Genomic DNA, 44,671 nt, shown 5'->3' on the forward strand with positions numbered 1-44,671 from the left:
TGCCGCGCCCCCGCCAGGAACCGAAACGCCTCCGCCGCCCGCCGCACATCCCACGACCGCACCGGCAACGGCCGCAACACCCCCCGCCCGAACAGATCGAGCACCTCCGCCAACATGTCGCGCAGGCCGTCGAGCCCCGCCTCCATCAGCGAGTACGGGATGTAGTCGACTCCGGGACAGGCGGCGGCGACCTCCTCGGGGGCGCGCAGGTCGGTCTTGCCGATCTCCAGGAAGCGGCCGCCTCGGGGCAGCAGGCGCAAGGAGGCGTCCACGAACTCACGCGCCAGCGAGTTCAGCACCACATCCACCCCGCGACCCTGCGTCACCCCCAGGAAACGCTCCTCGAAGTCCAGATCCCGCGACGAGGAGATGTGCTCCTCATCCAGCCCCAACGACCGCAACACCCCCCACTTGGCAGGACTCGCCGTCGCGAACACCTCCGCCCCCAGATACCGCGCCAGCTGCACCGCCGCCATACCCACCCCACCGGCACCCGCGTGCACCAGCACCGACTCCCCCGAGGTCAGGCCGCCGAGCTGGACGAGCCCGTAGTAGGCGGTGAGGTAGACCACCGGGACGGACGCGGCCCGCTCGAAGGTCCAGCCCTCGGGAATCGGTGCGAGCAGCCGCCGGTCGGTCACCCCCACCGGGCCGAACGCGCCGTCCAGCAGACCGAAGACCCGGTCACCCGGCGCCAGGTCGTCCACCCCGGCACCGACCTCCAGCACCACGCCGGCGACCTCTCCGCCGATGGGCTCGTCGTTCTCGGGCACCATGCCCAGGGTGACGACCAGGTCCCGGAAGTTGAGCCCGGCCGCGCGGATGGAGACCCGCACCTCACCGGCCTCCAGTGCCCTCGCCGCCTCGGGTGCCGGGACCAGCGCCAGGTCCGACAGGCTCCCCTTGACCGGCGCGTCCAGCCGCCACTCGGCCACCCCCGCCGGCACCGCGAGCCCGTCCCCGCCCGCCGCCCGCGCCAGGCGGGGGACGAGCACCGTGCCGGACCGTACGGCCAGCTGCGGCTCGCCGGAGCCCGCGGCCGCGAGCAGGGCCGCGCCCGGCACGTCGTGCTCGTCGAGGTCCACCAGCACGATGCGATCCGGGTTCTCCGACTGCGCCGACCGCAGCAGGCCCCACACCGGCGCGTTCGCCAGGTCACGCACGTCCTCACCGGGCCCGGTCGCGACGGCGCCCATGGTCACCACCACCAGCCGCGCCGACCCGAACCGCTCCTCGGCGAGCCACTCCCGCACCAGCCCCAGCGCCCGGCGGGTGGCCTGTCGTGCCTCGCCCGCCACATCCGCGTCGGTCCCGGTTCCGGGGAAGGAGGTGAACACCAGGTCGGGAACCGCGTCCGTGCCCGCGAGCGAGGCCAGGTCGGCGAACTCCCCGCTCACCACGCCCGCCGTCCGCAGGCCGTGCGTGTCGGGGCCGAGCAGGGCGGCCCCGGTCGCCCCCGACGTCTCCACCACCGGCAGCACCGCCCAGTCGAGGCGGAACAGGGAGTCGTGGTGCGAGGCGGCGGCCGCGGAGAGCGACTCGGCGGAGACGGGGCGCGAGACCAGCGAGCGTACGGAGGCGACGGCGGCCCCCGAGGTGTCGGCCAGCCGCAGCGACACGGTGTCCGGGCCTTCCGACCACAGCCGCACCCGCACGGTGGAGGCGCCCGTGGCGTAGAGGGAGACCCCGCTCCAGGCGAACGGCAGGCTCACGCCACGCCCCGCGGTCTCCTGCTCGCCCTCCAGCAGCGACTCCGCGTGCAGGGCGGCGTCCAGCAGCGCCGGGTGCAGGCCGAACCTCCCGGCGTCGGCGGCCACCCCCTGGGGCAGGTCCACCTCCGCGAAGATCTCCTCACCGCGCCGCCAGGCCGCCCGAACCCCCTGGAACACCGGGCCGTACCCGTACCCCTGGCTCGCGAGCCGCTCGTACAGGCCGTCCACCTCCACCGGCGTCGCACCCGCCGGAGGCCACTCGATGAGATCGAACACCTCCGGAGATCCGGCCGGGATCACGAAACCGGTCGCGTGACGGGTCCACGGGGCGTCGACCGGGGCGCTCTCCGAGCGCGAGTGGACGGTGACCGGACGGCGGCCCGACCCGTCGGGCGCCCCCACCGACACCTGTACCTGCACGCCGTCGTCCCCCAGCGGCAGCGGCGCCTCCAGGGCCAGCTCGTCCACCGTCCCGCATCCCACCTGGTCACCGGCGCGCACCGCCAGCTCCACGAACGCCGTACCCGGCAGCAGCACGGTGCCTGAGGCGGCGTGGTCGGCGAGCCAGGGGTGGGTCTGCAGCGAGAGGCGGCCGGCGAACAGCACCCCGTCGGAGTCGGCGAGCATCACGGCCGCGCCCAGCAGCGGGTGCTCGGCGGCGACCAGCCCCGCCGAGGTGACGTCGCCTCCGGACACGCCGGAGTCCAGCCAGAAGCGTCGGTGCTGGAAGGCGTAGGTGGGCAGGTCGACCCGCCGCGGGCCGTACGGGGCGAACGCCTGCTCCCAGTCGACGCTCAGGCCGCGGACGTGGGCCTCGGCAGCCGAGGCGAGGAAACGGCGCGGGCCGCCCTCGTTTCGGCGTAGGGAACCGAAGGCGGAGGCGTCGACGCCGGCCTCGTCGATCGTGTCCTGGACGCTCATCACGAGCACCGGGTGCGGGCTCGACTCCAGGAACACGCGGTGTCCCTCGGCCAGCAGCGTACGGACCACCTGGTGGAACTCCACCGGGTAGCGGGCGTTGCCGAACCAGTATTCGGCGGTCAGCTCGGCGGTGTCGAGCAGGCCGCCGGTCACCGTCGAGTAGAACGGGGTGTGGCCGGTCCTCGGGGAGACCGGGGCGAGCAGTTCCAGCAGCCGCTCGCGCAGCGGATCGACCTGGGCACAGTGTGAGGCGACCGAGGAGGCAATCACGCGGGCACGCACGCCCTCGGCCTCGCACTCGGCGACCAGCTCGGTCAGGGAGCCGGCGTCGCCGACCACGGTCGAGGAGAAGGGGCCGTTCTTGCCGCCGACGGACAGCTTGCCGTGCCAGCGGGCGAGCCGCCGCTCGACCTCGTTGGCGGGCAGCGCGACCGCGGCGACTCCGCCCTTGCCCAGCAGGGTCTCGGTGAACAGCCGGCTGCGCAGCACGATCACGCGTACCGCGTCGGCCAGCGACAGTCCTCCGGCCACATACGCGGCGGCCACCTCGCCCTGCGAGTGGCCGACGACGGCGGCCGGCCTCACCCCGTAGGACTCCCAGAGCGCGGCGAGCGAGACCATCACCGCGAACAGCACCGGTTGGACCACGTCCAGCCGGTCCAGGGAGGGCGCGTCCGGTGCGCCGCGCAGCACGTCGAGCAGTCTCCAGTCCACGTGGGTCTCGATCTCCGCCGCGCATTCCGCCATGCTCCGCGCGAAGACGGGGAAGGAGTCGAGCAACTCGGCGGCCATTCCCGCCCACTGGGACCCCTGGCCGGGGAAGACGAAGATCGGGCCTTCCCCGGTGGAGGCGACGCCCTCGACCACGCCGGGAACCGACTCGCCCTCGGCGAGGGCGGCGAGGGCGGCGAGCAGTTCCTGCCTGTCCCCGGCGACGACCACGGCGCGGTGGTCCCACGCCGACCGCGTGGTCAGCAGGGAGTGTCCGAGGTCGACCAGTCCCAGGTCCTCGTGGGCCGCCACGTGGGCGGCGAGGCGCGCGGCCTGGTCGCGCAGCGCCTTTCCTCCCCTGGCCGACAGCGCCACCGGCACCGCGGCGGGCTCGGTCCGCTCCTGCGCGACGGCGGCCGGCGCTGTGTTCACGCCGTCCACGCCGTCCTTGCCGTCCTTGCCGTCTTCGCCGTCCACGCCGTCCGGGACGCGCTCGGCGGTCGGGGGCTCCTCCAGGATCACGTGCGCGTTGGTGCCGCTGACGCCGAAGGAGGACACCGCGGCCCGGCGCGGGGCGCCGGACTTGTCCCAGGGCAGGTCCTCGGTCAGCACTTCGACGGCGCCGACGGACCAGTTGACGTACGGGGAGGGCTCGTCGACGTGCAGGGTGCGGGGCAGCACGCGGTGCCGCATCGCCATCACCATCTTGATCACACCGGCCGAACCGGCGGCCGCCTGGGTGTGGCCGATGTTCGACTTGATCGAGCCCAGTTTGAGCGGCCGGGCGTCGCCGCGGTCGCGCCCGTACGTCGCCAGCAGGGCGTGCGCCTCGATCGGATCACCCAGCTTGGTGCCGGTGCCGTGCGCCTCGACCACGTCGACGTCCCCGCTGGACAGTCCGGCGTTCGCCATCGCCTGGCGGATGACCCGCTCCTGCGAGGGGCCGTTCGGCGCGGTCAGCCCGCTGCTGGCACCGTCCTGGTTGATCGCCGAGCCGCGGATGACCGCCAGCACCGGGTGCCCGGCGCGCACCGCGTCCGAGAGCCGCTCGACCACGATGACGCCGACGCCCTCGGAGAAGCCGGTGCCGTTGGCGGAGGAGGAGAACGCCTTGCAGCGACCGTCGGCGGCGATCACGCCCTGCCGGCTGAACGCGGTGTAGGTACCGGGGGTGGACATCACGGTCACGCCGCCGGCGAGGGCGAGCGAGGTCTCGCCCGTCCGCAGCGACTGGCAGGCGAGGTGGATCGCGACCAGGGAGGCGGAGCAGGCGGTGTCGACGGTGAGGGTCGGGCCTTCCAGGCCGAGGGCGTAGGCGATGCGGCCGGACACCACGCTGGTGGCGTTGCCGGTGACGAGATATCCCTCGACCTCCCTGGGCGCCTTGTCCAGCCGGGGACCGTAGTCCTGCGGCTCGGCACCGATGAACACGCCGGTCTGGCTGCCCTTCAGCGAACGCGGGTCGATACCGGCTCGTTCGAAGGCCTCCCAGGCGGTCTCCAGGACGAGGCGCTGCTGCGGGTCCATCGCCTCGGCCTCGCGCGGGTTGATCCCGAAGAAGTCGGGGTCGAACTCCGCGGCGTCGTGCAGGAAGTGCCCGACGCGCGCGTAGCTGGTGTTGGACTTCGCCGGGTCGTCGTCGAACAGCCGGCCCAGGTCCCACCCTCGGTCCGTGGGGAACCCGGTGACCGTCTCGCGCCCTTCGGCGACGAGCCGCCACAGCTCCTCGGGAGTGGCGACGCCGCCCGGGTAGCGGCAGCCGATGCCGACGATCGCGATCGGCTCGTCGGAGCCGGCGGCCGCGTGGACCTCGGAGATCCTCTCCCCTGCCAGGTCGAGGACCTCGGTGAACAGGTAGGCGGCGACGGCCGCCGGGGTGGGGTGGTCGAAGGCGATCGTCATCGGCAGCTCCCTGCCGATCCGCTCGGCCAGCCGGTCGTGCAGTTCGACGGCGGCGAGCGAGTCGAAGCCCATCTCCCTGAACGCCTGGTCGGGGTTCACCTCCTCGGGCGCGTACGGGAGCATGTTCCCCAGGATCTCGACGGTCAGGTCGTGCACGAGCCCGACCAGGAAGCCGAGCCGTCGCTCGACGGGCAGGTCCGCGAGGGATGTCGCGAACGCCGAAGGTTCTCCCCGCCTGCCGCCCGCCGCGTCGGAGGTGCTGGAAACGAACTGCTCGGACTCGCTCATCGGTCCACTCCACGTCGTGTGAAAAGCCGTATAGATCTTCGAAGTCGGCGGAGACCACCGCGGGTCCGCGCCGGACGGCCCCGCCGCTCCGCCCTGCCGGGGCTCGGGCCGCCGAGGTCAGGGCCCGGCGAGGGCTCAGCAGGGGCTCGGCCCACCGAGGTCGGGGCCGGTGGGATCTCAGTCGTATTTCCTGGTGAACTCGACGCGCGAGGCGGACACGACCTCGCCGCCGCGTACGACGACCTCGGTGGGCGCGGGGCGCCCGAGGAACATCAGCAGGCTCGCGGTCATCCCGTACGCGCCGGCGTTGGGGATGCTCACCACGTCGCCGACCTCGAGCACCGGTAGCGGCACGTTCTTGCCGAGCACGTCGCCCGGCGTGCACAGCGGCCCCGCCAGGGTCGCGACCTCCCGCTCGGCGGGGTCGGTCTCCTCCAGCCGCACCGACACCGGCAACAGCCGGCCCAGCCCGGACATGCCGCCGAGGGTGTTGATGCCCGCGTCGAGGATGACGAACTTGCGGCCCCGGCTCTCCTTGATGTTGACCACGGTGCACAGCAGCTCCCCGCAGTCGCCGACCAGGTGACGGCCGGACTCGCAGGCGATCCGGGGGACGCCGCGGCGCCAGTCGGGGAACTCCTCGTCGAGGACGTCCTCCAGTTCCGCGCGGAGGTTGGGGTAGGCGGGCCGCTCTCCCGGCGAGAGGTACGGGGCGGCGAATCCCCCGCCGATGTCCAGGAGGTGGACGGGCAGGCCCACCTCCCGCCGGAGTCGCGCGGCGACGGAGATGGTGTGGCGGAACTCGCCGACGAGGCTCTCCTCGTCCTTGGCGTTGCTCAGTGAGAACAGGTGGGCCCCGAACAGCCGGGTGCCGGGCACCGCGCGCAGCTCGGGCATCAGCTCCGGCAGCGTCTCGCTGTCGATGCCGAACTGCGACGGCGTGCCGGTCATCCTGATGCTGGTGGCGGCGCTGGAGGTGGCGCTGTTGACGCGCAGCAGGCAGTCGGCGACCACGCCGTGCCCGGTCGCGACCTCTCCGACGTGCCGCAGGTCGCTCGGCGACTCCACGGAGAACGAGGTGACCCCGGCGCCGATCGCGACCCGCAGCTCCTCGTGGGTCTTGCCCGGCCCGGTGTAGAGCATCTCGGAGCCGGTGAAACCGGCCTCCAGCGCGGCGGTCAGCTCGCCGGTCGAGCTGATCTCGGCCAGGCAGCCGCGCTCACCGGTCCCGCGCAGCGCCCGCGCGATCTGCGGGTGCGGGTTGGCCTTGAAGGAGAAGAAGAGTTCGAAGCCCTCGGGAAGCGAGGACAGCAGGGAGTCACGGGCGGCCGTGACACGGTCGAGGTCGTAGACGTACAGCGGGGAGCCGTACCTGGCGACGAGGTCCGCGTTCCGTGTCATCGCGCGCTCTCCTCCAGCAGCGACGCCAGCCGCTTGCGCTCGTTCTTGCCGTTGAGGGTGAGGGGGAACCTGTCGAGCACGTGGCAGGCGGCGGGCACCTTCGGCGGTTCCAGCCGTCTGGCCAGCTCGCGCAGCACCACGTGGGAGGGCAGGTCGCCCTCCACGAACACGACGAGGTCGCGGTGCTCGTCGGGGGGCAGTGCGACCGCCGCCGTGACGCCGGGGATGTCCATCGCGGCGGCCTCGATCTCCACCGTGCTCATCCGGGTGCCCTTGCGTTTGAACATGTCGTCACGCCGCCCCTGGAAGTAGAGGTAGCCGTCCTCGTCGAGCCGTCCGTAGTCGCCGGTGTGCAGGCGCACCTCGCCGGTGTCGGGGTCGGGGCGGTAGGCACGCGCGGTCAGGACGGGGTCGCGCCAGTAGCCGGCCATCACGTTCGGCCCGGCCACGACGATCTCCCCGACCTCTCCCGGGGGCACCGGGCGGCCCTCGCCGTCCAGGATGAGCACCCGGGTGCCCGGCAGCGGCCTGCCGGACGCGCCGGGGCGCTCGGCGTCGAGCTCCGGTTCCATGATGGTGACGCGCTTGCACTCGGTGATGCCGTACATCCGGACCACCCGCGCGCCGGGGAACGACTCGTGCAGGCTGTCGATGGTCGCGGCCGGCAGCGCCGCCCCGGTGTTGGTGAACATCCGCACGGTGGGCGCGGAGCCGGGGGCGCGCCTGGCCAGCGTCGCGATCATCGCGCCCAGGGAGGGGACGACCGGGACGATCGTGGCTCCGCACTCGCGGATCTGCCGGAGCAGCACCAGGTCCGGCTCGTCACCGGCCAGCACCAGCTCCGCGTGGCCGAGGGCGGACAGGAAGATCTGGTACAGGCCGTAGTCGAAGGACATCGGCGGGCGGCAGAAGACCACGTCGCCTCGCCGGTAGCCGAGCACCGCGTTGATGGCGGAGGCGGCGTAGGTGACCCGGGCGTGCGGGCACACCACGGCCTTGGGTGCGGCGGTGCTGCCCGAGGTGTAGATGAGGATCGCCACGTCCTCCGGGAAGATCTTGACGGGCTCGTGCTCGGCGGGCCGGCCGACCCGCTCCTCGACCTCGGCCCAGATCTCGTCGATGTCGTGTACGGGCACCTCGGCGGCGGTCTCCCGCACGGTCTCCCCGGAGCTCCCGGTCCCGATGACCAGCGCGGGTTCGGAGTCCTTCAGGACCGATCCCAGGTGGAAGGGCTTCATGCCGGGGTTCAGCGGCACGAGGACGGCGCCGCGCCTGGAGACGCCGTAGACGATGGGGGCCACCTCACGCCGGTTGGGGAGTTGGACGATCACCCGGTCGCCGGGGATCACCCCCCGGTCCGCCAGCCAGCCGTCGAAGGCGTGGCTGAGTTCGACGACCCGCTGATAGCTCCACGCGCCCCGCGAGTCGCGGACCGCGGGATCGGCCGGGCCCGCGGCCGCGGCGTCGTCCAGCAGGTGGTGCAGGAGATCCGACCGCAGCGGCGGTGTCCCGGGTACCAAGCCTTCCAACGCGACTCTCCCGTTCCTGAATGAAAAAAGAATTCACTCCGGCTCTCATACCGCTTACTCAATAAGTGGGAGCCGAACAAATACATGGAAACGTTACCCCGGCACTCCCCGGACCCCACACCCCTACGGCCCCCCTAAAGGATTCCGAGACCATCCACGCATGCTCGGCCCCCTTTTCCGGGACGGCTTTCAGGAGAACACATTCACCGTCCTGTGCGCCATTGGGTGCGGCGTCGCGGGACCTGGCGCGTGAAATTCCGTATCCATGGGTCACACCGTTTCCGGCGACCGTCACACAGACCGGCCGGCACCGGCGAGCACGGTGGTGGCCCGGTCGCGCAGGCCCGCGCGGTCGACCTTGCGATTGGGGTTCAGCGGCAGCTCGTCCATGTGCCGGTAGTGGCGGGGGACGATGCCCGGCGGCAGGACCCGGCGGAGCCCGGCGGCGAGGTCGGCCGGGCGCGAGGGCGTCCCGGTGTAGAACACGACGAGCTCGGTGACGCCGTTGATGGTGCTGCTCACGGTCACCGCGTCGTCGACCCCCTCACAGCCGCACATGGCGTGGTCGATCTCGGCGAGCTCCACGCGCCAGCCCTGCACCTGCACCTGCGCGTCGGCCCTGCCCAGGTAGACCAGCTCGCCGTTGGCCGCCCGGCGGATCCGGTCGCCGGTGTTGTACCAGGTGCGCCCGTCGCGCTCGACGAACCGGCCGTCGTCGTCGGCGGGGTCGAGGTAGCCGGGGGTGGTCTGCGGCCCGGTGATCCACAGTTCGCCCTCGACCTCGGCGGGCCGGCCCTCGTCGTCCAGGAGCACGTGGTCGTGCCCGTCGTTGACGGTCCCGATCGGCGACATGCCGTTCACGCCCAGAGCCGGGGAGGTCTCCTGGTCCCAGCGATGACCGGCGATGGTGATGGTGAGCTCGGTCGGCCCGTAGAGGTTCTCCAGCGCGCAGGCGTCCGCCGCCCGTTGCCAGTCGGCGGCGTCGGCGCACTTCAGCGCCTCGCCGGCGAAGAAGCTCCAGCGCAGGCCGGGCAGCGCGCCCGGCTCCAGACGACCCGTCCTGCGGACCATGGAGATGGCGCTCGGCGTGGAGAACCACACCGTGACGCCCTGCTGCCGCAGGAAGGCCGGCAGGTCGCGGTAGGCGTGCGGCGGTACGGCGACCGCCGTGGCCCCGGCGCCCCAGGCGCAGAACAGGTCGAACATCGCGCAGTCGAAGGTCAGGTCGAAGGTCTGTGAGAAGACGTCGTCCGGGGTGAAGTCGTAGCGCGCGTCGAGGAGGTCGAAGTAGTGGGCGGTGTTGCCGTGGGTGATCGGCACCCCCTTGGGGCGCCCGGTGGATCCGGAGGTGAACAGCACGTACGCGACGTCGGAGGGGGCGACCGGACGCGGGCGCGCGAGCGCGCACTCCGGGTCGAAGGAGGTGATCGCCGGTTCGAGGACCGCGACGTCCAGCCCCGCCTCGCGCAGCTCGGCGGCTCGCGCCCTGCCACGACCGTCGACGATCAGCGTGGAGACCCCCGCGGCCTCGATCATCTGCCGGGTGCGGGCCGCGGGGAAGTCCGGCTGCAGCGGCACGACGGTCGCCCCGGCGAACAGTCCGGCGAGGACGCCGGTGTAGGAGGTGGCCCCCTTGGCGGCGAGCACCCCGACGGCCCCGGGCCGGGAGGGGGCCAGGAGTGACAGCGCGCCGGCCCACAGCAGCGCCGAACGGTGGACCTCGGCGTAGGTGGCGACGGCACCGTCGACACGGAAGGCCGCCCGTCCCGGAGAGGCCTCCAGGCCGCGCAGGAAACGCGCGTAGAGGGCGTGCGAGCTTTCGCCGTTCATTTCCATCCTAAGATCTCGACGAGTATCCGCGGTTATTCGGATACGCTTTACGGAAAGCACGGGAATAATTCAATTGATTCCGGCCGGCCCGGTGGACATCGAAGCGCACGCGCGCTAGATTCAACAACGGAAGGGCTGATTCCACAGCGTCGCCCGGCACGGGCACCGACTTCGACGGCGAATTCCGCGAGTCACGGCCCCGTCCCCTCCTTTTCGCACGCCCGCTCATCGCGACTCTCCTTGAGAAGGGAAATCGATTGCCATGTGGGACGATCGTTTCGAGGAAACCCTGCGCAGGCAGCTCCCCTTTCTGCCCGCCGACGAGAGGATCCGGGAGGACACCGGCCTGGCCGACTTCGGGCTGGACTCACTCGGCATCGTCGAGTTGCTGGCCACCCTGGAGGAGGAGTACGGGGTGAGGTTCAGGGACGAGGCGCTGACCATGGAGACCTTCGAGACGCCGGGGACCCTCTGGAAGACGCTGTCCGGGATGTTCAGGCCCGTCGCCTGACCGGTGAGGGTGCCCGCGGGACACCTCCCGGCGGATCCGCGGGCCCTCTCACGCACCTGAGCGCCGCACCGGCTGCGGCATCGTCGCCACCCGGGGATTCACCGGGACCACCGTGAAGTTCCTCGTCGTGACCGGCACCCGCCCGAACAGGCTGTCCTGCCCGGCGACGCAGACCCTGGTCACGCCGAGCTCCCGGAGGGTGGCCACCACCTCCGGCCAGCGCAGCGCCCGGACGAAGCCGTCCAGCAGCATCGTCCGCACCGCCTCGCCCGTCCTCAGCACGGTCCCGTCGTGGTCGTCGACGACCGGCAGGCGCGGATCGGCGAAACGCAGGCCGTCGAGGACCTCCTCCGCGGCCCTGCGCCGCAGCGGCTCGAACGCGGCCGAGTGCATCGGGGGCCGCATGGTGTAGAGGGAGAGACCTCCGAGGGAGCGCACCCGCCCCTGCAGCCACTCGACCCGCCGCTCACGCAGGGACAGCATGTGGAAGTCGTGGTCGACGCGGCAGGAGAGGTCGTACCACTCGTTCCCCGCGTCCAGCTCCGCCAGCACCTCCTTCAGCGCGGGCTCGGGGACGCGGACGAAGGAGTGGGTGACGACGTCGGTGTGCTCGCGGCCGAAGTAGTCCTCGGTGACGCGGGCCAGCCCCGCGGTCATGCGCACGGCGTCCTCGAAGGACAGCGCGCCCGAGTAGGCCGCGGCCGCCTTGCCTCCGAAGCTGGGGCCCGCGCACACCTCGGGCTCGACGCCGAGTTCCCGCTCCGCCCAGTCGGCCAGGGCGAGGCAGTTCACCATGAACGCGACCTGGGCCGCCTCCGTGTAGTCGTCTCCCGAGTCGCGGAAGCGGTCGACCAGCGAGTAGCCGAGCGCGTCGTCGGCGAGGGCGACCAGCCGCCGCGCCGAGGGGTTGTCGAGCATGAACCCGGCGACGTCGGCGAACCTGGTGGGGCCCATGCCGGGAAAGACGATCGCCGTGACGGCCTTGGCGCCGGTCTCCATATGGCTATTCCAAACTCTTGAGAAACTCGATCATGACCGCGATGAAACGCTCCGGCTCCTCCAGGTGCGGAGTGTGGCTGGAGTCCTCGAAGATCTCCCAGCGCGCGCCGGGGACGAGCTCGGCGTACGGCCGGACCGTGGCGGGAGTGGCCTCGTCGTGCCGCCCGGAGATCACCAGCGTGGGCACCTCGATGTCGGGCAGGCAGTCGACGACCCCCCAGTCGCGCAGCGAGCCGATCACGTGGAACTCGCTGGGCCCGTTCATCGCGTAGTAGACGGTGGGATCGTTGTAGATCTCCATGAACGTGGCGACGAACTCGCGCGGCCATGGCCGGAGCGTGCAGACGTGCCTGTTGTAGAAGACCATCATGGCGTCGAAGTACTCCTTGGAGTCCGTCGTGCCCGCGGCCTCGTGCTTACGCAGCGTGTCGTCGACGCCGGGCGGCAGCCTGTCGCGCAGGACCCGCATCTCGCTCAGCCACAGCGGATACGAGGCGGGGGCGTTGGCGACCACCAGACCGCGCAGGCCCGCAGGCCGGGCGGAGGCGTGCTTCGCCGCGAGCAGGCCGCCCCACGACTGGCCGAACAGCACGTAGTCACCGTCCACGCCCAGCCGTCGCAGCAGGTTGTCCAGCTCGTCGAGGAAGAGCCGCGGCGTCCAGAAGTCCGTGCTCGCGTCGGGCAGGTGGGTGGAGCCGCCGTTGCCCAGCTGGTCGTAGTGGACGACGGGCCATCCCGACTCGGCGAGCACCGCCATGCCGACCAGGTAGTCGTGGGTGCTGCCGGGGCCGCCGTGCAGGGCGACCACGGTCGGCCGCCCCGAGTTGGGAGTGCCGGTCACCCGGTACCAGGTCCGGTGCTCACCGAACGGCACGGTTCCCTTGGCGCTGGGGGCTGTGGACATGTGAACCTCCCTCACCGGATCGGCGTGCCGGGAACGGACTCAGGGCCGGGGTGCGACGGGCGCCTTCCCGCTCCCAGTGGTCTCCGGGAGCCCGGTGCCCTCGCGCATCCGGCTCCGCGGGCGGAGGGGCACCCGGCCGCCCGGGTGACGGGGGCGTCACCACCCCTTCCTGATCGTGTCGACGACGTGGCCGCGCTGCTCGTCGGTGACCCACGAGCCGACGGGGACGCACACGACGCGCGGGGCGACGCGTTCGAGGTTGGGCAGCAGCGCCGAGTACTCGCGTACGCAGGTGTGCAGGTCGTTGCGCTCGTGCACGTTGCTGACCATGATCCCGGCATCGTCCATGCGCTTCATGAACGACTCCCGGTCCTCGACCTTCATCGGGTAGATCCAGAAGGAGGACTCCCGGTCGCCCGCCCGTTCGGTCAGCTCCAGCCCGGGGATCCCGGCGAGCTCACGGTCGTAGAAGGCGGCGTTCTCCCTGTGCCTGGCCAGGACCCGGTCGACGCCCGCGAGATTGGCCAGGCCGATCGAGGCGTTGATGTCGTTCATGTGGAACTTGAAGCCCCACTCCAGGACGTCGGGCGGGTTGCGGAGCCGGTCGGCGGTGCGGTCGATGCCGAACCAGCGCAGCAGCCGGGCGCGCTCGTGCGCCTCGTCGGTGGGCAGCACGATCGCGCCGCCGTCGCCCGAGGTGAGGTGTTTGATGGCCTGGAAGCTGAAGACGGAGATGTTGCCGTGGTTGCCGAGCGGCCTGCCCCGGTAGGTGGCACCCCAGGCGTGCGCGGAGTCCTCGATCACCGCCGGCCGGAACCCGAACCTGGCCTCGGCCTCGTCGAGGATCTCCCCCAGCCTGTCGAGGTCGACCGGGTAGCCGGCGAAGTGCACGACCATGATGGCGCGCGTCCTGGGCGAGATCTTGCGGGCCAGGTCGTCCAGGTCGACGTTGAGGGTGGCCGGATCGATGTCGACCCAGCGGATGCGCAGCCCGTTGGCCAGGATCGCCCAGTTGGTGGCCTCCATGGTCAGCGGTGTGGACAGCACCTCGCCCTCGGGGTCGCCACCGGGCCGGCCGTCGCCGGCGACCAGGCGCAGTGCCAGGTGCAGGCCGGCCGTGGCGCTGTTGAGGGTGGCCACCCTGGGGTTGCCGATGGCCGCGCCCAGGGCGCTCTCGAACTCCTCGACCTTGGCCCCCTGGCCGATCCTGCCGCTGCCCAGGACCTGGGCGACCGCGGCCGGGGCATCGGCGGACATCGACACGCTGAACAGTGGGATCATCGCTGGCTCCAGACTTCGCGGTGTTTCATCCGGTGAAGGCGTATTCGCCGTGGGCGCCAAGGCCGTCGAGTTCCGCGTACCTCGCCTTGCAGTCGGCGTACGTCGGCAACATGCCCTGCTCGGCGGCCTCCCGCAGCGAGGGGGCCACCCGGTCCTTCTCCGACAGCAGCAGCCGCTGCCCCTGCGGCCAGGGCAGGGCCAGTTCCTCGTCCAGCGGGTCGATCTGGATCTGGCCTTCGGGTGACCAGGTGCTGGAGCACAGGTAGACGACCGTGGCGTGCTCGGTCAGCGGGGCGAATCCGTGCGCCAGGCCCTCCGCCAGGTAGAGGGCGTGGCGGTTCTCGGCGCTCAGCGTGACCGCGACGTGCTTGCCGTACGTGGGCGAGCCGACCCGGATGTCGACGAGGATGTCGACGATGGCCCCCTGGGCGCAGGTCACGTAGCGGGCCTGGCCGGGAAGGGCCGTCGCGTGCAACCCGCGGATCGTCCCGCGCCGGGACAGCGAGCAGTTGACCTGGGCGACCGAGAGCGGATGACCGATGGCCTTGTGGAACGCGGGCTGGTTGAAGACCTCCAGGAACAGCCCTCGGTCGTCCGTGAAGATCTGAGGGTTGATCAGGAACGAGCCGTCCACCTCAAGCTGGTGGATCTCCATGTCCGGAACCTTTCTGGGAGCCTGCCATGTGCCGGGGAACACGCGCGGGCCCGCGAAGCCTCTGACCACACGCAGAAAAACCGCACTCGGTCTCTCCGGATGTCACCGGAGATTTTCCTCGCACCATCGGAACGGGCATCGTTGAATCACGCCCGGTCGAATGCGAATTCATCGCGAATCGGCATTCCCGGAAACGTGTTCCGCGCCGACCCCTCTCGTGCCCCGCCTTTCCGCCGCCTGCCTTCGGAAGGGGAGGACGTGTTTCACAGAGGCTCGGCGAACTGGATCACACGTCCGGCGCCGTTTCTCGTTGACACCGTTCATGGTTGTCAGCGGCACCGCGCGGGACAACCCCTACCTGCCCCTTAACGAGGCACGCGGGACCGTTCAGCTCACGGCGTCCGCGACGGGCCGGTCAGCGGCGGAGGCTCCGCACGCTCCTGATCTGCGAACAGGTGCCGGCATCTCCGCCCGGGGCCGCTGACGTGCACCCGCGGAGGGCTCGGTCTCCCCGACCGGCCCCGGCCGGCCCCGACCGGCGCCGCGGGAGGATCCGGCGCCGCGCGACCGGCGCGGCGCGGCCATTCGGATGGACAATCCGTTAGGGGTGCGATAAGGGTTGGTGCTCACCTGGACGACATATAGCGTTTCCCCCACATGACGGGTAAAAACTGCGAACCCCTGTGGCGGTGACTGCGAAACCCTCCCGGCCGCCGGCCGCCGATCGCGCCCGTACCTGATTTCGATGGGGGTGCCCCACGTGCAAGGAAAAACGCCCTTCACCGTGTCGACTTTTCTTGGGAATGGATTATGGCACTGACCGTCGGCTATCCGAGCACTCAGCGGGGACCGGAACTCGACCAGCGGGGACCCGAACCCGCCCACCGAGAGCCCGAGCTCGACCAGCGGGGACCGGAACTCGTCCGGCGAGAGCCCGAGCTCGACCAGCGCGCACCGGCCGTCCGCCTGGCACGGCTGCTCGACCCGGGCTCCCTGGTCCCGCTGCACGAGGCGGACTCCAGCGGTGTGTCCGCCGTGCGGGGCCGTGTCTCGGGCATCGATGTGATCGCCTACTGCACCGACGCCACCGACATGGGCGGCGCGATGGGCGCCGCGGGCAGCGCCAGGGTCGTGAACGCCATCGACACGGCCCTGCTGGAGGGGGCACCGGTGATCGGCCTGTGGCACTCCGGTGGCGCCAGGCTGGCCGACGGCGTCGAGTCGATGGACGGCGTGGGCCGGATGTTCGCCGCGATGACCAGAGCCTCCGGCCGGGTGCCCCAGGTGTCGGTGGTCCTCGGCCCGGCGGCGGGCGCCGCCGCGTACGGGCCCGCGCTCACCGATGTGGTGATCATGTCGGAGGCCGGCCGGATGTTCGTGACCGGACCCGACGTGGTGCGTGCCGTCACCGGTGAGCGGATCGACATGGAGTCCCTCGGCGGGACCGTCGCGCACGGCGGCAAGTCCGGTGTGGCGCACGTGGTGGTCGCCTCGGAGGCCGAGGCCTACGAACAGGCGCGCCGGACCGTCGATCTCCTCACCCGCCGGTCCGTCTTCGACGTCGCCGCGGCGCGCGAGGGAACGGACCCTCGGGCACTGCTGCCGGACAACCCTCGCCGGGCCTACGACGTGCGCCCCCTGCTGCGCGAGATCCTCGACCCCGGCGCCCCCTTCGTGGAGATGCAGCCCCGCTGGGCGGCGAACGTGGTCGTCGGCCTGGGCCGGCTCGCCGGGGGGTCGGTCGGCGTGGTCGCCAACAACCCGCTGCGCAAGGGCGGCTGCCTCGACTCGCTGAGCGCGGAGAAGGCGGCCAGGTTCGTTCGCATGTGCGACGCGTTCGAGGTGCCGCTGGTGGTCGTCGTGGACGTGCCGGGCTACCTGCCGGGTGTCGGGCAGGAGTGGGGTGGAGTGATCCGGCGCGGGGCCAAGCTCCTGCACGCCTTCGCCGAGGCGGTCGTCCCACGGGTCACCCTCGTCACCCGCCAGTCCTACGGCGGGGCGTACATCGCGATGAACTCCCGGTCCCTGGGCGCCACCGCGGTGTACGCCTGGCCGGACGCGAAGGTCGCGGTGATGAGCGCGGAGGCCGCGGTCGGCGTGCTGCACCGCAAGCGGCTCGCCGCCGCCCCTGACGACGAACGCGAGGCGCTGCGGCTGCGGCTCGTCGACGAGCACGTCCGTACCGCGGGCGGGGTGAACCGCGCCCTCTCCCTCGGTGTCGTCGACGAGGTGATCAACCCGGTGGACACCCGCCGCAGGATCGCCGAGGCCCTCGCCGCCGCCCCGGCCCGGCGTGGCCGACACGGGAACATCCCGCTCTGAACCTCTCCCCCGATCTCTCCCTCGAGTCCCGTGACCGTCGCGGCAAGACCACTTCAGGGCCGAAGGCGGGCCCGCCCGCAGAGGGCCGTCGCCGCAGGCAGACCCACCACACCGAAAGGAGCCGGTGGATTCCGATGAACGCCGTTTCCCCCGACCTGCCCTTCCCACGCCGGACGACTCCGGCGGCCCTCACCGCGGATCCGATGGCCGAGGCCGTGCTCGGCGGGGCGTCCCCCGACCAGCTGGCACGGACCCCGGTGCCGGAGGACTACCTCGCCGCCCACCTGCGGATCGAGGACGTCGACATGTTCACCGGCATCGAGGACAAGGACGTGCGCAAGTCGATGCGCGTCGGGCGGGTGCCGATGCCCGAGCTCGCCCCCGACGAGGTCCTGATCGCGGTGATGGCGAGTTCCATCAACTACAACACGGTCTGGTCGTCGATCTTCGAGCCGCTGCCGACGTTCAATTTCCTGAAGCGGTTCGGCGCCACCGGCGGGTTCGCGACCAGGCACGACCTTCCGTATCACGTCGTGGGGTCCGACTGCGCCGGGGTGATCGTACGGGCCGGCGTCGGAGTGCGCCGCTGGCGGGTGGGCGACCGTGTCGTGGTGAGCCCGATCCAGGTCGACGACCAGGAGCCGGCGACGCACGGCGACGGCATGCTCGGCGCCGAGCAGCGCGCCTGGGGCTACGAGACGAACTTCGGGGCGCTCGCCCACTACACGGTGGTGCGCGCCAGCCAGTTGATCCCCAAACCCGCCCATCTCACCTGGGAGGAGGCCGCCAGCATCACGCTGTGCGCCGGCACGGCCTACCGCATGCTGGTCAGCCGCCAGGGGGCGGACATGAAGCAGGGCGACATCGTCCTCATCTGGGGCGCGACCGGCGGGCTCGGCGGATACGCCGTGCAGATGGTGAAGAACGGCGGCGGCATCCCGGTCGGGGTGGTCGGCTCCGCGTCGAAGGCCGCGGCCCTGGAACGGCTCGGCTGCGACATCGTCATCAACCGCAGCGAGATCGGAATGGGCGGCGACGCCCCCGGCAGCCCGGAGCGGACGATCGAGCTGGGCAAACGCCTCGGAAAGATCATCCGGGAGAGGGCGGGCGGGGACCCGCACATCGTCTTCGACTACATCGGCCGGGCCACGTTCGGGATCTCGGTGTTCGTGGCCCGCCGCGGCGGCACGGTCGTCACCTGCGGCTCCAGTACGGGCTACCAGCACCGGTTCGACAACCGCTATCTCTGGATGAACCTCAAGCGCATCATCGGCAGCCACGCGGCCAACATGCAGGAGCTGTGGGAGTGTCTGCGGCTGTTCGAACTCGGCAAGCTGGTGCCGACCCTGTCGTCGTTGTACCCGCTCGCGGAGGTCGCCGAGGCCGCCCGGCTGGTGCAGACCAACACCCACCTGGGCAAGGTGGGCGTGCTGTGCATGGCCCCCGAGCCCGGCCTCGGCGTGACCGATCCCGAACTGCGGGCCAGGCTCGGCGAGGAGAGGCTGAACCCGCTGCGAGACCCGTCGGCCCCGCGCGACACGCCCCTCCTCGCCGGAAAGGTGTAGGCGACCGTGACCAGGCGAACCGCCGGAATCCTGGCGACCGGCTCGTACCTTCCGAAGGAGGAGGTCGGCAACGCGCAGATCGCGGAACGAGCCGGTGTCACCCCGGAATGGATACTGCGCAAGACCCGGATCTCCTTCCGGCGGTACGCCGCGCGGGACGAGGCGACCTCGGACCTCGCGGCGCGGGCCGCGATGAGCGCGATCGAACAGGCCGGCGTCGACGTCGACCGGATCGGTTACGTCATCGTCGCCACCTCGACGGGTGACCACCCGCAACCGCCCACCTCCTACCTCGTGCAGAACGCGCTCGGCGCCTACGGCGCCGCCTGCTTCGACATCAACGTCGTGTGCAGCGGGTTCGTGTACGGCCTCGCCCTGGCGAAGGCCCTGCTCTCGCTCCAGCCCGACACCTACGCGCTCGTGGTGGGCGCGGACCTCTACTCGCGTTCTCTCGACTTCACCGATCGCCGCACCTCGGTGCTCTTCGGGGACGGCGCCGGCGCCGCCCTGGTCGGCATGGTGCCCGAGCCGTACGGGATGATCGCCTGTGACCTGTCCAGCCGGGGCGAGGCGAGCGGGCTCATCGGCGTCAAGGCCGGGGGCAGCAGGTTCCCGGCCTCGCACGAGACCGTCGCGGCCGGTGAGCACTACTTCAGGATGGACGGCCGCGGGGTGCGGGACTTCGTGATGGAGAACGTCCCGCCCGCGGTGGAAAGGCTGGTGGTCGGTGCCGGGTACGGCCTCGACCAGGTCGACGCTTTCGTGCCGCACCAGGCCAACGGGGCGCTGCTCGGCGAGCTGGTGGAGCGCTGCGGGCTCACCGGCGCGCACACCCCGCGCACCGTGGAGTGCTACGGGAACATGGGAAGCGCCTCGGTGCCGGTGGCGCTCGACGAGGCCAACAGAGCGGGCATGCTCGGCGACGGCGACCTGGTGCTGCTCGCCGGTTTCGGCGGCGGCATGTCGATGGGCACGAGCCTGATTCGCTGGTCCGCGACCACACGTCTGGAGACGAGATGAGCGACATCCACAGGGTCGGTATCGTCGGATGCGGGCTGATGGGCTCGGGTATCGCCGACGTGTGCGCCCGCGCGGGGCTGGACGTGCGGGTCGTGGCCTCCAGCGGCGCCTCGATGAACCGGGGACGGCAGCGGCTGCTGAGATCCCTCGACGGCGGGCTGCGCAAGGCGACGATCACCGAGACGGAGCGAAGCGAGGCGCTGGAACGGGTCTCCTTCACCTGCGACCTCTACGATCTGGGCGACCGGCAGATCGTCTTCGAGGCCGTCCCCGAGCACGAGCCGACCAAGCTCGACCTGTTCCGCGCCCTGGACAAGATCGTGGAGGATCCGGACGCGATCCTGGCGTCGAACACGTCGTCCATCCCGATCATCAGGATGGCGAGGGCCACCGAGCGGCCCGGCCAGGTGGTCGGCGTGCACTTCTTCAATCCCGTGCCCGTCATGCCGCTGGTGGAGCTGATCGGGTCGCTGCTCACCGAGGACGAGCCCCTGGCACGGGCGGAGGCGTTCGTCACCGGAACGCTCGGCAAGCAGGCGATCCGCTCCTCCGACCGGGCGGGCTTCGTGGTCAACGCCCTGATCATCCCGTACCTGCTGTCGGCCATCCGGATGGTGGAGACGGGGTTCGCCACCGCCGACGTGATCGACAAGGGGATGGTGCTGGGCTGCTCGCACCCGATGGGTCCGCTGAGGCTCGCCGACCTGATCGGGCTGGACACGGTGGCCTCGATCGCCGGCGCGCTGTACGGGGAGTTCAGGGAGCCGCAGTACGCGCCTCCGCCGATACTGCTGCGCATGGTCGAGGGCGGCCTCCTCGGTAAGAAGACCGGCCGAGGATTCCACGTCTACTCCTGATATCCCTCTGTTCCCTGAAACGGCGCCTGGACACGGTCCGGCGCCGTTCTCGCATCTGTACGCGGGGACGAGGCGTGTGGCCGGAGCACATGGTCGGGGCGTGTGGCCGGGGCACGTCGCCCGTCCATGCCCGTCCATGCCCGTCCATGCCCGTCCATGCCCGTCCATGCCCGCGCGCGCCCGTGCGCGAGCACGGGTGGGCGCGCACGAACGAGAGCGCGGGACGGGGGCGCGGCGAAGCGTTTCGACGCGAGGGCACGGTCGTTTCCGCGCGGCGGGCGGCCATTTCAACACAGGGCGGGCGATACGCGAAAAGCGAAAGACGTCATTTCAACACGGAGAGGGCGCGTGACGCCCCCGGGCAGGGCCTCAGCGGCGCGAGTCCGCGGCGAGCAGGGCCGACGAGACGCGGCCGGCGACGAGGGCGACGATCTCCTCGGCGTGGTCGGTGAGGTAGAAATGGCCGCCGGGAAAGAACCGCGCCTCGAACCGTGCCCGCGTATGGTCGCGCCACGCCCGCACGTCGTCCGGGCGGGCCTTCGGGTCGTCGATACCGGACAGGGCGGTGACCGGGCACGACAGCCCCGGCCCCGGCCGGTGGCGGTAGGTCTCGACGGCCCGGTAGTCGCTCCTCACCACGGGCAGCATCGCCCGCATGAAGTCGTCGTCGCCGAGCACCATCGTGGCGGTCCCGCCCAGTGCGCGCAGTTCGGCCAGGAGCTCGTCGTCCGGCCGCAGGTGCGTCCGGTCGTCCCGGTGGATCGACGGGGCGCGCCGCCCCGAGACGAACAGTTCCAGCGGCGCCGTACCGCGCCTCTCCAGCCTGCGGGCCACCTCGAAGGCGACGAGAGCCCCCATGCTGTGCCCGAAGAGCGCCAGGGGGCGCGTGACGGCCCGGGCCGGTAGTGCCGCGACGATCCGGTCGGCCAGCTCGTCGATGTCCTCGACACACCTCTCGGCGCGCCGATCCTGCCTGCCCGGATACTGCACCGCGAGCACCTCGACCGTGGGCGGGGCGAGGCGCGCGACCGGAAGGTAGAAGCTCGCGGAGCCCCCGGCGTGCGGGAAGCAGACCAGCGTGGCCGGTGCCCGCTCGGCCCGCTCCCCCGCCTGCCCGAAAAGGAGGCGCCGGACCCACATGTCGTCGCCGTCCTTGACTGCGCTCATGACTCCCACCCCGTCTCGACCATCGCGTTCCGGCCGGCGCGTCTCGATCCCGCCATCCAGGACGACCGGTCATCGGCGGCCTTTTCGACAGCCGGAATCAGGTCTCCGATAGATCCAAAATCATCGACCTCTTTCACATCAATACCTCGGAAGGAATATAATCCATCTCGCCCTGCACTCCCGCAAGCATTCGTCACCCACCGTCATACGCCAATCACATTACGGCAACATCTGGCCGTCGGCATGCGGAAGGATATCCAAAGTAGCCTGCGACGATCCAGGGAAGCAGCCCTTCGCGCCCCCCTAAATCAACCCCGTCGATAAGGGTTAATAGGGGGTTTGCATTTTCGCCGAGAGCCATAGATGATCCCGCTGGGGCGGATACGGGGTTACCGCCTGGTTAAGCGTTCTGGATGCCGTGATGAAACTAGGTGCGAGAGAATGACGAAATCATGGACAGCGCCGTGATGAAATTCTGAAATGGCATCCTACCGCCGTCGGCAGTTCCGTCGGAAAAGAGGAAAGGTTGACGTCACCTACCGGCAAATACAGGTTTCCTTCTCTTACCAGCCGGGTGTTATCGTTCCATCATCTGCTTTCATCTAGGGTGGACGGGGAGCCCTATGATACTTATCGAGCGGGACAACGAAACCACTTTTCTCACAAACCTGCTTTCGGATTGTGCGCGCGGCCGTGGCCGGGTGGCGACGATCACGAGCCCTACCGCGACCGGCAAGACCGAGCTGGTGTACGCCTTCGGTCGCAGCGCCGTCGAGTCGAAGGTCACCTGGCTGAGCGCCACCTGCTCAGGGGCGGACCAGAAGGTGCCCCTCGGCGTGGTGAGCCAGATCTTCCACAACGCGGCACTCCCCATCGACCACGCCTTCCGAGCGGCACAGCTCATCGAGGACGCCGTGCTCGGGGCGAAGTCGTCCGGTGAGCGCCCCGAGGAGTCCGATTGGCTCCGTATCACCCAGGGCCTGTGGGCCATTGTCCTCGAACTCTCCAAGTCGAATACCGTGCTCATCACCGTGGACGACATCGAATACGCGGACTCCCTTTCCTGGCAGCTTCTGCTCAACTTCGTCCATCGGCAGAAGAGTGCCAACGTGCTCATTCTACTGACGGCCACAGAGGGCCTTCAGGGAATGGATCCGCATCTCGAGATAAACCTTATGCGCCATCCTCACTACGAGCGCATAACACTGGCACCGCTTTCCCTGCGAGGCGTCATCAAGACACTGTCCGCTTTTGTCGGCAACACTGCGGCGGTTAAGTTCGGCCCAGCGGCCCACAATGTAAGTGGAGGCAACCCGCTGCTGGTCAAGGCATTAATGGAAGACTACAAGAGTGCCGGCGAACCGGATAACCTCATCGTCTCCGACGCATTCTCCCGATCGGTCCGGGCTCTCCTGCACCGCAGCGATCCCACCATGTTGCTGGTCGCCCACGGGCTCGCGATACTTGGGGACCTCGCCCTGCCGACTCTTCTCTCGGAGTTACTCGGCATCACGACGACAATGGTGAACCAGGCGCTGAACCGTCTCGGTGTCATCGGCATTGTTGACTCGCTACGTTTTCGGCACCCCGCGGCCAGGTCCGCCGTGCTCGACGACCTCGACCCGCATCGGCGTCAGGAAATGCATCGGCTCGCCGCGCGGCTTCTCCACGCGGAGGGGGCCGCGGCCACCGTGGTCGCCGAACATCTCATCGGCTCGCCCCGCTTCCGGGAGTCCTGGGCACTGGCCGAGCTCCGCGAGGCCGCCGAGCAGGCGCTCACGAACGACCGGCACGAGTTCGCGGTCCAGTGCCTGAAGCTCGCCCTGCAGCTGTGCGACGACGACCGGCAGCGCACGACGACCACGGCGATGCTCGCCCGGGCGGAGTGGCGCCTCAACCCCGCCGCCGCCAACCGGTACGTCGACCGGCTCGTCGCGGACGCCCGCGAGAACAGGCTGGGCTTCGACGAGCTGGACACCCTGCTGGGGTTCCTGCTCTGGCACGGGCAGCACGACGAGGCCGTGGAGGTGCTCGAACGGCTGACCGAGCTGGCAGGCGAACCCTGCGCCGACGAGGAGGCGGCCTGGCTCGACGTCCTTCGCCACCGGCTGTCGTGCATCCACCCCCCGGTCCTCGCCCGTGCCCGCGTCGTCGCGAGCGCCGACTCCGTGACGAGGCCGGCGTGGACGACGTGGACGACGGTCGAGAGCGGTCCGCACTCGCGGGCGGCGGCCCTGCTCGCAGGCGTCCTGCGGGACGGCCCGGACGAGAACACGCTCAGGACCGCCGAGCGCGTGCTGCACTCCACCTCGCTGGACGACGTGAACCTGGAGACCGTGGGGGCGGCGCTCCTCGCCCTGGTCTACTCCGACCGCCCCGACAAGGCCGCGCTCTGGTGCGACCTCCTGTACTCGGAGGCCGTGCGGCGCCGCTCCCCCACCTGGCGGGCGCTACTCGCCTCCCTGCGGGCGAGCATCGCCATCCGCCAGGGGGACCTGTTGACCGCCGAGGAGTACGCGCGTGCCGCACTGGACATCCTGCCGCCCCGGAGCCTGGGCGTCCTCGTCGCGTTGCCACTCGCCGTACTGATCCGCGCCACCACCGAGATGGGTAAGTACGACGTCGCCGAGCGCCATCTCAGATGGCCGGTGCCCAACGCGATCTTCCAGACCCACTTCGGGCTCCACTATCTGCAGGCCCGTGCCCACTACTATCTGGCGACGAACCACTCGCACGCCGCGCTCAACGACTTCTCGACCTGCGGGCGGTTGATGCGTGCCTGGAATCTGGACACCCCGGCGCTGGTGCCGTGGCGTCACGGCGCCGCGGCCGCCCTGCTCCAGTTGGAACAGCGGGAACAGGCACGGACCCTGCTGGAGCAGCCCTACGAGCTGTCCGGCGGCGACTCGCTCAGGACACGGGGGATCTCACAGCGTCTCCTCGCCGCCACCAGCGACCTCAGGCAGCGTCCGTCCATGCTCCGGGAGGCGATCGACACGCTCCAGAGCGCGGGCGACCGCCTGGAGATGGCCTACGCGCTGGTCGACCTCACCCACACCCTCAACGAGCTCGGCGAGCCCAACAAGGCACGGATGATCGGCTATCGTGCCGACAGCGTGGCCGGCGAGTGCCGGGCCGAGCCGCTGCGGCAGGCCGTACGGCACAACAGCGACGGCTACGACAGCGGCGACGGTCTGGAGAGCATGAACGTGCTCAGTGACGCCGAGCAGCGCGTCGCCTCGCTCGCCGCGCTCGGCTACACCAACCGCGAGATCTCCAGAAAGATCTACATCACCGTCAGCACCGTGGAGCAGCATCTGACCCGCATCTACCGCAAGCTCAACGTGAAAGGCCGCAGGGATCTGCCGGCGCAGTTCTCGCAGATGTGAATGACCGGCTCGCCGCCCGTGCCCGTCCGGCCGGGGCTTCCGGGGGGCACGGGCGGCGAGGGTCACTCGGTACGACCGTCCACCTGCGGGGTGTCCACTCGTACCGATCGGAGAAGGATCGTGGCGAGAACCGCCGTCAACGCCATGATGACGGCTCCGAGGACGGCGGCCACCTGCATGCCGCCGGTGAAGGCCGAACGGGCGGCGTCGAGCAGGGCCGCCCCGGTCTGCTCCGGCAGCCTCGCGGCCACCCCGAGCGCACCGCCGAGGGTCTCGCGCGCCGCCTCGGCGTCTTCGGGGGGCAGGGCGGGCGCCGAGGCGACGAACCTCTCGCCGTAGACGGACAGGCCGACGCTGCCCAGGATCGCGATACCGAGCGCGCCCCCGAGTTCGGTGGCGGCCTCCATGACCGCGGACGCCGAGCCGGCGCGTTCCGGCGGGGCGGCAGCGACGATCATGTCGGATGCCACCGCCTGCACTGCTCCGATACCGGATCCCAGCAGGAGCAGACCGCTGACGAGAAACCACCGCTCGGAGTCCACGTCGATCAGGCTCATCACGACGAAGCCTCCGGCGGCGAGCGCCATGCCGCCGCCCATGATGAATCCCGGACGCGCCCACTTCGCGATCACGGCGGCCAGTACGGAACCGGCGAGGGCCGCACCCGCCGCGGGAAGGGTGAGCAACCCCGCGGTGAACGGCCGCAATCCGAGCACCATCTGCAGATACTGGGCGATGAAGTAGAACAGCCCCACCAGGGCGAAGATCGCGAGTGTGCTCGTGATCAGCGACATGCTGAAGGGCCGGCTGGAGAACAGTCTCAGGTCGAGCATCGGGTCGGGCAGCAACCGCTGCCTGCGCAGGAACACGACACCGAACGCCAGCCCGACGATCACGCCGGTCAGGGCCTGGAGTTCGAAGCCGTCGGCGGCGAACTGCTTGATCCCGTAGACCGTCGGCAGCAGGGCCGCCAGCGACAGCAGGGCGCTGATCAGGTCGAACCTTCCGGGGCGGGGGTCGCGGTACTCCGGCAGCACGATCGGTCCCAGCAGCAGGAGCAGGACCATGACCGGCACATTGATCAGGAACACCGATCCCCACCAGAAACGCTCCAGGAGCCAGCCTCCGACGATCGGTCCCAGCACGCTGCCTCCGGCGAAGCCCGCGGCCCACACGGCGATGGCCATCCGACGCTGTCCGGGGTCATGGAACATGTTGCGGATCAGCGCGAGGGTCGGCGGCATCAGGCTCGCCGCCGCCGCGCCCTGCAGGGCGCGGGCCACGACGAGCAGCTCGGCGCTGGGGGCGTAGGCGGCGACGGCCGACGTGACACAGAACGCGGTGGCACCGATCAGCAGCAGTTTCCTGCGGCCGATCCTGTCACCCAGGGTGCCCATCGGAATCAGCAGACCGGCCAGCAGGAAGGCGTAGATGTCGACGATCCACAGCAGCTGAGAACCGGTCGGCGCGAGGTCCGCGCTCAGGAAGGGGAGCGCGAAGTACAGCACCGTCACGGTCACGGAGATGAGCAGGACGGGCAGGACCAGCACCGCGAGGCCGAGCCATTCCCTCCGCCCGGCTGTGGCTACGCCCTGTGTCATGACTACAACTCCTTGGGTACTTCGTACATCAAATAGACGCATACATCGTACGCACAACTCTTCGGAGAGCACAACGGCTCGTCCTCAGATCGACCTTGACTTCTGAAAAGTTCCAGATAAACCCTAGAGAACAGCGGGTTAGCACCTAATGACACCTCACTCCCACTGGTTATTTCATCACGCTTGGATCGCTAATTACGTCACAAAAAGCATGTGCTAGAGTTTCGTCACACGGCTGTGCATCTGGAATCGGACGGGGACCACATGTTGACGTGCACACAATGTGGAAAGCCTTTGAACGCCGCACCTCGGGGACGACGCCCCCGGTACTGCTCCCGCGCCTGTCAGGCGCGGGCCTACCGTGCCCGGACCGCCGAGCGGTCCGCGCAGTCCGCCGGACGGACCCCGGCCTCCGCGCTGCGGGTCGCGCCCCCCAACGTTTCCCTCTCCGCGGCGCCGGGATGCACCCCCGCCGCGGACCATGCCCCGCTCCGGCAGAGCGCCGACGATCTGGCCATACACCACGAACCCCCGAGCGGCCTGAGCACGGAGCGGATCGTACGCACCGCGGTCCGGATCGCCGACACCGAAGGACTGGACGCGTTGTCGATGCGCCGCGTCGCGACCGAGCTGGGCGCCGGCACGATGTCGCTGTACCGCTACGTGTCGGGCAAGGACGCGCTCGTCGAGTTGATGGTCGAGGTCGTCTTCGGGGAGACCTCCTATCCGGTCTCCGTACCGGGAGGCTGGCGCACCAGGCTGGAGATCGCGGCACGAAGGGAGTGGGGGATGTACTCCAGGCACCCCTGGGCGCTGCGGGTCATCGCCACCCCCCAGCCGCCGCTCGGGCCGAACGTGCTCGCCGATGTCGAGTGGGCGATGCGCGCCATGGACGGCCTCGGCCTCGACCCGATGACGATGCACTGGGTGGCCATGATGGTGAGCGCCCAGGTGCAGGGCGCGGCCCTGCTGCTGGTGAACGAGCTGGAGGCCGAGCGCCGCACCGGCGTCACGACGAGACAGTGGCGCGCGTCGAAGACGCCGATGCTCCTGGAGATCCTGGAGTCCGGGCAGTTCCCGATGCTGTCCAGGCTGTACGCGCAACAGGACGAGCCGATCGACATCGACGAGTGGTTCGAGTTCAGCCTGCGGCACCTTCTCGACGGTGTCGCCGTCCTGGTGGAGGGCCGGAAGAAGGGGGCGTAGGGCACGCACCCGGATTCGCCCCGCGACCAGCCCGACGGCTCCCGCGGGACGCGAATCACTCCCTGTCCCCGGAAAGCCTTTTTTCGGCAAGTCGTTCATGTATGAAAGAAAAACATCGGAGGACTGCGCTACTCGGCGATTCTGGTCCGGGTCGTCCAACGAAAGACAGCCGCTCCGGAATCATCGGAAACCGATTCCGTCTGCCGCTCGAAGTGCTCGTAGCCATTGTGCCGGGGAATCTTTATCTTTCCGTAGGCCGCCGTCGCGTCGTCGACCCGGAAGGTCCGTGAGATATCAGCAGGACCCCCTTCGAGTACGACGTCGACATATGTCCGTTCGAGCTGCGATGCGGCGAATCCGGAATGGCCCTGCCCTTCCGCCCCGCTCTCCTGCCCGCCCTGGTCGATGGAGACGCTCATCTGGAATACCTCCGGTCTGTGTGTTCGGTCGATGTGGTCCGCCGCCGTGGCCGCGGATCGTTTCCGCGCCTCCGACCCCTGGAACGCTCAGCGGAACTCGGCCGCGACGCCGCGTACGTACCGGCCGTAGCTGGAGGCGGAGAGTTCGGCTCCCAGCCGGTCGCAGGTCTCGGCGTCGATGAAGCCCATGCGCAGCGCGACCTCCTCGATGCAGGCGATGCGTACGCCCTGCCGGTTCTCCAGCGCCTGCACGTACTGGGTGGCCTGCAGGATCGACTCCGGCGTGCCGGCGTCGATCCAGGCGAACCCCCTGCCCAGGTCACGCAGGCGCGCCTTGCCCCTTCGCAGGTAGGTGCGGTTGACATCGGTGATCTCCAGCTCCCCCCGGGGGGAGGGCCGCAGGTTCTTGGCGATGTCGATCACGTCGTTGTCGTAGAGGTAGAGGCCGACGATCGCCCTGTTGGACCGGGGATTCGCCGGCTTCTCCTCGATCGAGACGAGCCGGCCTTCGGCATCGGTCTCCCCGATGCCGTAACGCTGGGGATCGCTGACCGGGTAGCCGAACAGCACGCAGCCGTCCACGTCCGCGACGTTCTCCTGGAGGATGTCGTAGAAGGAGTTGCCGTGGAAGATGTTGTCGCCGAGCACGAGGGCGACCGGGTCGCCGCCGATGTGGTCGGCGCCGATGACGAAGGCGTCGGCCAGGCCCTTCGGCTCGTCCTGCTGCGCGTAGCTGATGTCGAGCCCCAGATGTGACCCGTCCCGCAACAGGCGGGTCAGCTGCGGCAGGTCGGCGGGGGTGGAGATGATCATGATCTCCCTGATGCCCGCGAGCATGAGCGTCGACAGCGGATAGTAGATCATCGGCTTGTCGTTCACGGGGAGAAGCTGCTTGGAGACCGCGAGCGTGAGCGGATACAACCTCGTGCCGTGGCCGCCCGCGAGAATGATGCCTTTCATGGAAAAGCCCTTCATGACGAAGTCGGCCAACGGTGGTCAATCGGATAGGAAGCCGACCGGTACCAAAAAGACTCACATGGCGCATAGGGGGCATCAACCCCCTACCGTCTCCCTTAATCCCCCTATTTCCTCCAGTCGAATTCATCGCCCGTGGGCAGGGCTTCTCACACCGGATCTCACCGCCTACAGTCGGAGCCGCGGCCCCGGAATTCCGCGCCGACGAATCATCTCCAAAAACCATGCGTGCCGAAATTCCAAACATCCGCGCATTCACGGAAGGGCACCGCCCCCGCGACGCCCACAGCCATGAGGGCGGGTCTCCCGTCCAGCGATCACAGCGAGGTGGATCTCCGTTGAGAATTCTCGTCACCGGGGGTGCCGGATTCATCGGTTCCCACTACGTACGCACCCTTCTCGGCACGGACGGCCCGGCGACTGTCACCGTGCTGGACAAACTCACCTACGCGGGCAACCCGGCCAACCTCGACCCGGTCCGCGACAGTGACCGCTTCGCGTTCGTCCAGGGCGACATCTGCGACACCGAACTCGTCGGCGAACTCGTCTCCCGGCACGACCAGGTGGTGCACTTCGCCGCCGAGTCCCACGTCGACCGGTCGATCCTCGGCGCCGGCGAGTTCGTGCGGACCAACGTGGTGGGCACCCAGACCCTCCTGGACGCGGCACTCCGCGGCGGGCCCGCGACCTTCGTGTACGTCTCCACCGACGAGGTCTACGGCTCGATCGAAGAGGGGTCCTGGCCGGAGACCGACCCGCTGAGCCCCAACTCCCCCTACGCGGCCTCCAAGGCGGCCGGCGACCTGCTGTCACTCTCCTACCACCGCACCCACGGCCTGGACGTGCGGGTGACCCGCTGCTCCAACAACTACGGGCCCCACCACTTCCCCGAGAAGGTCATCCCGCTGTTCATCACCAACCTGCTCGACGGACTGAAGGTCCCGCTGTACGGCGACGGCCTCAACGTCCGCGACTGGCTGCACGTCGACGACCACGTCAGGGGCATCGAGCTGGTCCGCACGGCGGGCCGCCCCGGTGAGGTCTACAACATCGGCGGCGGCACCGAGCTGAGCAACAGGGAACTCACCGGCCTCCTCCTGGAGGCCCTGGGCGCGGACGAGAGCAGCATCGCCTACGTGGAAGACCGTAAGGGCCACGACCGCCGCTACTCCGTCGACTGGACCAAGATCGAGCGGGAGCTGGGCTACCGCCCGCGCAAGGACTTCGCGACGGGCCTGGCCGAGACCGTGGCCTGGTACCGCGACAACCGGGCCTGGTGGGAGCCGCTCAAGGCGGGGCTGCGGACCGGCTGACCCGTCCTTCCCGCCCCCGTACGGCGCGGGTCCCCGCACAACGGTCGTACCGGGGCCCCGCACCATCCCCGGGCCGGTCTCCGGTGGCCCGGGGATGGTGCGGGGCCCCGGAGACGGCCCGGGGCGGAGGCGCGGAGCGCGGGGGAACGCGCCGATGCCGGGACACGAAGGGCGGCGCCGCTCACGCGCGAAGCTTGGCGTACAGGCCACGGCACTCCTCGTACGTGGGGAGCATGCCCCTTCGCCGGGCCTCGGCGAGGGTCGGGGCCGCCTCGTCCTTCTCCGACAGCAGCGGCTCGAGTCCGGCGGGCCACTCGATCCCCAGCTCCGCGTCGAGCGGGTTGATGCCGTGCTCACGGCCGGGCGCGTACCCCTCGGAACAGAGGTAGACCACCGTCGCGTCGTCGGTCAGCGCCATGAAGGCGTGGCCGAGTCCCTCGGAGATGTAGACGGCGCGGTGATCCCGGTCGTCGAGGACCACCGCCTCCCACCTCCCGAAGGTGGGCGATCCGACGCGGATGTCGACGAGTACGTCGAAGACCGCTCCCCTGACGCACTTGACGTACTTGGCCTGGCTGGGCGGGACGTCGGCGAAGTGCACACCGCGCAGCGTCCCCCGGCGCGAGACCGAGTAGTTCGCCTGGGCCAGGGCCAGGCTCTGGCCGGTGGCCTCACGGAAGGGCGCGTCGTGGAACCATTCGTGAAAGCTGCCCCTGCTGTCGGGGAACACCTTCGGTTCGAAGACCCACGCACCGTCGACACCGAGCGGACGCATGCTCATCAGATCTCCTTGAGCGTGGAGGACCCGGGCTGCGGGAGCCCCTTTCCCGCGGAGTCTTCAGGAGCCCCTTCACCCTGGAAACCCCTCATTCACGGAGGCCGACAGGGGTGGCACCCGGTTCGTTCGCCGAGGCCGACCGGGTCGTGCCCGGTTCCCTCACGGAGATCGACAGGGGTGGCACCCTGTCGGATGAGGTCAAAGGACCCGTCGCCGGGTCCGGCGACAGGAGGACACCGGCGTTCGGCGGGACTCCCCCTCCCCCTACTCCGGACTCACGCCCCCGGAGAATCGTGAACGTCCCCTTCGTTCCCCTCGCCCGAGCGGCGGACAGCGCCGTCACCGCCCGGCCGATCGGCGTCACCGCCCGGCCGCGAACTCCCCCGCCTCCGCCGGTGCCCGTCGGCGTTCCTGGCGGCCGAAGGTGCCGCCACGACCGCGACGGCCGTGATCATGAGCCCTCGGCCCACCAGCCATCGGCCGAAGAACTCCTTCAGCTCGACACCGTCGCTCAGCCTCGGCCCCTCGGCCAGCAACCGGGCGTGGAAGCCACCCCAGGCCGGATCGAAGGTGATCGACGCCTCCGTGAAGTCGAGGCGCGGTTCCCGCAGCGGCGCGAGGGGGAACCACGCCTTGTAGACGGACTCCTTCGCGCTGAACAGCAGCCGGTCCCACCTCACCGACGGATCGCGCCGCAGGAGATACGTCACACGGCGCAGTTCCTCGCCGACCGTGATCACCTCCAGCACTCCGGAGGGCAGCGGCTTGTTCGGCTCGGCGTCGATGCCCAGGGTCGTGATGTCACCGGACCGCGCGACGGCGGCGGCCCGGTATCCGGCACAGTGGGTGATGCTGCCGACGACACCCGAGGGCCAGACCGGCGCGCCCTTCACCCCGGGCGGCACCGGCACCGGAGGGTAGCCCAGACGCCCCAGGGCGTCGCGAGCGCACCAACGTCCCGTGGTGAACTCGCGGCGGCGCTTCTCCACCGCCCTGCTGATCACGGCCTCCTCCTCGAAGAACAGGGCGCAGGGCCGCGAGTCGTCGAACACCTCCGATGACCTGACCTCACCCGGCAGTAGATCCTCGATCATGAGGCATGTTCGGAGGTCCGCGGGACCTGCCCGGTCCGGCGAGAGCGTCCGGCACTCGGCCGGACCCCCTCGGCGGGTTTTCCACCCCTCGCGGGGACGGCGTGCGGGCTGCCCGCCGCGAGCGGACCTCGTGTCCTCATGAGGTGGCCGGCTCACGCACGAACCGAAACGGCGACGACGGCGACGACAGCGACGACAGGGTCACGACAGGCCGAGCTCGTTGTCGAGCATGTCGAACATCTCGCTGTCCGAGACCGAGTCAAGGTCGAGCTCCGTATCGCCGGGATCACCGGAATCACGCGAGAGCGCCGCCCATTTCGTCTTCAGAACGTCCAGGCGCGCCGCGACCTGCCGGTGCGCCTCGGGGTCGACGGCCATCCCGCTGAACGCCCTCTCCAGCTTCGCGAGTTCGGCGAGGAGCGCCGCGGACCCCGTCTGCTCGGTCAGGCCGAGCCGGTCGAGCAGATGGTCGACGAGGGCGAGCGAGGTGGGGTGGTCGAACACCAGGCTGACCGGCAGGCGCAGCCCGGTGGCGTCGGTCAACCGGTTGCGCAGCTCGACGGCGGTGAGCGAGTCGAAGCCCAGCTCCTTGAACGCCCGGTCCGGCTCGACGGAGCCGGTTCCGCTGTGCCCGAGTACAGCCGCCACCTGGCCCCGTACGAGATCCAGGAGCACCTCGGCGCGCTCGGCGGCGCCGAGGGCGGTCAGCCCGTGCACCAGGGTGTCCGGCTCCTGGCGCCCGCTCGCGGCCGTCCGGCGTCTTCCGGCGGGCACCAGCCCTCTCAGCAGCGGCGGAACCTCCTCACGCGCCCGCAACGCCGACAGGTCGAACCTGACCGGCACCAGCACCGGGCGGTCCACACCTCCGGCGGCGTCGAACAGTCGCAGTCCCTGCTCCACCGACAGCGGACGGATGCCCACCCGCGCCATCCGCCGCCGGTCGGTGTCGGCGAGGGCGCCGGTCATTCCGCCGGTCGCCCCGGCGTCCCGCGCCCAGGGACCCCAGGCCAGCGACAACGCGGCGAGCCCGGCGGCCCGGCGGTGGTGGGCCAGTCCGTCGAGGAAGGCGTTGGCCGCGGCGTAGTTGCCCTGCCCCGCGCCGCCGGCCACGCCGGCCATCGACGAGAAGAGCACGAACGCGGCGAGATCCACCCCCTGGGTGAGCTCGTGCAGATGCCAGGCGGCACCCGCCTTGGGCCACAGCGCGGTGTCCATCCGCTCGGGGCGCAGGGAGGGAATCGTCGCGTCGTCCAGCACCCCCGCCGCGTGGACGACCGCCGTCAGCGGATGCTCGGCGGGTACGCCTGCCAGCAGGTCCGCGAGCGCGCCCCGATCGGAGACGTCACACGCGGCGACGACGACCTCGGCGCCGCGGGCGGCCAGCTCGGCCCGCAACTCGGGGGCGCCGGGCGCCTCCAGACCTCGGCGGCCGGCCAGCAGCAGCCGCCGCACTCCGTGCTCGCCCACCAGGTGCCGCGCCACCTCGGCGCCGAGGCCACCCGTGCCGCCGGTGATCAAAACCGTGCCCTCGGGATCCCATCGCCGTACGCCGTCCCCGTCCATGGCGGCCGGCACCAGGCGCGCCGCTCTCAGCACCCCGTCACGCACCGCGACCTGCGGCTCGCCGGAGGCCAGGACGGCCCGCATCAGCGCCGCCGAAGGCTCCAGCGGCTCGTCGAGATCGACGAGCACGAACCGGCCCGGATTCTCCGCCTGCGCGGCGCGGACCAGTCCCCACACGGCGGCCCCCGGCAGGTCGGTCACCCGGTCGTCCTCGTGGACGGCGACCGCGCCACACGTCATCACCACGAGGGTGCTGTCACCGAGCCGCTCCTCCGCGAGCCAGCGCTGCAGAAGGCCGAGCACGCGAGCGGTGGACCCGCGGGTCGCGGTGATGACGTCAGCGGGGTCGGTGGGCTCGGCGGGGTCGGCGGGGTCGGCGGGGTCGGCGGCGAGGAACACGGCCGCGGCACGCGGCGGGGCACCCGGCGTGACGAGATCCCCGGGATCCGCCGTCACGTCCAGCGACACCACCTCCGCCTCCGATTCCTGGTCGCCGGCGGGCGTCTGGGGCAGAGGCGTCCACTCCAGCCGGAACAGTCCGTCCCCCGATGTCCGGTGCCCGCCAGCGACCAGGCCGCCGGGCGACGCCGGACGCGACACCAGCGACTCGGCGGTGAGCACGGGCGCTCCCACCGTGTCCACCGCGCTCACCGACACCGTGTCCTCGCCGGTTCTGGTCACGCGCACGCGCAGCGTCGTCGCGCCGGCCGCGTGCAGGTGCACGCCGCCCCACGCGAACGGCAGGCGCCCCGCCTCGGGCTCGGCGGACTCCAGGAACGGCACCGCGTGCAGGGCGGCGTCCAGCAGCGCCGGGTGCACGCCGTACGAGCCGGCGTCGCCGGCCTGCTCGGGCAGGGCGATCTCCGCGAACACCTCGTCGTCACGCCGCCAGGCAGCGCGCAACCCCCGGAAGAGCGGGCCGTAGACGAACCCGCCCTCGGCGAACCGCTCGTAGAGGCCGTCCAGTTCGACGGCGGACGCTCCCTTCGGTGGCCACACCTCGGTGTCGAAGACCTCGGCCGGAGCCGCGCCCTCGCGTCCGCCGCCGGAGAGCACACCGGTCGCGTACCGTGTCCACGGCTCGTCGTCGGCGGCGCCCGCGGGCCGCGCGTAGACGCCGAGCTCACGGTGGTCCGACGCGTCGGGCGCGCCCACCGACACCTGCAGGTCCATCGCCTCCCCCTCGCCGAACACGAGCGGGGCGGCCATGGTGAGTTCCTCCACCCGGTCGCAGCCGACCTGGTCCCCTGCCCGGACGGCGAGTTCCAGCAGTGCCGCGCCGGGCAGGATCACCATCCCGCCGACGGCGTGGTCGGCGAGCCACGGGTGTGATCGCGGTGAGAGGCGGCCGGTGAGCACGACCCCCTCCGACCCCGCGAGCCGCACCGCGGCCCCCAGCAGCGGGTGCGCCGCCGCCGCGAGCCCGAGATCCCTGATGTCCCCGACCCGCCGCCCACTCGGCCAGAACCACTGATGCCTGAAGGCGTACGTCGGCAGGTCGACCCGGCGGGCGTCGCCGAACGCGGCCCCGAACACGGCCGGCCAGTCCACCGCGAGCCCGTGCGTGTGCAGCGTCGCCACCGCGGTCATGATCGCGTCCTGCTCGCCGCGGTCACCGCGCAGCGCCGGTACCAGCACCGCGGCCTCGTCCTGGACGGTGTCCTCGGCCATCGCGGTCAGCACCCCGTCGGGTCCCAGTTCGAGGTACGCGCTGACCCCGCGCCGCCGCAGCGTCTCCACGCCGTCGGCGAACCTGACCTCGCGCCGCACCTGCTCCACCCAGTGGTCCGGTGAGCACAGCTCCTCCGCCGACGCGAGCTCGCCCGTCACGGTCGAGACCACCGGGATCCGCGGTGCCGCGAAGTCCAGCCCCTCGGCCACCCCGCGGAACTCCGCCAGCATCGGCTCCATCAGCGGCGAGTGGAACGCGTGGCTCACCCTCAGCCGCCTCGTCCTGCGTCCCCTCCCCTCCAGCAGGTCGGAGATCCGGACGACCGCGTCCTCGGCACCGGCGATCACCACCGAGGCGGGACCGTTCACCGCGGCGACGGAGACCTCGTCCTCGCATCCGGCGAGAAGCGGCAGCACCTCACGCTCGGGGGCCTGTACGGCGATCATCGCGCCGCCCTCCGGCAGCGCCTGCATCAGCCGGGCACGTGCCGCCACCAGCCGGCACGCGTCCGCAGGCGAGAGCACGCCCGCCACGTGCGCGGCCGCGATCTCCCCGATCGAGTGCCCCACCAGGAAGTCCGGCTTGACGCCCCAGGACTCCACCAGCCGGAACAGCGCCACCTCCAGGGCGAACAGCGCGGGCTGGGTGTATCCGGTCCGGTTCAGCGACTCGGTGTCGCCGCCGAACATCACCTCGCGCAGCGGGCGGTCCAGCTCGGGGTCCAGGTGTGCGAGCAAGGCGTCGAGGGCGTCGGCGAACACCGGGAACCGCTCGTACAGCTCCCTGCCCATTCCGGCCCGCTGGGCGCCCTGTCCGGTGAACAGCAGCGCGAGCCTGCCCGGCCGCGCGCCACGTCCCCTCACCGTTCCCGGCGCCGGGCGCCCGTCGGCCACCGCCGCCAGGCCCGCGAGCAACCCGTCCCGGTCGCCGGCCAGTACCACCGCCCGGTGCTCGAACGCGGAACGGCCCGTCGCCAGCGAGAAGCCGATGTCCGCACAGGAGACGTCCGGATCGTCCTGGACCCGCGACAGCAGGCGTGCCGCCTGCGCCCGCAACGCGTCATCCGTCTTCCCCGACACCGGCACCGGCACCGGCACGACGTCCGGCGCCTGGCCGGTCGGGACGCCTGACGACGATCCGTTCAGTGATCCGTTCAGCGACCTGCCCGGTGAGCCGTTCGGCGAGCGGCGTCCGGCCGTCGCGTCCGCGGACGGCGGCGCCTCCTCCAGGATGACGTGCGCGTTGGTCCCGCTGATGCCGAACGACGACACCCCGGCCCGGCGCGGCCATCCGCCCCCCGGCCACGGGCGGTGCTCGGTCAGCAGTTCCACCGCCCCCTGCTCCCAGTCCACGTGCGACGAGGGCGCGTCCACGTGCAGCGTGCCCGGCAGCACTTCGTGGCGCATCGCCATCACCATCTTGATCACACCGGCGACGCCCGCCGCCGCCTGGGTGTGCCCGATGTTCGACTTGATCGAGCCCAGCAGCAGCGGCCGGTCCGCCGGCCTGTCCTGCCCGTAGGTGGCGAGCAGCGCCTGCGCCTCGATCGGGTCGCCCAGGCTCGTCCCCGTTCCGTGGCCCTCCACCACGTCCACGTCCACCGTGGCCAGTCCGGCGCCGGCCAGTGCCTGGCGGATCACCCGCTGCTGCGAGGGGCCGTTCGGCGCGGTCAACCCGTTGGAGGCGCCGTCCTGGTTCACCGCGGAACCGCGGACGACGGCCAGCACCTGGTGGCCGTTGCGCCGCGCGTCGGACAGGCGCTCCAGCACCAGCGTCCCGACGCCCTCGGACCAGCCGACACCGTCGGCGGCCTCGGAGAAGGACTTGCACCGCCCGTCGGCGGCGAGCCCGTCCTGAGCGCTGAAGTCGATGAACGCCCCAGGAGTCGCCATCACCGTCACACCACCGACCAGTGCGAGCGAGCACTCACCGCCGCGCAGCGCCTGCGCCGCCAGGTGCAACGCCACCAGCGAGGAGGAACACGCGGTGTCCACCGTCATCGCCGGCCCCTCCAGACCGAGGATGTAGGACAGCCGTCCGGACAGCACGCTGCCGGCCGTACCGGTGCCCATGAAGCTCACCACGTCCGGCGGGAACTCCGCGCTCGTCGCGTAGTCGTGGTACATCACCCCGGCGAACACACCCGTGTGACTGCCGCGCAGCGAGAGCGGGTCGATCCCGGCCCGCTCGACCGCCTCCCAGGCCACCTCAAGAAGGAGCCGCTGCTGCGGGTCCATCGCGAGCGCCTCACGGGGCGAGATCCCGAAGAAACCGGGGTCGAACTCCCCCGCGTCGTGCAGGAAGCCGCCCTCGCGGACGTAGCTGGTGCCCCGGCGTTCGCGGCCGGGGTCGTACAGCGACTCCAGATCCCAGCCACGAGAGGTCGGGAACGCCGAGATCGCGTCCCCACCCTCCTCGACCAGCCGCCACAGCTCCTCGGGAGAGGTCACCCCACCCGGGTAGCGGCATGCCATCGACACGATCACCACGGGGTCGTCGCCGACCGGTGTGACCGGTCGCGCGACCACGCGCCCGCTCACCGGGGCGCCGAGGTCACCCGGCAGTTCCGCCAGGAGGTACTCCGTCAGCGCCGTGACGTTCGGGTAGTCGAACACGAGCGTCGCGGGCAGCCTCAGCCCGGTGTCGGCGGCCAGCCTGTTACGCACCTCGACGGCCGTCAGCGAGTCGAAGCCCATGCTCTGGAAACTGCCCAGCGGCTCGATCGAGTCGCCGTCCGCGTGGCCCAGCGCCCGCGCCACCTGGCCCCGCACCAGCTCCAGCAGGACGGCCATCCGCTCGCCCTCCCCGAGCGGCGCGAGGCGTTCGACGAGCGTGGCCGCCACCTCGGTCGTGGCCTGCCTGCGGGCCTGCGCCCTGACCAGCCCTCGCAGCGGGAACGGGACGTCCCCGCCGGTGCGGAACGCCGACAGATCCAGACGTACGGGCAGCAGGGCCGGCTCTTCGCCCGTGACCGTCACGTCGAACAGCGCCAGCCCCTGCTCAGGGGAGAGCGGGAGCGTCCCGCGCCTGGCGAGCCTGCCCATCTCGGCCTCGCTCAGGGCGCCGGTCATGCCACTCGCCTGGTCCCACGGCCCCCAGCCCAGCGAGACCGCCGGTAGCCCCTCGGCCCGGCGGTGCCGGGCGAGCGCGTCCAGGAAGGCGTTCGCCGCCGCGTAGTTGGCCTGCCCCGCCGTCCCGAACGTCCCGGCCACCGACGAGAACAGGACGAAGCCCGCCAGATTCTCGTCCCTGGTCAGCTCGTGGAGATGCCAGGCCGCGTCCACCTTGGGGCGGAACACCTTCTCCAGGCTCCGCGACGTCAGCGTGCCGATCACGCCGTCGTCCAGCACGCCCGCGGCGTGCACCACCGCGGTCAGCGGGTGTTCGGCGGGTATCCCGGCCAGCAGGGCGGCGACGGCGTCACGGTCCGCCAGGTCGCATGCCACGACGTTCGTCCGGGCGCCGAGTCCGGCGAGCTCCGCCACCAGTTCCTCGACGCCCTCCGCCCGGTCACCGCGACGGCTCGCCAGCGTCAGGTGGCCGACGCCGTGCTCGGTCACCAGGTGGCGGGCCAGCATGCCACCCAGGCCGCCGGTGCCGCCGGTGATCAGCACCGTGCCCTCCGGATCCCAGGTCATACCGACCGGGTCGGCGGGCGGGAAGACGCGGGCAAGCCGACCGGCCAGCACGGCACCGTCCCTGATCACCAGTTGCGGCTCGGCGGCGGCCAGGGCCGACGGCAGTGCCGCGATCGACGTCGCCGGCACTCCCCTCGGGTCGTGGGCGTCGCCGTCCCGGAGGTCGAGGTCGATCAGCGCGAACCGGCCCGGATGCTCGGCCTCGGCGGCACGCACGAGCCCCCACACCGTCGCCGCCACCACGTCGTCGCCGTCCACCGCGCCCCGGGTGAGGAACACCAACCGCGAATCGGCGAACCGCTCGTCCGCGAGCCAGGAACGCACCAGCTCCAGCACGGACGACGCCAGGCCGTGAGCGGCCGTCGGCACCTCGTCACCCTGGCCCGCCTCCACCGGGACCAGCACCGTACGCGGCACGGAAGCGTCACCGTCGTACGCCTCTACCAGCGACCGCAGATCGGCACCGACCCCGACGGGACCACCCACCGAGGCGGCGAGTGCCTCGGTGAGCCCCCAGCCGTCCGGGCCCACCACCGCCAGGGTGCCCGGCGAGACCACGGACACCGGCGACGCCGGGGCTGCCTGCGGAACCCAGTCCAGCCTGAACAGGGAGTCCCTTCCGATCGCTCGCGGACCGGCGGCCTGTCCTTCGGAAAGGAGGCGCAGGGACAACGATCTGATCGAGGCCACCGGACCGTCCACGCCGGCGATCGCGATCGACATCGCGTCGGGTCCGGCCCAGGACATCCGCACCCGGACCGTCGACGCCCCCGCCGCGTGCAGGGACACGCCCTCCCACGCGAAGGGCACCTTACGCCGGGCCTCCTCGCTCAGGTCGAGGAGCAGGCACATGTGCAGCACCGCGTCCAGCAGCGCCGGATGCACGCCGAACGCCCCCGCCTCGGCCGCGTCCTGCTCGGGCAGGCTGACTTCGGCGTACATGTCCGAGTCGCCGCGCCAGGCCGCGGTGAGGCCGCGGAAAGCCGGTCCGTAGTCGAAGCCGTCCGCGGCCCGTCCCTCGTAGAAGCCCTCCAACGAGACCGGCGTCGTACCGGCCGGCGGCCACACGGTCGTGTCGAACGCCAGTGCGGTGTCGGGGACGGTGAGAGACTCGTCGACCGCGAGAAGCCCGTTCGCGTGCCGTGTCCAGGGACGCTCCTCCTCGCCTTCCGGCCGCGCGTACACGCTCAACGGCCGCTGTCCCCTCTCGTCGGGTCCGCCCAGCCGTACCTGTACCCGGACGCCGCCCTGTTCGGGCAGGGTCAACGGCGCGGCCAGGGTCAGCTCGTCCACCCGAGCGCAGCCGACCTCGTCACCCGCCCGGATCGCCAGTTCCAGGAACGCCGTCGCAGGCACCACCACCCGGCCCGACACCACGTGATCGGCCAGCCACGGCTGGGAGCGCACCGACAACCGGCCGGTGAGGAGCACCTCGTCGCCCCCCGCCAGCTCGACGGCGGCTCCCAGCAGGGGGTGATCCGGCGCTCCGAGCCCGGCCTCGGTCACATCGCCGACGCGGCCGCGCGAGGGTCCCGGCCAGAAACGCCGACGCTGGAAGGCGTAGGTGGGCAACTCCACCCGGTGGGCGCCGGGGAACGCCGCCCGCCAGTCCACCGGCACCCCGCGTACGTGCAGGGCGGCGAGCGCCATCATGATCGTTTTTTGCTCGTCCTGGCCCCTGCGCAGGGCCGGTACCAGCACGTCCGGATCGGCCGCCGACCTCGCCTCGGCGTCGCGCGCCGGATCCGCGAGCACGTCGGCACCGGTCTCGGCCGCCACGGTGATGGTCTCGTCGGCCATCGCGGTGAGCACGCCGTCGGGGCCGAGTTCCAGGTAGGCGCGTACACCCTGTGCCTGCAGGGTGCGCACGGCGTCGGAGAAGCGGACCGCGCCGCGGACCTGCTCCACCCAGTAGTCCGGCGAACACAGTCGCTCGGCCGTCGCCTGCTCCCCGGTGAGCGTGGACACGATCGGGATCTCCGGCGGGCTGAAGGAGAGCGACCCGGCCACCGCCCGGAAGTCCTCCAGCATCGGGTCCATCAGCGGGGAGTGGAAGGCGTGCGACACCCGCAACCGCTTCGTCCTGATCCCCCGCTCCTCTAGAGTGGCGGCCACCTCCAGCACCGCCTCCTCACCCCCGGAGATCACCACCGAGGACGGGCCGTTCACCGCCGCGACCGACACCTCCTTCTCCCGCCCGGCGAGCAACTCGGCGACCGCCTCCTCGGCGACCTGGACCGCCACCATCGCCCCGCCCGCAGGTAGCGCCTGCATCAACCGCGCCCGCGCCGCCACCAACGCACACGCGTCCTGCAACGACAGCACACCAGCCACATGAGCAGCGGCGATCTCCCCGATCGAGTGCCCGGCCAGCACATCGGGCCGGATCCCCCACGAGGACACCAGCCGGAACAGCGCGGTCTCCACCGCGAACAGCGCAGGCTGCGCCCACCCGGTCCGATCCAGCGCCTCCGCCTCAGCCGACCCCGGCTCGGCGAACACCACCTCACGCAACGACCGGCCACCCAACCCTCCGGCCGATCCCCGCTCCACCCCCTCAAGCAACGGATCCAGCTCCGCGATCACCGCGTCCAACGCGGTCGCGAACACCGGGAACCGGTCGTACAACTCCCGGCCCATCCCGGCCCGCTGACTGCCCTGACCGGTGAACAACACCGCCAGCTTCAGCTCACTCGCTGCCACCCCGCGCACCACACCCGCACCCGGCAGATCCCCGGCCAGCGCACCCAGCCCGGCCAGCACACCCTCACGATCACCGACCACCACCGCCCGATGCTCGAACACCGACCGCGTCGCCACCAGCGAGAACGCCGCATCACCCAGCACCAACCCCGGATCGGCACCCACATACGACGCCAACCGCCCGGCCTGCGCCCGCAACGCCTCCGCCGTACGACCCGACACCACCACCGGAACCACCGACGATCCCACCGTGACATCCGCCGTCTCGGCATCCGGCGTCCGGTCCCGTACGGGTTCTTCGGCCGTGACCCGCTCGTCCGCCGGCTCCTGTTCGAGGAGCACGTGCGCGTTGGTGCCGCTGATCCCGAACGACGACACCCCGGCCCGACGCGGACGGTCGGTCTCCGGCCACTCCGTCGGCTCGGTCAGCAGCTCGACCGCGCCCTCGCTCCAGTCCACATGCGAGGACGGCTCGTCCACGTGCAGCGTCCTGGGCAGTGTTCCGTGCCGCATCGCCATGACCATCTTGATCACACCCGCCACACCAGCCGCCGCCTGCGTGTGACCGATGTTCGACTTGATCGACCCCAGCAGCAGCGGCCGATCCTCCGGCCGATCCTGGCCGTAGGTGGCGAGCAGGGCCTGCGCCTCGATCGGGTCACCCAGCGTCGTGCCCGTACCGTGCGCCTCCACCGCATCCACCTCGGACGCCGACAGCCCCGCACTCGCCAGCGCCTGACGAATCACCCGCTGCTGAGACGGACCGTTCGGCGCCGTCAACCCATTCGACGCACCATCCTGATTCACCGCAGATCCGCGAACGACCGCGAGCACCCGATGACCGTTGCGCCGAGCATCCGACAACCGCTCCAGCACCAGGATGCCCACGCCCTCGGCCCAGCCCACCCCATCGGCCGACTCCGCGAACGACCGACACCGCCCATCCACCGACAAACCCCGCTGCCGAGCGAACCCGATGAACGTGTTCGGTGTGGCCATCACCGTCACGCCCCCGGCCAGCGCCAGTGAACACTCACCACCGCGTAGCGCCTGCGCGGCCAGGTGCAGCGCCACCAACGACGACGAGCAGGCGGTGTCCACGGTCACCGCCGGACCCTCCAGGCCCAGCGTGTACGACACCCGACCCGACGCCACACTCGGCGCCGTCCCCGTACTTTCGTAACCCTCGACGGCATCACGCTGAGCGATGCCCTCATCGGTCTGGTGCACCCGACCGGCCGCGTCACCCAACGCCAAACCGTAATCGTTGTACATCAAACCGGTGAACACCCCGGTCCGGCTCCCCCGCAACGAGCCCGGCTCGATCCCCGCCCGCTCCACCGCCTCCCACGACGTCTCCAGCAACAACCGCTGCTGCGGGTCCATCGCGAGAGCCTCACGCGGCGAGATCCCGAAGAGACCGGCATCGAACTCATCCGCGTCATGCAAAAACCCGCCATGACGCGTGTACGACGTCCCCACCCGACCAGGATCCGGATCATAGATCCCCTCCAGATCCCACCCCCGATTCGTCGGGAACCCGGTGATCGCGTCGGTCTCCTCAACCACCAGACGCCACAAATCCTCCGGAGAAGAAACCCCACCCGGATAACGACACGCCATCCCCACGATCACCACCGGATCGTCAGCCACCGACCGCACCACCGGCGAAAGCACACCCACATCGGCCCGCTCGCCGAGCAACTCACCCAGCAGGAACTCCGCCAGCCCAACCGGAGTCGGGTAGTCGAACACCAGCGTCGCCGGCAGCCTGATCCCCGTCGCCGCGTTCAACCGATTACGCAGCTCCACCGCAGTCAGGCTGTCGAAGCCCAGCTCCCGAAACTCCCGCTTGACATCTACCGTCTCCGGCGAGGTGTGCCCCAAGACCATCGCCACCTGCGCCCGCACCGTGTCCACCATCAACCGCACCCGATCGGCCTCACCCAACCCGGCCAGCCGTCCCACCAGCGCGCCGTCACCGGTCACGACCGACGACACCGCCGATCTGCGGACCCCCCGCACCAGCCCGCGCAGCAGGTGCGGCACCTCACCACCCGCCCGCACCACCGCCAGATCCAACCGCACCGGAACCACAGCCGGCCCACCGGAACCGATCGCCGCCTCGAACAACACCACACCCTGCTCCGGCGTGATCGCCGACATCCCCGCACGCGTCAACCGACGCGCCTGAACCTCGTCCAACCCGCCCGTCATTCCGGCGTCCTGCTCCCACGGACCCCACGCCAGCGAACGCCCGGTCAGCCCCAGCCCGCGCCGATACTCCGCCAACGCGTCCAAGAACGCGTTCGCCGCCGCGTAATTGCCCTGCCCCGCCCCACCGAACGTCCCCGCCACCGACGAGAACACAATGAAATCGGCCAAACCCTGGTCTTGGGTCAGCTCGTGCAGATGCCAGGCGGCATCCACCTTCGGCCGCAACACCACATCCAGATCCTCGGCCGACAACGACGGGATCGTCCCATCGGCCAGCACACCCGCAGTGTGGATCACCGCCGTCAACGGATGCGCGGCATCGATCCCGGCCAGCAGCGCCGCCACCTGATCGCGATCGGCCACGTCACACGCGACGACCTCCACCTCGACCCCGTGCGCGATCAGCTCCGCCCGCAACTCCACCGCGCCGGGAGCGTCCAGGCCCCGGCGGCTGGTCAGCAGCAGACGCCGCACCCCACGCTCGGCCACCACATGCCGCGCGAACAAACCCCCCAGACCACCCGTACC

Annotated in this window: 23 protein-coding genes; 8 read left to right on the forward strand and 15 right to left on the reverse strand. The window is 70.8% G+C overall.

Annotation, left to right across the window (positions count from 1 at the left end):
- The 4 genes from AB0B96_RS38265 to AB0B96_RS38280 all read right to left on the reverse strand — a co-directional run.
- The coding region (locus AB0B96_RS38265) for a beta-ketoacyl synthase N-terminal-like domain-containing protein (protein WP_362906885.1) at positions 1–5,534 on the reverse strand (5,534 nt) is incomplete at its 3' end.
- A gap of 177 nt (positions 5,535–5,711) precedes the next feature.
- Entirely contained in the window at positions 5,712–6,935 is a 1,224-nt protein-coding gene (locus AB0B96_RS38270; RefSeq protein WP_362906887.1) for a type III PLP-dependent enzyme, read from the reverse strand.
- Entirely contained in the window at positions 6,932–8,464 is a 1,533-nt protein-coding gene (locus AB0B96_RS38275) for an AMP-binding protein (RefSeq protein WP_362906889.1), read from the reverse strand. The genes AB0B96_RS38270 and AB0B96_RS38275 overlap by 4 nt, the downstream gene beginning before the upstream one ends.
- A 291-nt stretch (positions 8,465–8,755) precedes the next feature.
- The gene (locus tag AB0B96_RS38280) at positions 8,756–10,294 is read right to left on the reverse strand and encodes an AMP-binding protein (protein ID WP_362906891.1); all 1,539 of its coding nucleotides are present in this window, start codon (positions 10,292–10,294) and stop codon (positions 8,756–8,758) included.
- Between the two features lie 262 nt (positions 10,295–10,556).
- Here AB0B96_RS38280 and AB0B96_RS38285 point away from each other — a divergent pair, with 262 nt between their 5' ends.
- A complete protein-coding gene (locus AB0B96_RS38285) occupies positions 10,557–10,805 on the forward strand; it encodes an acyl carrier protein (protein WP_362906893.1) in 249 nt (82 codons plus the stop codon).
- 48 nt (positions 10,806–10,853) lie between these two features.
- Here the strand turns inward: AB0B96_RS38285 and AB0B96_RS38290 are convergent, their stop codons facing one another.
- The 4 genes from AB0B96_RS38290 to rfbC (AB0B96_RS38305) form a co-directional block, all read right to left on the reverse strand.
- Positions 10,854–11,804, reverse strand: a complete 951-nt coding sequence (locus AB0B96_RS38290) for an ACP S-malonyltransferase (protein WP_362906895.1) — start codon at positions 11,802–11,804, stop codon at positions 10,854–10,856.
- A 4-nt stretch (positions 11,805–11,808) separates the two neighbouring features.
- Positions 11,809–12,708 (reverse strand): proline iminopeptidase-family hydrolase, encoded by a 900-nt coding sequence (locus tag AB0B96_RS38295; RefSeq protein ID WP_350950181.1) that lies wholly within the window; start codon positions 12,706–12,708, stop codon positions 11,809–11,811.
- 156 nt (positions 12,709–12,864) lie between these two features.
- The gene (locus AB0B96_RS38300; protein ID WP_350950182.1) at positions 12,865–13,989 is read right to left on the reverse strand and encodes a DegT/DnrJ/EryC1/StrS family aminotransferase; all 1,125 of its coding nucleotides are present in this window, start codon (positions 13,987–13,989) and stop codon (positions 12,865–12,867) included.
- 25 nt (positions 13,990–14,014) lie between these two features.
- The gene (gene rfbC / locus AB0B96_RS38305; protein ID WP_362906898.1) at positions 14,015–14,644 is read right to left on the reverse strand and encodes a dTDP-4-dehydrorhamnose 3,5-epimerase; all 630 of its coding nucleotides are present in this window, start codon (positions 14,642–14,644) and stop codon (positions 14,015–14,017) included.
- Between the two features lie 810 nt (positions 14,645–15,454).
- On the opposite strand from rfbC (AB0B96_RS38305), the gene AB0B96_RS38310 reads away from it, so the two are divergent.
- The 4 genes from AB0B96_RS38310 to AB0B96_RS38325 all read left to right on the forward strand — a co-directional run bounded on the left by AB0B96_RS38310 (position 15,455) and on the right by AB0B96_RS38325 (position 20,408).
- Positions 15,455–16,966, forward strand: coding sequence for a carboxyl transferase domain-containing protein (locus AB0B96_RS38310; RefSeq protein ID WP_362906900.1), 1,512 nt, complete (start codon positions 15,455–15,457; stop codon positions 16,964–16,966).
- Between the two features lie 203 nt (positions 16,967–17,169).
- Positions 17,170–18,531 (forward strand): crotonyl-CoA carboxylase/reductase, encoded by a 1,362-nt coding sequence (gene ccrA, locus AB0B96_RS38315; RefSeq protein WP_362906920.1) that lies wholly within the window; start codon positions 17,170–17,172, stop codon positions 18,529–18,531.
- A gap of 6 nt (positions 18,532–18,537) precedes the next feature.
- A complete protein-coding gene (locus AB0B96_RS38320) occupies positions 18,538–19,551 on the forward strand; it encodes a ketoacyl-ACP synthase III (protein WP_362906902.1) in 1,014 nt (337 codons plus the stop codon).
- Positions 19,548–20,408, forward strand: coding sequence for a 3-hydroxybutyryl-CoA dehydrogenase (locus tag AB0B96_RS38325; protein WP_350950186.1), 861 nt, complete (start codon positions 19,548–19,550; stop codon positions 20,406–20,408). Before AB0B96_RS38320 ends, AB0B96_RS38325 begins: the two co-directional genes overlap by 4 nt.
- A 369-nt stretch (positions 20,409–20,777) precedes the next feature.
- On the opposite strand, the gene AB0B96_RS38330 is transcribed toward AB0B96_RS38325, so the two are convergent.
- Positions 20,778–21,575, reverse strand: a complete 798-nt coding sequence (locus AB0B96_RS38330) for an alpha/beta fold hydrolase (protein ID WP_362906904.1) — start codon at positions 21,573–21,575, stop codon at positions 20,778–20,780.
- A gap of 623 nt (positions 21,576–22,198) precedes the next feature.
- Here AB0B96_RS38330 and AB0B96_RS38335 point away from each other — a divergent pair.
- Positions 22,199–24,964 carry an AAA family ATPase gene (locus AB0B96_RS38335; protein ID WP_362906906.1) on the forward strand — a complete coding sequence of 922 codons (2,766 nt, stop codon included), beginning with the start codon at positions 22,199–22,201 and terminating at the stop codon, positions 24,962–24,964.
- A gap of 62 nt (positions 24,965–25,026) precedes the next feature.
- Here the strand turns inward: AB0B96_RS38335 and AB0B96_RS38340 are convergent, their stop codons facing one another.
- A complete protein-coding gene (locus tag AB0B96_RS38340) occupies positions 25,027–26,565 on the reverse strand; it encodes an MFS transporter (protein ID WP_362906908.1) in 1,539 nt (512 codons plus the stop codon).
- 294 nt (positions 26,566–26,859) lie between these two features.
- On the opposite strand from AB0B96_RS38340, the gene AB0B96_RS38345 reads away from it, so the two are divergent.
- Positions 26,860–27,771 (forward strand): TetR/AcrR family transcriptional regulator, encoded by a 912-nt coding sequence (locus AB0B96_RS38345; protein ID WP_362906910.1) that lies wholly within the window; start codon positions 26,860–26,862, stop codon positions 27,769–27,771.
- A gap of 128 nt (positions 27,772–27,899) precedes the next feature.
- Here the strand turns inward: AB0B96_RS38345 and AB0B96_RS38350 are convergent, their stop codons facing one another.
- The gene (locus AB0B96_RS38350; protein ID WP_350950191.1) at positions 27,900–28,190 is read right to left on the reverse strand and encodes a DUF5988 family protein; all 291 of its coding nucleotides are present in this window, start codon (positions 28,188–28,190) and stop codon (positions 27,900–27,902) included.
- A gap of 87 nt (positions 28,191–28,277) precedes the next feature.
- Positions 28,278–29,150: a glucose-1-phosphate thymidylyltransferase RfbA gene (gene rfbA, locus AB0B96_RS38355; RefSeq protein ID WP_362906913.1), complete on the reverse strand. Its 873-nt coding sequence runs from the start codon at positions 29,148–29,150 to the stop codon at positions 28,278–28,280.
- A 353-nt stretch (positions 29,151–29,503) separates the two neighbouring features.
- Here rfbA and rfbB point away from each other — a divergent pair, with 353 nt between their 5' ends.
- Positions 29,504–30,478, forward strand: coding sequence for a dTDP-glucose 4,6-dehydratase (gene rfbB / locus AB0B96_RS38360; protein WP_350950193.1), 975 nt, complete (start codon positions 29,504–29,506; stop codon positions 30,476–30,478).
- A gap of 181 nt (positions 30,479–30,659) precedes the next feature.
- On the opposite strand, the gene rfbC (AB0B96_RS38365) is transcribed toward rfbB, so the two are convergent.
- From rfbC (AB0B96_RS38365) to AB0B96_RS38375, 3 genes are all read right to left on the reverse strand, one after another.
- Positions 30,660–31,259 (reverse strand): dTDP-4-dehydrorhamnose 3,5-epimerase, encoded by a 600-nt coding sequence (gene rfbC / locus AB0B96_RS38365; RefSeq protein WP_362906915.1) that lies wholly within the window; start codon positions 31,257–31,259, stop codon positions 30,660–30,662.
- Between the two features lie 272 nt (positions 31,260–31,531).
- A complete protein-coding gene (locus AB0B96_RS38370) occupies positions 31,532–32,350 on the reverse strand; it encodes a 4'-phosphopantetheinyl transferase superfamily protein (protein WP_362906918.1) in 819 nt (272 codons plus the stop codon).
- A gap of 201 nt (positions 32,351–32,551) precedes the next feature.
- A complete protein-coding gene (locus AB0B96_RS38375) occupies positions 32,552–44,659 on the reverse strand; it encodes an SDR family NAD(P)-dependent oxidoreductase (RefSeq protein WP_362906922.1) in 12,108 nt (4,035 codons plus the stop codon).
- Positions 44,660–44,671: the final 12 nt, after the last annotated feature.

It is taken from the genome of Streptosporangium sp. NPDC049046, from assembly GCF_040649155.1.
Taxonomy (GTDB): Bacteria; Actinomycetota; Actinomycetes; order Streptosporangiales; family Streptosporangiaceae; genus Streptosporangium.

Bases quoted from the DNA above. Each gene is read 5' to 3' on its own strand.
- rfbC (WP_362906898.1), bottom strand. From the start codon at position 14,644: ATGGAGATCCACCAGCTTGAGGTGGACGGCTCGTTCCTGATCAACCCT.
- AB0B96_RS38340 (WP_362906908.1), bottom strand. From the start codon at position 26,565: ATGACACAGGGCGTAGCCACAGCCGGGCGGAGGGAATGGCTCGGCCTC.
- ccrA (WP_362906920.1), top strand. From the start codon at position 17,170: ATGGCCGAGGCCGTGCTCGGCGGGGCGTCCCCCGACCAGCTGGCACGG.
- AB0B96_RS38325 (WP_350950186.1), top strand. From the start codon at position 19,548: ATGAGCGACATCCACAGGGTCGGTATCGTCGGATGCGGGCTGATGGGC.
- rfbC (WP_362906915.1), bottom strand. From the start codon at position 31,259: ATGAGCATGCGTCCGCTCGGTGTCGACGGTGCGTGGGTCTTCGAACCG.
- AB0B96_RS38290 (WP_362906895.1), bottom strand. From the start codon at position 11,804: ATGGAGACCGGCGCCAAGGCCGTCACGGCGATCGTCTTTCCCGGCATG.
- AB0B96_RS38330 (WP_362906904.1), bottom strand. From the start codon at position 21,575: ATGAGCGCAGTCAAGGACGGCGACGACATGTGGGTCCGGCGCCTCCTT.
- AB0B96_RS38285 (WP_362906893.1), top strand. From the start codon at position 10,557: ATGTGGGACGATCGTTTCGAGGAAACCCTGCGCAGGCAGCTCCCCTTT.
- AB0B96_RS38295 (WP_350950181.1), bottom strand. From the start codon at position 12,708: ATGTCCACAGCCCCCAGCGCCAAGGGAACCGTGCCGTTCGGTGAGCAC.
- AB0B96_RS38350 (WP_350950191.1), bottom strand. From the start codon at position 28,190: ATGAGCGTCTCCATCGACCAGGGCGGGCAGGAGAGCGGGGCGGAAGGG.
- AB0B96_RS38370 (WP_362906918.1), bottom strand. From the start codon at position 32,350: ATGATCGAGGATCTACTGCCGGGTGAGGTCAGGTCATCGGAGGTGTTC.
- AB0B96_RS38270 (WP_362906887.1), bottom strand. From the start codon at position 6,935: ATGACACGGAACGCGGACCTCGTCGCCAGGTACGGCTCCCCGCTGTAC.
- AB0B96_RS38335 (WP_362906906.1), top strand. From the start codon at position 22,199: ATGATACTTATCGAGCGGGACAACGAAACCACTTTTCTCACAAACCTG.
- AB0B96_RS38280 (WP_362906891.1), bottom strand. From the start codon at position 10,294: ATGAACGGCGAAAGCTCGCACGCCCTCTACGCGCGTTTCCTGCGCGGC.
- AB0B96_RS38310 (WP_362906900.1), top strand. From the start codon at position 15,455: ATGGCACTGACCGTCGGCTATCCGAGCACTCAGCGGGGACCGGAACTC.
- rfbA (WP_362906913.1), bottom strand. From the start codon at position 29,150: ATGAAAGGCATCATTCTCGCGGGCGGCCACGGCACGAGGTTGTATCCG.
- AB0B96_RS38300 (WP_350950182.1), bottom strand. From the start codon at position 13,989: ATGATCCCACTGTTCAGCGTGTCGATGTCCGCCGATGCCCCGGCCGCG.